At 38.5% G+C, this 57,671-nt stretch carries 54 protein-coding genes (2 of these 54 only partly in view); 16 read left to right on the top strand and 38 right to left on the bottom strand.

The annotated features are described in order from the left end of the window. The 12 genes from MHH88_RS09030 to MHH88_RS08975 form a co-directional block, all read right to left on the bottom strand. Nucleotides 1-4,027, bottom strand: the 5' portion of a protein-coding gene (locus MHH88_RS09030) for an S-layer homology domain-containing protein (RefSeq protein ID WP_339262528.1). 911 nt of this gene lie to the left of the window's left edge; 4,027 of the gene's 4,938 nt are visible here — the first part of the coding sequence; the start codon lies at nt 4,025-4,027; its stop codon lies beyond the left edge, outside the window. A gap of 47 nt (nt 4,028-4,074) precedes the next feature. Next, nucleotides 4,075-4,599, bottom strand: coding sequence for a tail fiber protein (locus MHH88_RS09025; RefSeq protein WP_339263028.1), 525 nt, complete (start codon nt 4,597-4,599; stop codon nt 4,075-4,077). A 22-nt stretch (nt 4,600-4,621) separates the two neighbouring features. Beyond that, entirely contained in the window at nt 4,622-5,122 is a 501-nt protein-coding gene (locus tag MHH88_RS09020; protein WP_339262527.1) for a tail fiber protein, read from the bottom strand. Nucleotides 5,123-5,133: 11 nt separating this feature from the next. Beyond that, nucleotides 5,134-5,643 carry a tail fiber protein gene (locus MHH88_RS09015; protein ID WP_339262525.1) on the bottom strand — a complete coding sequence of 170 codons (510 nt, stop codon included), beginning with the start codon at nt 5,641-5,643 and terminating at the stop codon, nt 5,134-5,136. Between the two features lie 534 nt (nt 5,644-6,177). Then, nucleotides 6,178-6,759, bottom strand: coding sequence for a TlpA disulfide reductase family protein (locus tag MHH88_RS09010; protein ID WP_339262523.1), 582 nt, complete (start codon nt 6,757-6,759; stop codon nt 6,178-6,180). A 144-nt stretch (nt 6,760-6,903) separates the two neighbouring features. Beyond that, nucleotides 6,904-8,310 carry a nitrous oxide reductase accessory protein NosL gene (locus tag MHH88_RS09005; protein WP_339262522.1) on the bottom strand — a complete coding sequence of 469 codons (1,407 nt, stop codon included), beginning with the start codon at nt 8,308-8,310 and terminating at the stop codon, nt 6,904-6,906. A gap of 42 nt (nt 8,311-8,352) precedes the next feature. After that, nucleotides 8,353-8,841, bottom strand: a complete 489-nt coding sequence (locus MHH88_RS09000; protein ID WP_024363523.1) for a nitrous oxide reductase accessory protein NosL — start codon at nt 8,839-8,841, stop codon at nt 8,353-8,355. Between the two features lie 206 nt (nt 8,842-9,047). Then, nucleotides 9,048-10,217 carry a toxic anion resistance protein gene (locus MHH88_RS08995; RefSeq protein WP_024363515.1) on the bottom strand — a complete coding sequence of 390 codons (1,170 nt, stop codon included), beginning with the start codon at nt 10,215-10,217 and terminating at the stop codon, nt 9,048-9,050. Nucleotides 10,218-11,006: 789 nt separating this feature from the next. Further along, nucleotides 11,007-12,257 (bottom strand): ABC transporter permease, encoded by a 1,251-nt coding sequence (locus MHH88_RS08990; RefSeq protein ID WP_339262521.1) that lies wholly within the window; start codon nt 12,255-12,257, stop codon nt 11,007-11,009. Next, nucleotides 12,235-13,140: an ABC transporter ATP-binding protein gene (locus MHH88_RS08985; RefSeq protein ID WP_069511344.1), complete on the bottom strand. Its 906-nt coding sequence runs from the start codon at nt 13,138-13,140 to the stop codon at nt 12,235-12,237. Before MHH88_RS08985 ends, MHH88_RS08990 begins: the two co-directional genes overlap by 23 nt. Before the next feature lie 12 nt (nt 13,141-13,152). Beyond that, on the bottom strand, nt 13,153-13,683 hold the full coding sequence (locus MHH88_RS08980) for a DUF2812 domain-containing protein (protein ID WP_069511346.1): 531 nt from the start codon (nt 13,681-13,683) through the stop codon (nt 13,153-13,155). 29 nt (nt 13,684-13,712) lie between these two features. Next, a complete protein-coding gene (locus tag MHH88_RS08975; protein WP_103976929.1) occupies nt 13,713-14,027 on the bottom strand; it encodes a helix-turn-helix transcriptional regulator in 315 nt (104 codons plus the stop codon). Between the two features lie 263 nt (nt 14,028-14,290). Between MHH88_RS08975 and MHH88_RS08970 the strand changes: the two genes are divergently transcribed. Both MHH88_RS08970 and MHH88_RS08965 read left to right on the top strand, forming a co-directional pair. Beyond that, the gene (locus MHH88_RS08970) at nt 14,291-14,872 is read left to right on the top strand and encodes a TetR/AcrR family transcriptional regulator (RefSeq protein ID WP_339262518.1); all 582 of its coding nucleotides are present in this window, start codon (nt 14,291-14,293) and stop codon (nt 14,870-14,872) included. Nucleotides 14,873-14,931: 59 nt separating this feature from the next. After that, nucleotides 14,932-16,119: an ABC transporter permease gene (locus tag MHH88_RS08965; RefSeq protein ID WP_339262516.1), complete on the top strand. Its 1,188-nt coding sequence runs from the start codon at nt 14,932-14,934 to the stop codon at nt 16,117-16,119. Nucleotides 16,120-16,205: 86 nt separating this feature from the next. Here the strand turns inward: MHH88_RS08965 and MHH88_RS08960 are convergent, their stop codons facing one another. After that, nucleotides 16,206-16,790 carry a TetR/AcrR family transcriptional regulator gene (locus tag MHH88_RS08960; protein WP_339262515.1) on the bottom strand — a complete coding sequence of 195 codons (585 nt, stop codon included), beginning with the start codon at nt 16,788-16,790 and terminating at the stop codon, nt 16,206-16,208. A gap of 153 nt (nt 16,791-16,943) precedes the next feature. Here MHH88_RS08960 and MHH88_RS08955 point away from each other — a divergent pair, with 153 nt between their 5' ends. Further along, nucleotides 16,944-17,702 (top strand): SDR family oxidoreductase, encoded by a 759-nt coding sequence (locus MHH88_RS08955; RefSeq protein ID WP_339262514.1) that lies wholly within the window; start codon nt 16,944-16,946, stop codon nt 17,700-17,702. A 56-nt stretch (nt 17,703-17,758) separates the two neighbouring features. Here MHH88_RS08955 and MHH88_RS08950 read toward each other — a convergent pair whose 3' ends face one another. The 3 genes from MHH88_RS08950 to MHH88_RS08940 form a co-directional block, all read right to left on the bottom strand. Next, on the bottom strand, nt 17,759-18,391 hold the full coding sequence (locus tag MHH88_RS08950; protein ID WP_069511366.1) for a LysE family translocator: 633 nt from the start codon (nt 18,389-18,391) through the stop codon (nt 17,759-17,761). Between the two features lie 162 nt (nt 18,392-18,553). Continuing rightward, nucleotides 18,554-19,903 (bottom strand): branched-chain amino acid transport system II carrier protein, encoded by a 1,350-nt coding sequence (brnQ, locus tag MHH88_RS08945; protein WP_339262512.1) that lies wholly within the window; start codon nt 19,901-19,903, stop codon nt 18,554-18,556. Between the two features lie 608 nt (nt 19,904-20,511). Next, the gene (locus tag MHH88_RS08940; protein WP_339262510.1) at nt 20,512-21,264 is read right to left on the bottom strand and encodes an alpha/beta fold hydrolase; all 753 of its coding nucleotides are present in this window, start codon (nt 21,262-21,264) and stop codon (nt 20,512-20,514) included. A 301-nt stretch (nt 21,265-21,565) separates the two neighbouring features. Here MHH88_RS08940 and MHH88_RS08935 point away from each other — a divergent pair, with 301 nt between their 5' ends. After that, nucleotides 21,566-22,468 (top strand): LysR family transcriptional regulator, encoded by a 903-nt coding sequence (locus MHH88_RS08935; RefSeq protein WP_069511369.1) that lies wholly within the window; start codon nt 21,566-21,568, stop codon nt 22,466-22,468. Nucleotides 22,469-22,605: 137 nt separating this feature from the next. Here MHH88_RS08935 and MHH88_RS08930 read toward each other — a convergent pair whose 3' ends face one another. After that, the gene (locus MHH88_RS08930; protein ID WP_339262509.1) at nt 22,606-23,403 is read right to left on the bottom strand and encodes a DUF1835 domain-containing protein; all 798 of its coding nucleotides are present in this window, start codon (nt 23,401-23,403) and stop codon (nt 22,606-22,608) included. Between the two features lie 14 nt (nt 23,404-23,417). Beyond that, entirely contained in the window at nt 23,418-24,041 is a 624-nt protein-coding gene (locus MHH88_RS08925; protein WP_339262507.1) for a LysE family translocator, read from the bottom strand. Nucleotides 24,042-24,270: 229 nt separating this feature from the next. On the opposite strand from MHH88_RS08925, the gene MHH88_RS08920 reads away from it, so the two are divergent. From MHH88_RS08920 to MHH88_RS08890, 7 genes are all read left to right on the top strand, one after another. Beyond that, on the top strand, nt 24,271-24,654 hold the full coding sequence (locus tag MHH88_RS08920) for a sodium:proton antiporter (protein WP_339262505.1): 384 nt from the start codon (nt 24,271-24,273) through the stop codon (nt 24,652-24,654). Nucleotides 24,655-25,143: 489 nt separating this feature from the next. Further along, the gene (gene proB / locus MHH88_RS08915; RefSeq protein ID WP_069511376.1) at nt 25,144-26,238 is read left to right on the top strand and encodes a glutamate 5-kinase; all 1,095 of its coding nucleotides are present in this window, start codon (nt 25,144-25,146) and stop codon (nt 26,236-26,238) included. An 11-nt stretch (nt 26,239-26,249) separates the two neighbouring features. Further along, nucleotides 26,250-27,500, top strand: a complete 1,251-nt coding sequence (locus MHH88_RS08910) for a glutamate-5-semialdehyde dehydrogenase (RefSeq protein ID WP_339262503.1) — start codon at nt 26,250-26,252, stop codon at nt 27,498-27,500. Nucleotides 27,501-27,610: 110 nt separating this feature from the next. Then, nucleotides 27,611-28,489: a DMT family transporter gene (locus MHH88_RS08905; protein ID WP_339262502.1), complete on the top strand. Its 879-nt coding sequence runs from the start codon at nt 27,611-27,613 to the stop codon at nt 28,487-28,489. Nucleotides 28,490-28,516: 27 nt separating this feature from the next. Further along, nucleotides 28,517-29,479, top strand: coding sequence for a carbohydrate kinase (locus MHH88_RS08900; RefSeq protein WP_339262501.1), 963 nt, complete (start codon nt 28,517-28,519; stop codon nt 29,477-29,479). A gap of 183 nt (nt 29,480-29,662) precedes the next feature. Beyond that, nucleotides 29,663-30,160, top strand: coding sequence for a sigma-70 family RNA polymerase sigma factor (locus tag MHH88_RS08895; RefSeq protein ID WP_229389400.1), 498 nt, complete (start codon nt 29,663-29,665; stop codon nt 30,158-30,160). After that, nucleotides 30,153-31,322 carry a hypothetical protein gene (locus tag MHH88_RS08890; RefSeq protein ID WP_339262500.1) on the top strand — a complete coding sequence of 390 codons (1,170 nt, stop codon included), beginning with the start codon at nt 30,153-30,155 and terminating at the stop codon, nt 31,320-31,322. The genes MHH88_RS08895 and MHH88_RS08890 overlap by 8 nt, the downstream gene beginning before the upstream one ends. Before the next feature lie 188 nt (nt 31,323-31,510). Here MHH88_RS08890 and MHH88_RS08885 read toward each other — a convergent pair whose 3' ends face one another. The 14 genes from MHH88_RS08885 to MHH88_RS08820 form a co-directional block, all read right to left on the bottom strand. Beyond that, nucleotides 31,511-31,954 carry a GNAT family N-acetyltransferase gene (locus tag MHH88_RS08885; protein ID WP_339262499.1) on the bottom strand — a complete coding sequence of 148 codons (444 nt, stop codon included), beginning with the start codon at nt 31,952-31,954 and terminating at the stop codon, nt 31,511-31,513. A 78-nt stretch (nt 31,955-32,032) separates the two neighbouring features. Then, nucleotides 32,033-32,860 carry an ABC transporter permease gene (locus MHH88_RS08880; RefSeq protein ID WP_339262497.1) on the bottom strand — a complete coding sequence of 276 codons (828 nt, stop codon included), beginning with the start codon at nt 32,858-32,860 and terminating at the stop codon, nt 32,033-32,035. 12 nt (nt 32,861-32,872) lie between these two features. Continuing rightward, complete coding sequence (locus MHH88_RS08875; RefSeq protein WP_339262495.1) at nt 32,873-33,814, bottom strand: ABC transporter permease; 942 nt, start codon at nt 33,812-33,814, stop codon at nt 32,873-32,875. 16 nt (nt 33,815-33,830) lie between these two features. Next, nucleotides 33,831-35,360, bottom strand: coding sequence for an ABC transporter substrate-binding protein (locus MHH88_RS08870; RefSeq protein WP_339263026.1), 1,530 nt, complete (start codon nt 35,358-35,360; stop codon nt 33,831-33,833). Nucleotides 35,361-35,386: 26 nt separating this feature from the next. Continuing rightward, nucleotides 35,387-36,373, bottom strand: coding sequence for a P1 family peptidase (locus MHH88_RS08865; protein ID WP_339262493.1), 987 nt, complete (start codon nt 36,371-36,373; stop codon nt 35,387-35,389). Between the two features lie 35 nt (nt 36,374-36,408). Further along, nucleotides 36,409-37,386 carry a dipeptide ABC transporter ATP-binding protein gene (locus MHH88_RS08860; protein ID WP_339262492.1) on the bottom strand — a complete coding sequence of 326 codons (978 nt, stop codon included), beginning with the start codon at nt 37,384-37,386 and terminating at the stop codon, nt 36,409-36,411. Further along, nucleotides 37,361-38,389, bottom strand: a complete 1,029-nt coding sequence (locus MHH88_RS08855) for an ABC transporter ATP-binding protein (RefSeq protein WP_339262491.1) — start codon at nt 38,387-38,389, stop codon at nt 37,361-37,363. The genes MHH88_RS08860 and MHH88_RS08855 overlap by 26 nt, the downstream gene beginning before the upstream one ends. 15 nt (nt 38,390-38,404) lie before the next feature. After that, on the bottom strand, nt 38,405-39,859 hold the full coding sequence (locus MHH88_RS08850; RefSeq protein ID WP_339262490.1) for an aldehyde dehydrogenase family protein: 1,455 nt from the start codon (nt 39,857-39,859) through the stop codon (nt 38,405-38,407). Between the two features lie 10 nt (nt 39,860-39,869). Further along, entirely contained in the window at nt 39,870-40,616 is a 747-nt protein-coding gene (locus MHH88_RS08845; protein WP_339262488.1) for a glucose 1-dehydrogenase, read from the bottom strand. A gap of 1 nt (nt 40,617) precedes the next feature. Beyond that, a complete protein-coding gene (locus MHH88_RS08840; RefSeq protein ID WP_339262487.1) occupies nt 40,618-41,700 on the bottom strand; it encodes a tartrate dehydrogenase in 1,083 nt (360 codons plus the stop codon). After that, nucleotides 41,700-42,929, bottom strand: a complete 1,230-nt coding sequence (locus MHH88_RS08835) for a M20 family metallopeptidase (RefSeq protein WP_339262486.1) — start codon at nt 42,927-42,929, stop codon at nt 41,700-41,702. The genes MHH88_RS08840 and MHH88_RS08835 overlap by 1 nt, the downstream gene beginning before the upstream one ends. Nucleotides 42,930-43,275: 346 nt before the next feature. Then, nucleotides 43,276-43,920: a DUF3885 domain-containing protein gene (locus MHH88_RS08830; protein ID WP_339263024.1), complete on the bottom strand. Its 645-nt coding sequence runs from the start codon at nt 43,918-43,920 to the stop codon at nt 43,276-43,278. Between the two features lie 216 nt (nt 43,921-44,136). Next, entirely contained in the window at nt 44,137-44,904 is a 768-nt protein-coding gene (locus tag MHH88_RS08825; protein ID WP_339262484.1) for a hypothetical protein, read from the bottom strand. A 61-nt stretch (nt 44,905-44,965) separates the two neighbouring features. Beyond that, the gene (locus MHH88_RS08820) at nt 44,966-45,382 is read right to left on the bottom strand and encodes an Rrf2 family transcriptional regulator (protein WP_069511398.1); all 417 of its coding nucleotides are present in this window, start codon (nt 45,380-45,382) and stop codon (nt 44,966-44,968) included. A gap of 127 nt (nt 45,383-45,509) precedes the next feature. On the opposite strand from MHH88_RS08820, the gene MHH88_RS08815 reads away from it, so the two are divergent. After that, nucleotides 45,510-45,830, top strand: coding sequence for a hypothetical protein (locus MHH88_RS08815; protein ID WP_339262482.1), 321 nt, complete (start codon nt 45,510-45,512; stop codon nt 45,828-45,830). Further along, nucleotides 45,746-46,468, top strand: a complete 723-nt coding sequence (locus MHH88_RS08810; RefSeq protein ID WP_339263022.1) for an alpha/beta hydrolase — start codon at nt 45,746-45,748, stop codon at nt 46,466-46,468. Before MHH88_RS08815 ends, MHH88_RS08810 begins: the two co-directional genes overlap by 85 nt. Nucleotides 46,469-46,877: 409 nt before the next feature. Here MHH88_RS08810 and MHH88_RS08805 read toward each other — a convergent pair whose 3' ends face one another. From MHH88_RS08805 to MHH88_RS08790, 4 genes are all read right to left on the bottom strand, one after another. Then, nucleotides 46,878-48,002, bottom strand: coding sequence for a virulence factor (locus MHH88_RS08805; protein ID WP_339262481.1), 1,125 nt, complete (start codon nt 48,000-48,002; stop codon nt 46,878-46,880). A 12-nt stretch (nt 48,003-48,014) separates the two neighbouring features. Beyond that, on the bottom strand, nt 48,015-49,901 hold the full coding sequence (locus tag MHH88_RS08800; RefSeq protein WP_339262479.1) for an ABC-F family ATP-binding cassette domain-containing protein: 1,887 nt from the start codon (nt 49,899-49,901) through the stop codon (nt 48,015-48,017). Further along, nucleotides 49,901-50,521 (bottom strand): HD domain-containing protein, encoded by a 621-nt coding sequence (locus tag MHH88_RS08795; protein ID WP_024363477.1) that lies wholly within the window; start codon nt 50,519-50,521, stop codon nt 49,901-49,903. Before MHH88_RS08795 ends, MHH88_RS08800 begins: the two co-directional genes overlap by 1 nt. An 823-nt stretch (nt 50,522-51,344) precedes the next feature. Next, on the bottom strand, nt 51,345-53,024 hold the full coding sequence (locus MHH88_RS08790; protein ID WP_339262477.1) for a formate--tetrahydrofolate ligase: 1,680 nt from the start codon (nt 53,022-53,024) through the stop codon (nt 51,345-51,347). A gap of 215 nt (nt 53,025-53,239) precedes the next feature. Here MHH88_RS08790 and MHH88_RS08785 point away from each other — a divergent pair, with 215 nt between their 5' ends. After that, nucleotides 53,240-53,440, top strand: coding sequence for a cold-shock protein (locus tag MHH88_RS08785; protein ID WP_004269397.1), 201 nt, complete (start codon nt 53,240-53,242; stop codon nt 53,438-53,440). Nucleotides 53,441-53,499: 59 nt separating this feature from the next. Here the strand turns inward: MHH88_RS08785 and MHH88_RS08780 are convergent, their stop codons facing one another. After that, nucleotides 53,500-54,285, bottom strand: coding sequence for a VOC family protein (locus MHH88_RS08780; RefSeq protein ID WP_339262475.1), 786 nt, complete (start codon nt 54,283-54,285; stop codon nt 53,500-53,502). Nucleotides 54,286-54,586: 301 nt separating this feature from the next. Then, on the bottom strand, nt 54,587-55,309 hold the full coding sequence (locus MHH88_RS08775; protein WP_339262473.1) for a LuxR C-terminal-related transcriptional regulator: 723 nt from the start codon (nt 55,307-55,309) through the stop codon (nt 54,587-54,589). Between the two features lie 156 nt (nt 55,310-55,465). Here MHH88_RS08775 and MHH88_RS08770 point away from each other — a divergent pair, with 156 nt between their 5' ends. Both MHH88_RS08770 and MHH88_RS08765 read left to right on the top strand, forming a co-directional pair. Then, nucleotides 55,466-56,932: an amidase gene (locus MHH88_RS08770; RefSeq protein WP_339262471.1), complete on the top strand. Its 1,467-nt coding sequence runs from the start codon at nt 55,466-55,468 to the stop codon at nt 56,930-56,932. Nucleotides 56,933-57,087: 155 nt separating this feature from the next. Continuing rightward, on the top strand, nt 57,088-57,671 hold the start of the coding sequence (locus MHH88_RS08765; protein ID WP_339262470.1) for an alkaline phosphatase family protein. It continues 1,396 nt past the right edge of the window; only the first 584 of its 1,980 coding nucleotides appear in the window; the start codon lies at nt 57,088-57,090; its stop codon lies off the right edge, out of view.

Raw genomic sequence — 57,671 nt, 5'->3', positions numbered from 1 at the left:
TCTGTTGTAACACTATTTCCGCTTGTTTAGCTCTGTCTTCGATTGCTTTTTGCCGTAGGGCATCCTTAATCGGAACGATTCGGAAGTAAATATCTTCATTGAAGTCAGCCATAGAAATATAGGGAACATCTATTTTGACCATCGTCATATCAATACCAAAATAGGATTTGCCCTCTAGTAATCGTTTAGCTGCCTCTCTAGCAAGTATCACCTTTGTCTCACTTGCTGGTTGCGCCATATCGGGAATGACAAGTCGAGATTTTTTATCTTCTTGATTCGCTAATTTTCGAAGAAACTCGTTTGCATTGGCCACCGTAAAATGCACGCTATCTTGGAAACTACCGTTACTAAATACACGTGTTAACACGGTTTGCAAGAGCACCTCGTTAGGCAAACGCGGATCTACTACATTCACCATAAATTGATTACTTGGTACAACGGGGTCAGGACTTGATGTTGATGATCCTCCATCTCCTGGTACAGAGTTTGCAGACCATAGCGCATACAATACAAGGTTCCCTTTCCCCATTTGAAGCGTTTGTCCTGCTTTATAAGTAACGCCTTTTCCATCAGCTTTCGTATTCCAGCCTACAAATGAAAATCCAGCTTTAGTTAAATCCCCATTATTTAACACAGTTATTGTTTCCTGTGTTTTATAACGCTTCGAATCGATAGGTACGTTCCCCCCATCCGCTCCGTTGCTGTCATACATAACGGTATATGTTGGTAATGCGCTTGTTGTAAAATACCAAGTCGTATTATTGGTAATGCCGTCATACACATTACCAGCCAAATCGCTAAATGCTCCTGCATCAATTTGAATGCTATAAGCCGTGTTATTATTAAAATCCTTTGTAGGATTTATGGTCACGCTGTGATTCGCGATTGAAACATTGGCATGTGTAACATCAATCGTTTCAACAAGTTGATTTGTAGTAGCATTGCGAATAACAATATTTTTATTCGTAACTGGCAAGACCTTTTCATTAAATGTTAACACAAGATTATCTGTAGGCTGTACATTCGTTGCCTGATGCGCAGGGAAATAGGTTGTTATTTCAGGAGCCTTTTTATCAAACACGACAACTGTTCCTGATGAAACGTCTGTCACTTGTAAGCCATCATTCCCCGCTAAATCTTGATAATCTATTGTAAAAGGAATCGGTCCCTCTGCATCACCTGACTTTAGCGTATAGCTTGCTTGCCATGTTTTAGCATCCCCATCACCTTTATCGCTTACATTTGCTGTTTGTCCTAGAATCGTAACATTTGGCGATTGAATTGCCTCACTTGTCTCAAAATCGATTGTGATACTATCATTGACCTTAGCAACTGTTGGATTAGTATTAGTTGACACCATAGTACCCTTCTTTACAGTTGGCTTTACGCCATCAACTGTAACAAAGCTGCTATCCGTTACGTCCGTTACCTCTATAGCTGCATTACCTAGCACATCTTTGAAATTGATGGTAAAAGGTGCTATGCCCTCTAAATCACCATGCGCTATCACATAAGTCGCCTGCCAGTTCGTCGAAGCGCCACTTACAGTAGCTGGTTTTCCAGCAATGGTAACAGATGGAGTTTGAATCGTTTTATCTGTTTTCATTGCTAATGCGATAGTATCGCCTACCTTTGCCTTTGTCGAATCTAGATTAGTCGATTTAATGGTCACTTCTACTGCTTGTGGCAGCACTTTATCAATCGCAAAAGCAACGGTAGTCGTGTTACCTACGCTATCTGTTACAACCAAAGTATAATTTCCGGTTGACTTTACAATAGTGCCACTTGTGAAGGGAGCTCCATTTAAGGTAGCTGTTCCTTCATTAAAACTTATTGTTACGTCAGTGTTGTAAACCCCACTATTGGCAACACCTGTTATAACTGGAGGCGTTGTATCAAGCACAATCGTATCTGAAAATACATTCGATAGATTACCAGCCGTATCCTTTAGTTGCATATAAACCGTTTTATTACCATCCCCGTTTGATAATGTCCAACTTTTCGTAGATACTTTTGACTCCCAACTGGACCAAGTAGTACCATCATTCGAAAAGCGCATTTCTATCGCTTCTCCTTCTGTATCCGTTGCCGTCATTGTTAAGGTAACATCAGAAGAACTTGTATATGCTTGTCCGTTATTAATGGTCATTGTGCCTGTAGGCGCTTGATTTTTAGTAATTTGGATTATAAACTCCTTATCAAACGTATTGCCAGCCTCATCTGTTACGCTTATCGTAATCTTATAACTATTTTTCGTATCGTAGACAAACAGCGCATTTGTCTTTAATACATTTCCATCAATCGTAAAGAAGCTTATATCCCCTGACTGTAATGCATATGTGAATGTTGGTGAACTTCCTGAATCTGTTGCTGACAGTGTCCCAACTGTTGTACCAATGGGTTTCTTTTCTTGTATAGTCGTATTACTAAGCGCAATATTGGTAGGTGGTGTAGCATCATAAATTATTTGTAATTCATTTGAAGCTTTATTGAATGCACCACTACTATTCGCAACAACTTTTTCGGGAATTTTAATTTTCACAGCTCCATCTGCAATCGGTGATATTTGTGCCGTATATGTGGTACCACTTCCTGTTAGAGAGGTAGCAATTCCATTTGTTACAGCTATATCATTGACCGTAAAACCTGTTACTGACTCACTGAATACCGTCGTTATAAGAATCGGATTGCTATTAGTTGGGCTAGTCTTATTTGATGAAATTGTCACGTTAGGACGTGCTTTGACAATAAGATTCATCGTATAGACACCGCTATCATTCATACCATCGCTTACCTTAAATGCAAACGTTGAAGCAGTACCATTATCGGTAATATATTTTAAATTCCCTGCATCTAAGTCAACTTTACTAACTGTCATACCATTTGGAATGGCTTCGGCAGCATCGAACTGCCCATTCAGATTGCTATCAAGGAAAAGTTGTCCACTAGTTGGAATGGCAGAGATTTGAATCTGTTTTAATGTGTCACCAGCATCTTCATCAGAAAAAGCAAAGGAAGTCGTATTAAATGTATACACTTGACCTTCATTGACATTTACCGTTCCATTACTGGATGTCGGTGGTTTATTTAATGTAAGTGTTGTGACCTGCTGCATCGTATAAGCACTCTTGGAGCCATCAGCATCTTTAACAATAACATTGAAATAATAGCTTGTATTAGCAGTAAGTCCTGTAACATTATAGGACATTATATCTTTAGCATAACCGCTTCCTAAAGCTGTTCCATTGGATTCAATGGCACTAACCGTATCAATATTATTACTACTAGATTGATAGACCCGGTATTCTAAATCTCCTTGAGCTGTTAAATCGTCAGATGCTTTCGCCCAGTCCAACTGTACTCCTGATGCAGTGATAGTTGAAGGCGTAATTGCGCTATTGGTAACGGTTGGCGGATTATTAGGAATATCGATTGTAAAGTGTGTAAATGTTACATCCCATATTCCCGCCTGTACAGTAGCTATATACTGTACACTGACAGTAATAACAAATGAGTGAATGCCCTCTAAATTTACCGGAATATCATAAATTGGTTCATGAAAGGCAACGGTCTTAAAGGTTACGGGACTTCCTTTTGGATTTCCATCTTGATCATATCCTTGAATCGTTAAACTTAGCGCATCGTTTGCGTTATGTTTATTAATCGTATTAATCTTTAATGATTTTAAATTAAAGACACCGCCCGCAAAGTTTTCGCCAGCGGAAATTCGAATTGATTTTGGTGGCGAATATTCATTTGCATCGATATAATATCCAGCAGGATACTGTGTCCCATCACTATACTTTAATAAATCAAAACCATCATCACTAGTACGACTTACTACAAAGCCATTATTCGTATCAGCTAGCCATGTAGGTTGTGTTAAATCTTGTGTACACTTAGGAAAATTCGGTGTATCACAACTAGCCGCCTCTACTTGAACAGGTGACAAAAAACTGATCCCAGTTAATTGGCTAAAAGTAATCAACAGCAAACATAGCATGATTATAAAAATCTTTTTTCCCATTTTGGTTCTCCTTTTTAGTTAATTCACACCCTTCGCCAAAATCATTCCTAGTTTCTAGAAGGAAACTCTCCAAATAAACAAATAATGAAATTCAACCCTAAATACGGTTGCATATTATTATGTGGTTGACTTCCACCTGCTTGATCGATCGTCATCGCATTCATGGTTGTATTTCCTGAAACTGAATAAGCAGGGAGTGAGCCCCTACCTTGCTGTTCGGTCCAGATTGCTCCCGTTGGCTCATTACTTGCTGTTGGTACATTGTTACAAGCAGCCAAATGATGATGACTAGGCATTTCTGTTGTTAGTAATGTAACAGTAGCAGAACCTCCAGTTGCGCCAATATTTCTTGTAGTTAACCCTGCACCTGTTCCTTGATGAATCGCTGCCCTCCCATTTAAATTGGGTAAAGCAAAGGTTGTCTTTCCATCTCCTCCATAAACGGTACCTAAGATGGCAAATAACGCACTATTCGAAGCTATGCTTAGTAACTGACCATTACAAAATGCCCAATTTTGTGGCGCGAAATTACCACCAAATATTCGAATTTCTCCCGTGTAGGCTTCTGACATGATTTCTTCACTTCCTTTTTCTTTAATTTCTTGGTGGATAAATGCCAACTAAAGCTATGCAATAATTCGCCACACTGTATGGCTGCATATTTTGATGCGGCTGTGAATTGCCAGATGATGATAAAGCTTGTGCATTCATATTCGTATTTGGCTCATTAACTGAATAGATCGTATCAGTGGATGTGCCCCATACATTACCAGTAGGCGTTTTCAATGAAGCATTTTCCGAACTAGCCGTGACAGCATGGTTATGCGTCGGCATTTCATTCAAGGTTAACATATGTGTTTCTTGTCCAGCTTTTTGTCCTATTGTCACACCGTTACCTACATGAACTGGAACCCTACCTCTTAAATCAGGTAAGGCAAATGTTCGAATGCCATCACCTCCATAAGTTGTGCCCAATAAGGAGTACAAGGCTTGATTTGTATTAATTTGTAATAATTGTCCATTACATAATGCCCATCCATTTGGAACGCCTGCAAAGCTAAATAATTTGATTTCACCTACAAATGCTTCAATCATCTTTTTTCCTCCTAATTAAATGATGGGTACATTCCGTAAAGAGCGATTATATAACTAATGGTTAAAAAGGGCATTACATTGTCATGAGGCGCATTTCCGCCAACACTTGAAATGCTTGTTGCCTTCATTGTGCTATTTGGTGGTTGTGTCGAATATTGCATATTTTTCGCCCAAACAGCATTTTCAGGACTAGGTGTCGTACCAGTAAGGGAAGAAGCTTTTACTAGGTGCGTATGAGCTGGAAGTTGTGATGTACTTAAAGTGACAGATTCCGCCCCCCCTATTTGCCCTATAGTATAATTAGTCCCAGTTATTGGGTTTTGCCCTTGGTGAACAACGACTCTACTTTGAAAATTTGGCAAAGCAAAATTCGATTGTCCATCTCCTCCATAAGTCGTACCAATTAAAGAAAAGAGCAATTCATTTTCTGCAATAGGTAAGAGCTGGCCATTGCACAAGCTCCATCCTTGTGGAGCATAGTTACCTGCAAACATTCGAATTTCTCCGACATATGGTTCCATCCATAACACCATCCTTTAAAATTTTTAACTTCAAACATTACATTACTGCAAAATAGATTAAATTGGTTAAATTTTTAGAATGTTTACATAAAATAATATAATATACCTATAATTAACATTTTTATTTCAACCATATCTATTAGCCTATTATGTAGTTATGATTTATCACTCCTCAATTGCAAAAAAATAAAAATGTACGTATATAATTTACAATGCAAGTTGGGTTGACATCCTTCCATTGCGAGATACTAATTTTCTCTCATATAAATACATTCAAATTAAAAATACTAAAGAAAAAAACAACCTAATACTGACAAATGTTAATAGTTAGAACAGGAACATTAAAAAATAGTTAGTCTATGACATGTATATATTGAAACTATTAGATGAACTTCAGTTTGTCGCAGTTTATCTGCATAGCCGTTTCAGCATCCTTCAAAAAAAATAGGCTACTTAAATATAAGTAGCGCTTACTAAACCATTCGATTTATCTTCCAATAAAGAAAAATAGGAGTATAACATCGTCCATTTTTATTATTTAGTCGTGTTAATCAATTCTTTCATTAATGCCTCATTCATTGGCCCTTCAATGATATTTACCATGTTTCCTTTTGTATCAATTATATAAGTCGTTGGCAGTGTAATAACTTGATATTTACTTCCTACAGACCCTTCTTCATCTAACATAATGTCAAAAGTCATACCATGTTCCTTCACAAATTGCGCAACTACCTCTTTTCCCTTATCTTTATTTGTTACGTTAACTGCTAAAATTTCTACCCCTTGATTTTGATATTCTTCGTAAATCTTTTGCATATGTGGCACTTCTTCTTGACACGGCGGACACCACGTTGCCCAAAAATTTAAAAATACCTTTTTACCTACATAATCGGATAAGTGGACTGTTTTACCTTTTAACGTTTGCAACTCAAAATCGGGTGCTCTATACTCTACTTGATTTTGCGTATCCTCTGTTGCATTCGGAGCACTGGTTTCAGTTTGCGCTGTTTCTTCTGTTTTCATTGTTTCTTTTTCATCGATTGGCTTTTTCACATTAATAGCAACAATCGTTATTAAAGTGATAATCATCATGATGGAAATCATATTTTTAACCACAAAAGTAATACCTCCAATGTAAATAAGGATAATAGATGGCTACATATAATCACACAAAGCGAAAACTCCTATCGTGATTTGTCTCAACAACAAATACGATACTGGCGTTTTCGCTTTCTATTTAGTCTCAATGACAAACGTATATTACGGCGCTATTTTATCAACCTCATATTGATAATTCATGCCCTTATTATTCGTTTTCGTATATTCCATAATATTTTCTAATTTTTCAGCCACTACATGTTCTTTGCTCATACCTAAGTAGTTTGCTGCACTTGATAAATCAGAGAAGTGGAATAGTTTCCATCCCATAATGCCTTTAGCTGTTTCGCTACTATTAAATTTTACCGTTATCGCCTTTTCAACATCAATCCAGTTATTTGTGCGTGGTGCTGTTGCGCCATAATCGCGAACATATTTATTCGTAAATGCTAAACCATTTGAATGTTCTTGATGGTACATGCATCCAATTCGACAAAAATAATGCGTATATCCTTCTTGGTCAATTGCTTTGGCAGCGTACACTTTATTTGGGTCAGTATTATGTAGATCCATACGGCAAACTTCACAATGAACCCCCGTTTGTGTTACTTCTGTAAATTCAGAAATGCCATCAATCGTAATTGTTTTTACTGCTTTATTGCCTAATTTATCTTCTGCGTATACTGTATAAACGCCATTTTTCAGCGCAATAATTTTATCTTTTTGTTTCTCATTTTGCAAAGTGGCAATTTTTGAACCTTTATCTATAAAGTATTCGACGTCTTTATCTCCATAAGCCCATTTCTGATTTTGGATTTCATTATCATCAGTGGTAAGAACTTGTATTTTTTTACTAACCGCTGTTACATCGCTTTCAGGGATTGACAATGTAATGGTTGGTGCCGCTTTATCAATATTTGTGATTGTTATGGATTTCGTTCTTTTGTTCCCATTATTGTCTATAGCAAAAACCGTATACGTTCCATTTTCACTTACTGTAAATGCGTTCTCTGTGAATATTGTGTCGGTTTCTGAAAATTGATTTGCTGGCTTTGCACCCTTTGCCCATTGTTTCAAGATTACTTTCTCATTATCTGTAACAGCTACATTCACTGTCACATCTGTCGTCGTCGGTGTTGTTTTACTTACATTCAATTCAAGGCTAGGTGCTTCTTTATTATATTTTTCCTCAGCACTCGCTTGAATTGTACTGAATTTAACTTTCTTCAAAGTACTATTATTTTTCTCTTGATACGTCTTAATATAATTATCTGCCGCTACTTCTTTTGCGAAATAAATATTTTTTAATGCATTTAATTTAACGATTGTAACCGAATCTAACGGAACCCATCTTTTTGTACTAAAATCCTTTACATTTTTTGTGCGTGTTACCCCCTCATTTAATTCATCATATAACGCTGAAAATACATCTTTATAATAAACGACTTCTCCATCTTTAATCACTTGCACATCTGTCATCGCTGCAAGGGCAGTTGAATGTTGATTACCAGTTAAAAACGCTATTACCATTACACATACAAGCAATCCAACGCGTAAAATATTTTTCATTTTTAATATGTTCCTTTCACAATTAAGCTTTTTTCTATATACCTATTGATATTTTTCAATGCTCTCTTTTTGTACGGTTTTAAACGAAACAATTTCTGTATCTGAATGTTTGGCAACATAGGCCTTGGCATCAGATGCTTTTGCAAAACAGATAAACCCATCGTCCATTGGGGATGCTAGCGTAGTTCTAACATAAGTCGCTTTTTCAGCTTGAACCCACTTTAGTGTATTGAAATCACGAACATACTTTTTATAAGTTGCTTTATTTTTTACTTCATCATATAAAAGGCACCCAATGTCGTCGTAATAAACTACCTTCCCTTTCTTCTTTATAGCCTGTCCTGAAAAAACACCCATTTTGTCTTTTTTTTGGTACACAACCATATTACAAAATGCACAATTTGTATTATTAGGTACATCCTTTTCTAAACTAGACTTAGCTGCCTCCGCATTCAGGTCGTGCTTATTGTCTATAAAATTGATAGCGAGAATACTTAACAAAATCATTCCTAAAACGACTAGTTTTTTCATTATTTCCAATCTCCTTTCAATTCACCATGATACGGTAAAAATATGAAATAAGTTGAAAATAACTGTGAAATAAATGAAAAATTTCATCGGAAAGGGATTTTTTAAGGGGATTTCCACTCAATGTAGTTTAAATATTAGTGAAAATAAAAAAACTGTAGGCAAACTTGCATTTTGCACAAGTTTGTCTACAGTCTTCTGTTTTATTATTACATTTTTTTTAGTTTTTCATATTCCAGTTGTAGTTTTTCAATACGTTTACGGCCTTCTTCACGATTTCTTGCTGTTTCTGCTTGAATTTGTTTTGTCTCTTGAATGCCTGCCATAATTGTTTGCCATGTTGTTTCAATCGTTTCAATTTTAATGCTTGGGCTACCTGCGGCACGGGCAATATTCACGCTGTTTTTACTAATATTTTCAGCATTGCGTACAAGCATTTCATTTGTACGACGATCCAGTTCACTCATTGAATCTGAAATTAGCTTTTGACGCTTTAATGTTACAGCGTGAATTAGACCTTGTTTAAAAATTGGAATTGTTGTAACAAAGGCTGAGTTTATTTTACCGATTAAATGGTTATTACCTTGTTGCATTAAGCGAATTTGCGGTGCCGATTGGAATGATACTTGCTGCGCCATTTCTAAGTCATAACGTCGTTGTTCCAATAATTCTACAGCACGTTGCATCGTTTCAAATTCCATAGCTGCTAGTTGGTCACCTGTTTGCGCTTTTTGCTCTAACATAGGTAAGGCTGAACGTACTTCTTCTGCCTTGACTTCAATAGCTGCAATAAATTTACTTAACGTTTGGAAATAGTTTAAATTTTGGTCATATAAATTTTCTAGGTCGATTGTATTTCGTTTCATTTCAACTTCATATTTTTGAATTTCACGGTAAATGACATCGACTTCTTTATTCATGCTGTCATATTTCGATAAAAATCTTTCTAATTGTTCTTTCCCTTTACTAAACAGCTTTGTCAGGAAGCCGCCTTTTTTCTCTTCCGCAAAATCTTGCGGGTCAAATTTATCCATTACTTTATTTAAATTATTTAATAAAACACTGGATTCTTCAAGTTTGCTCGCTCTCATTGTTGCCAACATTTTATCTGAAAATGTAGAAATACCATTCGCTGTTTCTTTGCCTAGCTCTAACATGGCGATTTGGTCTTTCACATCAATTTTTTGCGCAAGTGCATGCACTTCAGGATCTTTCTTTAATGCCAGTTGATTTTGTGCAATTTGTGATAACTCTTGTTCAGAAATAAGTGTTGGTGTTTGTACTGATTCAGCCTGCAACAACGGGTTAGGTTGTAGCAGTGGATTTTCGGTTGCGAATGGATCTTTTGATTTTAACAAGTCGTTGTTCATTTCAGACATAAGTAATACCCCCTGCGATTTATCTCTTTTATTACATACGATTACGAGATGAAAAAGTTTCATCTATCTCAAGCGTTTACGTGAAAGTTAAGTTAGATTGCGACACTTATCGCTTCTTCAACAAAATGACTACTCCCCAAATTATAGCTTGTTTGAACTAAAAATTCGACTGATTCTTCATTTCACCTTACATCTTTTCTAAAAATTAGTATATTAATGTCGAAAACAGTCACATTCTAGTAGCTATCAGACAGCTGACTATAATAAATATGATGTATTTTTATGAATGTTACCTCGATTTCTTTATGGGCAGGAGCAATTGATTGCAGTGGAAAGCACGACACTCTAGCAGGAACAGCACGAGCAGAAAATCCATTTTTGTGGTGTCCGCCGTTGGAGCCATGCTTGCAAAAAAGGGAGCGCTTGGAACGGAAATCAACGTTTTTTATATTATTAAAAAAAGGGGCTGGGACATAACTAAAAAAATTTAAGAAACAGACGAAAGGTGTTCATAATTTTTTGCTATATGAAGACCTTAGCTATTCTTGCTTTTGCAATTTAAAAAATTAGAAGTGTTCACTAGTTGTTGGTAGCGAAGGCGGTGACTCCAGCTTAGAACAGCACATAATGTTAGACGCTGGCATTCCGCGCGTTAGCGAGGGTTGCGGCTTACGGTGTGCTGAGCGGAAAGCACCGCCGTAGCGGACAACAACGGCATAGCAAAAAAGTGTTAGATTGATGGCAGTCAATCTAACACTTCTTCTCCTTTGTCCCAGCCTCTTTCCATCATTATGTTGTTACTTTTAATACGGTTTTAAACTTTTGAATTACGCCGCCTGTGCTATACGTTAAGACACTGCGTTTATAGAATGACAAGCTAAATAAATAAGCGACAATAATAGTCACCAATAAAATACCAAGGGACAGTAATGGCTCGATCATGCCAATATCTGTTGCCCCAATACGCATAGGCATCACCATTCCAGAAGTGAACGGAATATACGAGAAGACTTTAATAATAATTGTGTCTGGATTGCCAATACCTGACAGCATCACATAAAAACCGATTAAGGTAATCATCATTGCAGGCATCAATACTTGACCTGCTTCCTCTACTTTCGATACTAATGAGCCGAATAATGCACCGACTATTAAATATAAAATAATTGTTAATACTAAAAATAGTATCGCATATAACACATAGCCAACCGATAGCTCCTTCACAATGCTTGTCGCCATTTCCCAAATCACACCGTTTTTCGCGAATTTTGCATAGATAAGGAAGACTACTGCAATAATGCCCATTTGCGTCATAGCTAGCAGCAAGACACCTGCAATTTTTGCTTTAAAATGCGTTGCTGGTTTCACACTTACTAATAGCATTTCCATCGCACGTGAGCCTTTTTCAGAAGCAATTTCAGTTGTAATCATTGATAGGAACGTAGAAATAAAGAAGTAAATTAAAATACCGACAGCATAGGATACCCAAAGCCCTGATTGCTTTTCTTCCTCACTTTTTCCGCCAGTAGATGCTTCATTTAAATTTTTATTTGAAATAACCGTTTTTGCTGCCATAATTTGTGCGGCTTGGTCTGAAGTTAGAGATAGCTTTTGCACAGCATAATGCTGACCTGCATATTGTAATAAAGATGATATCGTCGATTGATCATTTAGCTTTAACGGTTGAAATGTTGAAATTTCCGCATGCAATTGACCGTTCTGATCACTTACTTCAACAAGTGCAGCGAGCTTCCCGTCCTTGACTTGTTGTTCCAACTTTTTAATATTTGACTCATCTTGAATAAATGTTATATCACTATTGGACACAAAAATCCCGCTTAAATCTGCGCTCGTATTATTAACAATGGCAATTTGCTGCGCCTCATCATTGCCTGTAAAAAGCTCCTTAATATCCGACCAAAAAATAGCAACGGACATCGCAATTACATATAGAAGGGTCATTGATATAAATGATTTCGATTTTAATTTTGATTTGTATAATTGCTTCATTAACAAACTAAACTTCGACAACGGTACCACCTACCTTATCTTTAAAGATTTCGTCCAATGTTAAATAATCTAAACTAAATTTTTCAATATACTTGCCCGCTGACAACTGTTGGAAAATACTTTCTGCAAAACGTTCATCTTCAAGCAATAACACTGTTTGCTCTTTTTCTACACGCACATCTTTCACACCTTCGAGCTGAAGTAATTCCGTAGTAGACCAATTACTACGCACAGACAGCTTTGTTTTCCCATATTGTTTCTTTAAATCTAATAAACTACCGGAAAATAAGGAGACGCCCCGCTTTAGTAAACATAAATGATCACAAAGTTCTTCCACATTATCCATTTGGTGACTTGAAAATAAAATGGTTGTACCTTGTTCTTTTAACAGTAAAATGGCATCTTTTAGTAAATCTTTATTTACGGGGTCAAGACCACTAAAAGGCTCATCTAAAATTAAAAATTGGGGTTTATGAATAAAGCTTGCAATCAACTGTACTTTTTGCTGATTGCCTTTTGATAGGGTTTCTGCTTTATCTTTGCGCTTTTCTTCTAAGTCAAAACGGCTAATCCAAAAATCAATATCTTTTTTAAGCTCTGCTTTTTTCATGCCTCGCAGTTCTCCAAAGAAGTATAATTGGTCCTCTACTTTCATCGTAGGAAAAATCCCACGCTCCTCTGGTAAATAACCAAGTACATCTCGGTTAATCGAATTGACTGGCTTCCCATTCCAAGATATCGTACCAGCAGTTGTTTCCTGTAAATCTAAGATCATACGAAAAGTCGTTGTTTTGCCCGCACCATTTTGACCAATAAGCCCAAAAATCTCACCTTTCTCAATAGTGAAATTTAAATTATCCACCGCTGTGAAATCTTTATATTTTTTTGTGACATGCTGTAATTGTAATGTCATCTTTCATCCTCCCTACCCCTCAAATATATGTAAATCATGTTCCAAATGCTTTTTACGTCTTTGAATTTTTCGAATCGGTACATACATGAACAGCGCCATCACCATATTCAAGATGCCAAGATTAATAGACATGAACGCTACTGGCGACGCCGTAAATCCCGTAATGATATTGAAAATGCCAATGATAATATTGAGCAACGCAATTGGGATAAACAATCTAGTGATTGATTTTAAATATTGTATTTTAGAAGGTGCGTCTGAGAATAATTCAAAGTCCCCATCAATCGCTTCTTTTCGATAATATGCCCAAACACCGAATTTAGAAACGCATTCAATATTCATCGTTTCCAAAAATTCATAATAATCTTTCTTTTTACCTTCAACTAATTCATTGCGGTAAATATACTTTCCTGGCTCGCCTTGTTCAAATACAAAGAAACTTATTATGTTTTTTTGTAAATGCCATCCTTGTGCAGCCAATTCATTTACCCATGCCTCTTCTTTTTCATAATCTAAAAAAAAGCGAAATTTAATTTTTTTCATGTCAACACCTCCTACATGCAAATGCGTTTTTAAGCTTTTCCATTCGTTATACGGATACCATTGTCAAAAAGTTCCCTTAATCTCAAAATTTCGTATTCAACCACTTTCTTCCCATTTTCTGTAATTATATATTCCTTCTTGCGTCCATCATCGTCCAATGCCTCAATCCATTGTCGCTCCAACAATGTTTTGATAGCGCCGTATATTGTACCTGCGCCAAGACGAACACGACCTTTACTCATTTCTTCCACTAATTGCATAATGCCATAGCCATGACGCGCTTCAAATAATGCCAACAAAATATAATAAACACCCTCAGTTAACGGAGGATATTCCTGTGTCATACTAAAACCTCCTTCAATATATCGTCTAACAATATATCGGCTGACGATATAATTAAAATATATCAACGTCCGATATAGTTGTCAACAACGATAATAGAATAGTATGGCATAAACATTTAAATACCATACTTGTTTACCCACGAACCAAACGTTAGAGTTCGACTTCCTACATTTTTTAATAATTTAGCGCTTTATTTTTATTGCCAATCTAAATAGCGCATGGTAGCATGTAAGTAACTACTTGCATAGGAGGACTTAGTTTATTGGCAACAAAAGAAACAGCACAACGCATAATTGATGCAGCCTTACAATTAATTAGCGAAAAAGGTTATACCGCAGCCACAACGAAGGCAATCGCCGACTTAGCACAAGTCAATGAAGTCACTATTTTCCGCCATTTTGGCAATAAGGAAGGGCTCTTAAAAACGATTGTAGACAAATTTTCTTACAACCCAATTTTGCAAAAAACAATGCGTGAAGAGGTGACATGGGATTTAGAAACGGATTTATCCCGCTTTTCAATGCAATATTTCGAGTATATGATGTCTATCAAGGACTTTGTGATGATTGGCTTTAAGGAATCGATGCAATTTCCTGAAATAAATGCTGAAATAGCAAATGTTCCTTTACTCTTTAAAAATGAACTAATACATTACTTTAAGGAAATGCATCATAAAGGAAAAATTCGCGAGGTCAACTTTGAAGCGGCTGCACTATCTCTTATAGCCCTTAATTTTGGTCACTTTATTTCACGCGCTCGATTAGGTACAATCGTTTCTACCCTTCCAACAGAAGAACTGTTAAAAACAAGTGTTGCAATTTTTTCTAGGGGTTTAACTTCCTAGAAAAAATTTTTCCCTACAATGCAAGCAAGTACTTACTTTATAGGAGGCAATAAGAGGATATGACAAAAGGATTACAAGCATTATTTAAAATTCGTGAAACTTATATTGGCATTGTCGCTACAGTTGCATTTCAATTAATATTTTTTTCTATTTGGATGACAGCATATGATGGCATAAATGATCGAACAGATAATTTAACAATTGGCTATATTAGCGAGGATACTGCCTTTGGGCAAGAAGTAATAGATGGGCTTAAAGAGTCTTTGCCCTTTGCGTCCAAAGACTATTCTTCCATTGATATAGCGGAAAAGGATTTGGAAAACCGTTATATTCATATGATAATTCACATACCTGCTGACTTCACTGCTCAGCTCAAAGCAGGTAAAGACGCAAACATTATTTATTCTATTAATCAGGCGAACGCAAGCCTTGCCAAAACAATGATGGAGGGCGTAGCAAAACAGACTACAAATGAAATCAATCATCAGCTATATCCTGTACAGCAAGGAGAAATTGTCAAAGCGTTTTCACAACAATTCTCGCAACTTCCAATAGAACAAAACACCGCCTTGCTTGTTCAGGATACTGTCACGACAACCATTATGGGTGTAAAAGATCGTATCGTTGAATCGACTATTATGAAAACAAATGATGTGAAAGAGTTTGCTGCGAATTTTGTCCCGTTAATGGTGATTATTTCTTCATTCGTTGGTGCAATGGTGATGATTATGCAACACCAACAAGCAGCCCAAATGCTTCAAGATAGCGTTTCGAAATGGTCTTTATTTTTTGCAAGACAATTGCTCAATTTTGCTGTTGCATTTATTTTGCCCTTACTAACAATTGGTTTAATGCAGCTATTTGCGATTTCGAGTGATGAAAGTTTAATTACTATTTATTTATTCCAAGGTTTTATGTATTGGGCTTTCCTATGTTTAGCACAAGTTTTTGTTATCTTATTTGGTAATCTTGGCATGGTCTTTAATATTTGTGCACTGTCATTGCAGCTTGTTACATCTGGTGTCCTCGTACCGAATGCGTTGCTTTCAGAATTTTACCACCGCCTCGCTTCTCTTTTGCCAGCGACATACGGTGCTGACGGTTACTATACAATTATTTTTGGCGGTAACACTGAAAGCTTGATAAGTAATAGCAGTTCATTAGGTATGATTATCGTTGTTACACTAGCAATCGCAATCGTAGCAGTTGCACTAAAAAAACCTAAAGCCCTACAGCTCAATAATTGAACAAAAGAGGAAAATGTTAGATTGATGGCTTTCAATCTAACATTTTTTTGCTAGTTTACGAGTATTTCAAGTATAGTGGCGATTTTTTATTGTTTGTGGCGATTTCCACTATTTTCTTCAAACCGTAAAATGGCAGCGAGTTGCTTGTTTAGTTCACTGGCACTTTCCGCAAAATCATGCCGATACCACTCAATTATTATGCCAATTATGGCATTTGCTTGATAAGCACTATAAAAATCCGTCTTTATTTCCCCAATTTTATTTTGCGCTAAATCTCTTTTTAGTAACGATTGTATTTCATCAAACAACATATAATAGTAGGTTAGCGGAACATTTTTAGAAAAAACAATGCGATAAAATAGTTTAAAACGCTCTATATGATGAAAAATCTGGATCGTATTTGGATCTAGCTCGTTTTTAATAATAGTCGATGCTGCACGGTAAGGTTCCTCATAAGCATGATATAAATCCTCAACAATTTCCTGAAAATATTCTTCAAACAACTTTTCCTTTTGTTCGTAATGTAAATAAAATGTCCCCCTATTCACTTTTGCCACACGACATATTTCAGCAATCGATATATTTTCTAGCGGTTTGTCACTTAGCAACGTGAGCAATGCATTATGTAACGCCTGCTTTGTTTTGACTACTCGTAAATCGTTCACGGTCAATTTTTTCTACCCCTTACTATACAATTTTTTAAAATGTGTTGCTTACTGAACAGTTCTATGAATTCTGCATATTGAAATCGCTTACATGGATATTATAATATTTTAATGAACACATGTTCAATAATTAATCGTTAGAATAGGAGGTCTTTTGACATGAGATTAGAAAATAAAGTAGCAATTGTTACAGGTGCAGCATCAGGTATGGGGAAAGCAATCGCAGAAGGTTATGCTAAAGAAGGTGCGAAAGTCGTTGTTTCAGATTTAAATTTAGATGGTGCGCAAGCTGTTGTGGATGGTATTCAGGCGTCTGGTGGCACAGCTATCGCTATACAAACAAACGTTGCTCTAGCAGAAGACTTGCTACGCTTATTTGATGAGACCAAAAACCATTTTGGTAAACTAGATATTTTAGTTAACAACGCGGGTATTATGGATGGTATGGAGCCTGTCGGTGAAATTTCCGATGAGCGTTGGGATAAAGTATTTGCTGTCAATACAACAGCTGTTATGCGCTCAATGCGTATGGCAACAGAAATTTTCCTTGAGCAAGGGCATGGGGTCTTTGTTAATAATATTTCTGCTGGCGGACTTTATGGTGCTCGCGCAGGCGCTGCCTACACTGCCTCTAAACATGCCGTCGTAGGCTTAACAAAAAATACAGCTTTTATGTATGCCAATCAAAATATTCGTTGCAACGGGATTGCACCAGGTGCTGTTATGACTAACATTGGCTCAACAATGACCAATATGAGTGAAGTCGGGGCGGCTCGTCAGGCACTTGGCTTGTCCATCAATCCTCGGGCTGGACAACCAGAAGAAATTGCCCAACTTGCTATATTCTTAGGTTCAGATGAAGCGAGCTTTGTAAATGGTCAGGTTATTGCCGTAGATGGTGGTTGGACTGCCTACTAAGGGTAATAAAAAGCACGCAATGGAAATTGACCATTGCGTGCTTTTTTTCAATTTTCCTATACTTTTTCAGTGGCAATGCGAACACCAATGCCTACTAACATTACACCTGTTATTTTATTAAACATTGCTTGTACAGTCTGCTTCATAAACCATTTGCGGATTACATTCATCACAAGAATGACAATGCCAAGCCAAACAATGGATAAGGCAATTAAAATACCTGCTAACACTATTAATTGCGCGTTAATATTAAAATTTGGTTGAATAAATTGAGGCATTAATGTTACATATAATAGCAATGTTTTTGGGTTTAATAAGTCCGTTGTAATGCCTTGGGTCATGCAACTAAGCGGCATATTTTTTTCTCCATTTTCTTTGATAGTAACCTCTTCTTGCAACATCATATTTTGTGCCCTTGCACGCCATGACTGAATACCTAAATAAATTAAATAAGCTGCACCAGCATACTTGATCACTAAAAATACGACCATTGATTTTGATATAATCGTTGCAAGACCAAGTACTGCTAAAGTTGTCCACACGATTAGTGCTAGGACAATCCCTACCATTGTAAAAAAGCCTGCTTTTTTGCCATGTACGATTGTATTTTTTAAAACTAGCAGTGAATCTACTCCAGGCACCATAACAATCATTAGCGCCACTGCTGTAAACATCCAAAGTTCGTGCATTTGCTCACCTTCTCCTTATCACAATCATAAGTAACATTATAAATTAAATTGAATAAATTTTCTGCATATATTATTTTCGTATATAAAAATAAGAAAAAGTGTTAGATTGACATTTATTCAATCTAACACTCTTTTATAGGTACAATCACTTAAATAGCAAAACTATTGAATGGTTTTAGTTTGTTTTGAAGGCAAAATCAAGCCAATCACTACCCCAATGACAGCAGGTAATATCCATCCTAAACCGATATCATATAGTGGTAAAACATCGGAGTATAGTTGCTCTATTGTGTCTAACCAGCTTAATTGTGCCTCAGGTATACTAATAATGAGCGCTTTGTAGCCGTCGATGAGACTAACGAAAAACGTCAAAAACATAGCTGATGCGTATACAGCTTGCTTATTGTTAAATAATGAAGAGCTTAAAGCAAGTAAAATCAGAACAATGGCAAGTGGATATAAGAACATAAGCACTGGAATAGCAAATTGTATAATATTATTTAAACCAAAGTTCGCAATAGAGAAGGACACGACACACAATAATAGAACAAACATTTTATAGCTAACCTTTGGAAACACTTCATGGAAAAATTCACTACAAGAAGTAATTAAGCCAATACTCGTTTTTAAACAAGCTAGCACAATAATGACCGCTAATAAAATTGCACCAAATGAGCCAAAATAATGATCTGCAACCGCTGCGAAAATTAAACCACCGTTGTCAAATGTTCCAATAGATTCAATACTAGATGCGCCCATATACGTAATAAGTCCGTAAATTAACGTCATTAGTGCCATCGCAAAGATGCCTGATTTCCATGTTGCCTTAGCAATTTCTTTACGATCTGTAATCCCTGCATTTTTAATAGCATTGATGACAACGATACCAAATGCTAGCGATGCTAGTGCATCCATTGTATTATAGCCTTCTTTAAAGCCAGTCATAAAGGAAGATTGAATATAATCACCTATTGGCTGTTGAAAGTGCCCCATCGGCTTTACAATACTAATAATTATTAAAATAAATAAGACAACTAAAAAGGCTGGTGTTAATACCTTCCCGATATAATCCATAATCTTCGCTGGATTTAACGAGAAATAGTAGACAATGGCAAAAAATATAAAGCTAAACAAAGCCAGTAACATGGTTGTATGTTCCGCATTAATATACGGTTCAAAGCCAACGACAAATGGCACTGTTGCCGTTCGTGGAATAGCAAAGAAAGGACCAATTGTTAAGTATAACGCTAATGAAAAAATAACGCCGAATAAAGGATGAATACGACTCGCTAAATCACGCAGTCCATTACTGCCCGATAAACCAATCGCTAAAATACCTAAAAATGGTAATCCGATTGCCGTTACTAAAAAACCGACAAGAGCAAACCAAAAGTTAGTCCCTGCTAGTTGTCCAAGTTGAATTGGAAAAATAAGATTTCCTGCTCCAAAATACAGTCCAAATAACATCGTTCCAATGACTGCATATGTAGAAAAAGGTATTTTCTTTTGCATAATTGATGTACTCCTTAGATGTGTTTGACTATAGCAAATATCAATTACGCTTTAGCGTAATTGCGTCCTGATTTTTTTCGAGCTTGCTCGAAATGCTCCTCTTCAAAATCTGTGACATCCGCCGGAGGCTTTCTTGCTTCACCCTATTGAAGCAAGAATAATTACGCCTTAGCGTAATTGCGTCCTGATTTTTTTCGAGCTTGCTTGAAATGCTCCTCTTCAAAATCTGTGACATCCGCCGGAGGCTTTCTTGCTTCACCCTATTGAAGCAAGAATAATTACGCCTTAGCGTAATTGCGTCCAGATTTTTTCGAGCTTGCTCGAAATGCTTCATTTAGAATGTAAAATATCCAATGAAGCTTTTCTTACTTCAGCTAGAGTTCGAACCACTACTCTTCAGTAATTTTATCGCATTCGTTGTTCACTAATAGAAATAAAGGTGTTTTGCTGAAATAAGTTAAATCGAATGAATTTTCACTACAATTTCATTATGGTAACAGGCATTTATTATAAAAACAATAGTTTTTTCTAAGATAAATGCTAATAGTACAGTTCCTAGCTTATTAAGTAAAAATTAACAAATAAAAAGAGCTGTCAGAAGACAGCTCTTAGTTTGCAACAGACCACTCTATATGGTTTAAAAAATTGTACACGTCTTCATACACTTTATCACGTTCTTTATCTAACGTAATAATATGACCAGAATTTTCATACCAAATAATTTCTTTATCATCTGTTTTAACTGTATCTAAAATAAACGGAGCGCTTTGTTGATATAGCTCATCGTCTAATAATCCTTGCAATACTAAAGTTGGTGCTTTAATTGCAGGTAAATCTTCACGTGTTTCTTCTGTTAAGCGTGTTACGCCATCTAAAGAATCTTTTGGTGAAATGCGTAATTCATGTAGTTCAGAAATAATTTGATCTTTGGACTTGTTTTCAAAGTGTTTATAAAGTCTTGCATAATTGTATAAACGTGTAAATAATCCTTTTGAGCTATCGCGTGTTATCGGCGCACACATGGCAACAACTCCTTTAACAGGAAATTGCTCTGCTACTTTTAATGAAAAAACTCCGCCAAGTGAAATGCCTACTACTGCGATTTCTTCATATCCTTTTTCTTTTAGGAAGTTGTAGCCTTCTACTACATCGTTCCACCAGTCTTCAGGTTTTGTTTCTAGTAGGGCTTCCGGTTCTACCCCGTGCCCACTATAGATAGGTGCATGAACGGTATAACCACGTTTGGATAAAAATTCCCCTAGCTTTTTCACATCTTTTGTGCTACCTGTAAATCCATGCAGTAATAGTACGGCTTTTTTGCCTCCCTCAATTGTTAGAGGTTGCGGCTTTGATAACTTCATTTTATAATATCCCCTTCACGGAAATTTGTATTTGTGTATTTTATGTGTCTATCTTAACACCCTTTATTCATAATGTACAATTTATAGTTTTTATCGTTTCGATACGTTTTATGCATGAATGGTGTAAGGTTAATTCCTTCTGTAATCACCCTTTGGAGGTGCTTCTAAATTTAAAAAATTCATTTGTTTAATTTCCGATGAGCTGCCATTTAAAATTTTCCCAAGTTGCCTATACTTCCTATCCTTTTACCGTTATAATGCAGGTAACTAATATCCATACTATTATTAGAGGTGAGTGAAATTGGAATGGCAACAATTGGAATATTTTGCAACAGTAGCGAAGCTTGAACATATGACACGTGCAGCAGATGTTTTAGCGATTTCACAGCCTGCACTAAGTCGTTCGATTTCAAAGCTTGAGGAGGAATTAGGTGTTCCTTTATTTGACCGCCAAGGACGTTCAATCATGCTAAATCGCTACGGAGAATTGTTTTTATATCGCGTGCAACGTATGCGTAAAGAATATGAAAAAGCTGTTTTAGAATTACAGGAGCTCAATAATCCTGAGCTTGGAGATGTGTCACTGGGCTTCTTACATACACTTGGAACAAGTATAGTCCCTGATTTGATCCGCGCCTTTCGTCAGCAACATCCGCATATCCGCTTTCATTTCACACAAAACTATTCGCACTCCCAGCTTAAACAACTACTTGCAGGTGAGCTAGATCTTTGTTTGCTTGCAGCAATTGATACCGAACCACCTGTTTGTTGGAAAGAACTATGGAGAGATGAGCTTTATATCATGGTGCCCATCGATCATCATCTAGCCAATCGTAAAAGTATAACGATGAAAGAACTAGAGCATGAAAACTTTGTCCTTATGAAAAAAGGCTATGCATTACGCCGGACTGCTGATCGACTGTTAAATGCTGCGGGCATTAAGCCTAAAATTACGTATGAAGGTGATGAGGTCTCTACCGTTGCTGGCTTTGTAGGAGCTGGTCTTGGGGTATCCCTCCTACCTGATGATGAAGACCTTAATCCAAATAAGGTCGTAAAAATACATGTTGAAGATATGGTATGTGAACGCATAATTGGAATGGCTTGGATTGAAAATCGTTACCTTCCACCTTCCGCACGGCAATTCCAGCAATTTGTTCTTGATTATTATGAGAAGATGGGTCCTTCGAGAGAACGCGACTAAAGAGGCTGGCACTCAAAATGAAGGAACAAAAAGATGGGTGAATTTTGCTCAAAAAGTAAGACGCGAACAACAACATAACAAAAAAGTGTTAGATTGACTTCAAATCAATCTAACACTTTTTCTCATGAGCGTTTAACTTATTGTCCAATATAGTTTATTTTATATGCATTTATATCCGTTGTGTCACCGCTTATTTCAAATAGTCCTTGTTGAGCCAAGTAGAGTAATCGATTTTCAATAAATGTTTCATTTATATAGTCATTCGTTATATTTACCATTTGCCCAATAACATTCACTGGTGAAAGCCATTGCTCATTGTTGCTAGCTTGTAAATATTTTGCACTGTTCATAATTTTTTCATCAAACATATTCTCGTTTACATGAACAATGCCATTTTGCCAAACTCGCAATATACTTTGATTTCGCTTGAGCTCGTCCCATTCTTTAGCTAGACGCTGACACTCCTCAATTGTAAAACGCTTCGCTTCTGGACGTAACTTCATTAACATATCCGCTGATAACTCACCGGTATAACGAATGGACATGTCTTGTTGTATGCGCTGTAAACCAGCCGTGGCATCTATACCAAATACCATGCTGCATTTATTGACAAACTCACTCATCACATAACGTAAAGCAATTTCTTCATGCGCATTTTGACTATACCAAATCCAAACATCCAGATCACATGGGATGCCAGCTATCGCTTTTGTCCACTTGTTGTGGATGTCTTCATATAATTCTTGTTCTTCTACATCCTTAAAAATATGGGTATCCAACCAATTTTTTCGCTCTTCCATACTTGTAAGTGGGCCAATAGAGAAATTATCATTAATACAAATCACTGACTCTTCCCGCTGTAAATGGTTTTGTCGAATCGCGTGTTTAATGGACCCTTGTGTAGACAAGCTAAAGGTAATATGTAAAATAGCCATACAATCTCCTCCTTTTATTGTTTACTAAGTGCGATTTTTATACCGATAAATGTAAATAGTACACCTTGTACGATATTCAGGCGTTTTGCAATAGTAGGTTTACCTATAATTATTCCCCTTACTTTCCCAGCAAAAACACTAACTAATGAAAATAGAATCAGTGCCTGCACTAAAAATACCATCCCCAAAATAAGCATTTGTAACGCCACATGTCCAAGTAACGGATTTACAAACTGTGGCAATAGTGCTAAGAAAAATAAAGAAACTTTTGGATTTAAGATATTCATTAAAATTCCTTTTCGATATAGCAAAGCGAACGTATGAATATTTTGGTGCTCCAATGTAAATGCATCATTCTTCGCTCGAAATGATTGCCATGCTAAGTATAATAAATAGGCAGCCCCAGCAAATTTGACAATCGAAAACATAACGGTCGATTGATAGACAATGGCTGAGATACCTAAAACTGCAGCTCCGATATGTACAAGTAAGCCCGTACATAAACCTAGTGAAGTCGCAATTCCAGCCTTTTTATCTTGTGTAATGCTTTGCGCAAGGACAAATAAATTGTCCGGCCCCGGCATTATAGTTAAAATAATAGCTGCACCTAAAAATGCTAGTAACGACGAAAGTTCCAATTTTACCCTTCCCCCCGCTATTTGTTAGAAAAAACCATAATTACAATGGTTGTATTTACATTATACTACACGCCACTTGTAACTTTATGACTATATATAATTTTTTTATAGAAAATTATTATCCTCATTAATGCTCGCTCACGCAACATTTCTCTTCGTTTATGCATTATAATAGAATTCAACACTATGAATTCAATCCTTATTGTATTAAGAAAGAGGTGATTCGTCGATGGCAGTAAGCGATATTGTTCAAGAATTTGAGGACGAGCAAGGAAATGTTTTTTATAAAATGAAAACACACGATATCAAGGTTCAAGCAATGCATTCTGCAGGCTTAGCACCCGTTATTACCTACTGGATTGGCGAAAATGATATTACGGAAGATATTCGAAATCTTCGTTTTAGTCCAAGGCCCCCATCTAGTTATATTCAAGATTATGATGAATTTCAATCAATGCTCTATGCAAAAGAGCAACGTGCGATTAACGCACTCTATGAAAAAATAAGTATTAAACCTAAAAACATGACAACAGGGAAACAAATTTTGTGGAGTTTCTTTGTGATGATATTGGCGATGCTGCCTCTATTCGTTGCCATTTGGTGGTTAAAATAATAGTAACTTCTCAATATTCAAATGTTTATTGATAGTTGTAAACCTCTGCGATTTGTCCTAATTTATACACAATTTTTCTATTCAGCTTGACAGACACAAAGAAGTAGTGCATTCTTTATTCAATTAGTAGTATGAATGAGAACTTGTGGTTATGTTATATCCGCAATCTCTGCAAAATACATGATACCAATAAAACGAACGAAGATTAGTACGTAGAAACTAATTGGTAAGAGAGCGATGTCCATCGGCTGTAAGACATTGTACAAAAAAGACTACAGAACCTACTTCGTGAAACGTCCTAGCCAAACTAGGCGCAGTCTCAAGCGTTATGAGGAAAGTGGAATATCTCAAGATATTCAATGTAGGTGGTACCACGGAAAGCAACCTTTTCGTCCTAATTTTTAGGACGAAAAGGTTTTTTTATCTTTATTCAGCAATTTGTGGCTTAGGCGATGGGAATGCCCCAAATGGTGAACTGGAGGAATTAGGATGGAAAGAAAAAGAATTGTTGTAAAAATCGGCAGTAGCTCCTTAACTAATGCAAAAGGCGAAATTGATAAAGTACGCTTAATGGATCACGTGCAAGCTATTGCGGAATTAAAAAAATGTGGACATGAAGTTTTACTAGTTTCGTCAGGTGCTGTAGCAGCAGGCTTTAAACAACTCGGCTACCCTTCTCGCCCTGTGACAGTAAAAGGGAAACAAGCAGCAGCAGCAGTCGGTCAAAGTTTGCTTATCCAAACCTATCATGCACTATTTAGTATTTATGATATAATGCCTGCTCAAATTTTACTTACACGGACTGATTTTTCGAAAAAAGAACGCTATAAAAATGCCTATGCAACATTTGAGGAATTACTTGAGCGCTCGATGCTCCCAATTATTAATGAAAACGATACGGTATCTGTTAGCGAATTAACATTTGGGGATAATGATATGCTATCCGCACTTGTCAGTGGGCTTGTTCATGCAGACCAGCTCATTATTCTGACAGACATTAATGGTTTATACGATGCCAATCCCAATAAAAATCCGCAAGCAAAACGCATTGATCGGTTAACAGAAGTAACAGACGAAATGCTAGGCTTCGCTGACGGTGCTGGCTCTAAAGTTGGAACAGGTGGTATGGAGTCCAAACTATTAGCAGCCCGTGCAGCTTTAAATGCAGGCGTTAAAGTATTTATCGGAACGGGCTACGGGGCTCAAAAGCTAATCCATATTTTAGATGGTCATGGCGATGGCACATATGTAGAACATGAAGCACTCGCTGTCTTAACAAATAATAAACAGTGGATTGCGCTAACGGAAATTTCTGGTAAAATTTTTATAGATAACGGTGCAGAGCACGCATTATTAGAAAATGGCAAAAGCTTACTTCCAGCAGGTGTCTATCGTGTTGAAGGAGACTTCGAACAAGGTGACGTTGTTGAAGTATACAGCCATAATAAGCTGATTGGGCGCGGCGAAGTTTTATATTCATCACTCGAGCTAGCACACGCAATGGGAAAACGAACTGATGAATTAACCAATTACCCGATAGAGGTTATTCATCGGGATAAATGGTTAAAAATACAAACGAAATAGGAGGAAATCAAATGACAAGTGAAGTATATCAAAAAGGAAAACGAGCAAAGGCAGCAAGCTATGTTTTAAATATTAAAACAACATGCGAAAAAAATGATGCCTTAACGAAAATTGCGGAACAATTACTAATCGATCAAGATATGATAATTTCTGAAAATTTAAAGGATTTAGCAAATGGTAAAGACAAAGGCATGCCTACTTCAACACTTGATCGCATTATGTTAAACAAGGAACGTATTACAGCAATGGCAGATGCCATTCATTTATTAGTGAAATTAAATGATCCAGTTGGAACTACGCTTGAGCATATTGAAAAGGATAATGGCTTACTTATTGAGAAGCGGATGGTGCCAATTGGGGTGATTGGCATAATCTATGAGGCTAGACCAAATGTTACGGTCGATGCAGCTACATTATCATTGAAAACGGGTAATGCTGTACTATTACGAGGTAGTTCCTCAGCCAAATTTTCAAATATTGCCCTTGTTTCAAGTATCCACCGAGCACTTGAAAAAACGTCTATCCCAGTCGATGCAGTGCAATTAATCGAAGATACAAGTCGTGACACAGCAAAGGAATTATTCCATTTAAAAGAATTTCTTGATGTACTAATTCCACGCGGTGGTAAAGCTCTGATTGATTTAGTTGTTCGTGAAGCTTCTGTGCCTGTGCTTGAAACAGGAGCAGGCAATTGCCATATTTATGTGGACCAAACAGCCGATTACATAAAAGCAGAAAACATTTGTCGAAATGCAAAAACACAACGTCCTTCTGTTTGTAATGCAGCAGAAAGCTTACTAATTCATCCGGAGTGGTTTAGTGAACACGGTACACAGTTGCTAAACGCACTGCATGAAGCAGGCGTGACAATTGTAGGTGATGCGACAGTTTGCCAAGCGGTGGATTTTGCGCAGCCCGCTACAGAGGAAGACTTTGCAACAGAATACCTAGATTTAAAGATTAGCGTCAAAATTGTCGAAAACGTTTATGAGGCTATCGAGCACATTAATCAATATGGTACAAACCACTCGGAGGCCATTGTTACTGAAGATCAGCTTGTGGCAGATACATTTTTAAATAGTGTAGACGCGGCGGCGGTTTATCATAACGCTTCTACTCGCTTTACAGATGGCTTTGAATTTGGCTATGGCGCTGAAATCGGGATTAGTACACAAAAATTACATGCCCGTGGACCAATGGGCTTACCAGCATTAACATCTACAAAGTATTTCATCCATGGAAATGGGCAAATCCGTGAGTAATCGTTTTCTAATGAACAAGAGCCGACAGTAGACAACGCTGTCGGTTTCTCCATTATAGTGATAGCTAAAAATTAGTAGCCATTTCATTACTACTAGAAAGCAGGTTTGTTATGAATGTCTCAGCAATCATAAAACTTACAGTGTCTATGGCCATTTTTGGCTCCATCGGCTTTTTTACGATCCATACTGGCGTACCCGCTACAGAGCTAGTCTTTATCCGTTGTGTTTGTGCAACACTCTTTCTTGGCGCCTTATGGCTAATTACGGGCGGGCATAAAACAGAGGTCTGGAACAAAAAGGAACTATTGCGCACCCTTCTTTGTGGAGTCTTTATCGTCTTAAACTGGGTGTTTTTATTTAAAGCTTTTGAGGAGATGTCGATTTCAATCGCCATTTCAATCTATAATTTAGCACCTATTTTTGTGCTTATTTTAGGGGCGTTATTGCTTAAAGAAAAAATGACTATACAAGCCCTTGTCGCAACGGTAACTTGTTTTATCGGCAGTATTTTTATTATTGGATTACAAAATTTTATTTCATTATCTGAATTTATGCAGTCCGGTTTTGTGTGGGCATTGCTCTCCGCTTTATTTTATGCATTTACGATGTTAACGAGCAGAACGATAAAAAATTTAAGCGCCTATGCCTTAACGTTTATACAAACGGCTGTTGGTATTGTGATGCTAGTACCGTTTGTAGATTTTTCATTATTTGAAGGATTGACAACAACGAATTGGCTTTATATTTTAGGGACAGGCTTTATTCATACTGGATTTGTTTATTATTTATTTTTTGATAGTATTCGTAGCCTATCTACTATACTAGTGTCTGTTTTAGTATTTGTAGATCCCGTTGTCGCTATCTTATTAGATATGTTACTGCTTGATTTCATGCCTAGCGCTATTCAAACGCTTGGTATCTTACTCATTTTTTCTGGGATTTTTTATACTATTTATATTCCAAAGCAAAAAGCTCCTTTGCAGGAATGAAGATTTGATTGGACAAGGAGGTATTGTATGCGAAAATTGTATGCAATTGGTGAACTCTTAATTGACTTTACGCCCGCTGGACAAAGTGGCTCGCTTTTATCGGTCGAACAGTTTACGAAAAATGCGGGTGGTGCACCGGCGAATGTAGCAGCAGTCTGCGCAAAATTAGGCCAATCTGCTGCCCTACTAACACAAGTTGGGCAAGATGCATTTGGGGACTTTTTAATTGCTACCGTGAAACAAGCTGGCGTAGATACGCAGTATATCGCACAAACAGCGGATGGTGAAACAAGCCTTGCCTTTGTATCCTTGACAGCGGATGGTGAACGTGACTTTTTATTTTATCGAAAAAATGCGGCTGATTTGTTATACAGCTCACAACAATTGCCGACTAACTTACTAACAGCTCATGATCTTCTCCACTTTTGTTCGGTGAACTTAGTAGATAGTCCAATGAAGCAAACACATAAGGCGATTATTGAGCAAGCTCATGCGATGGGGAGTCTTGTCTCTTTTGACCCGAACGTACGCCTCCCCCTTTGGCATGACGCTGAAGCATGTCGGAAAACGATTTTAAACTTTATTCCGCGTGCGCATATCGTAAAGCTTTCCGATGATGAACTATCGTTTTTAACGCATATAGACGATGAGCAGCAAGCCGTGCAGTCATTATTTCAAGACAAGGTTCAAGTCATTTTCGTCACGCATGGTGCACAAGGAGCTAGTCTTTACACGAAGCAACAGCATGTAAAAGTTGCTGCTGAAGTTGTACAAGCGCTTGATACAACAGGTGCAGGTGATGCCTTTATCGGTGCGATTTTAAGTATGTTGTTGCAGAAAAACATTACAGTGGAGTCGCTCGCAGCCTTTTGCGAAACATTTGCTACGCCCCTTCTTACCTTTGCCAACCGTTATGCTGCTATATCCACAACAAAACATGGTGCCATCACATCTTACCCAACATTACAGGAAGTCCCTATTTCGTTTTAAATTAAAGACTCCATTTTGACATACTCAAAATGGAGTTTGTTTTATAGGTAATACATTATCCATAGCCCCCCTCCCTATTTTTGTAATAATCATATAGAAGACTTGTAACTATTTTCATTATTTTGAACAATTTTCTTGAATTTTTACGTCTAAGAGTTAAAAGACATGTAAGGTGGTAGTTTTATGGAACAGCTAGTGGAGGAATATGGTGAATACCTTTTCCATCTGAGCTATTTATATGTAAAGGATCAGCAACTCGCAGAAGAAATTACGCAAGATGTTTTTTTGACCTTTGTCACAAAGGGTGATGCTTTTCGCAAGGACGCAACACTGAAAACCTATTTAACCAGAATTTTAATTAATCGATGTCACGATGAACTGCGTAAAATAAAGCGCAGAAACGTGCTGCAATTTTTAACTCCTTTTTGGTCGAACGAAAAATCTGCTGAACAGGAAGTCATGCAACAACAACAATTTCTATCTTTAAAGGAAGAAGTAATGAGTTTACCAATTCACTATCGAGAAGCTATTATTTTGTTCTATTATGAAGAATTTAAGGCATCAGAAATTGCAGACTTGCTAAATATTTCTCAAAATACTGTGCGCACAAGATTACGTAGAGGAAAAGAATTACTAAAATCAAAATTATCAGCACAGCCGGAGGTGTTTATCCATGAATAATTTAAAGGAGCAACTAAAGCGAGAACTTCGTGCAGACGTTCCATTTACGGAGGACATGAAACAACGTATGCTTACACCTAAGCGACCTGTAAAAATACGCACTCCAAACCAGCATTGGCAAGTACCCTTAATAGCGCTGACATTTGTTTTGATTGTAGGCTTCGTTTTGAAGTTACAATTTACACCGCATGAGGCAACTGCGTCTAAAACCGTTTCGACATTACCTACAGACCCTGATGACCTTGTTTCACTACTGCAAAAAAATGAAACTATACTACCGATTATCGAATCGAAAAACTTAAAAGTCATTAACCCAACTATCTCTTATGTTATGGGGAAACAGTGGGCATTATCAAATCTACCCATGGTGATTGATCCACAAGGAGAAATTGAAGTAGGTGATTATATTGCATACTATGATCGTTACGATATCGTAGTTTCTCCGGTATTTGGTATTGAAGGCGATCACGTACAATCATCGAATGGACAAGTATCGTTAAATGGCAAGTTCCTTGCTTTGCCGGGGGCAGTGGCTCCTGTGCAATTTCCTCAACCTGAACAGCAGGAAATTTATAAATATTATTATAACAGTCGCTTCCATATGGGCGATGCTAAAATGCAAACGATTGATGTAAACCTTGTACCATTGCACGAAAATGAGTATGCCGTTTATATGAATAAAAAAGGTGGGACAGTTGGAGTAGTAAAGAATGATACATTCATCGGTAAAATTGTCGGAGTAAAAAAACTTGAGCCAACCTTTACGTTAACCACCGAAGAACAATCACTTTATAATGCGTTTAAAGAAAATTATGATTTAAATATCCTTAAAGGTGTTAAACCACTAACTGTTGCGAAAATGTATGCATTTTCAGAAGCACAAGGCGATTATTTAACACATTATTCATTATTAGCGAAACATACACGTTCCGAAATTGAAAAGTATTTAGACAAACAAAATATAAAAGAATATTATTTCACAAGGGAAATTCAAATGCTTATAAGCGCTTATAATTATAATGGTATTGAGGAAGCAGAATTTGAACAACTTAGTGAATCGCAAGGAACCATTCAATTCTTTATCCCGTTTACAAATGTACCTTTCAAAATGAAAATGATTAAAAATGAACAAGGTGTATGGCATCCAACCACTGATTTTTAACAATTAGAAAAGTCTTCTCATAAAAATTCATTTGAGAAGACCTTTTCATTCTAGTACATCGCGGGTAATGGATCTCGATTCGCGGGTATTCCTATGTTTTTCGCGGGTAAATGCTCTCATTTCGCGGGTAAACTCTCCACTTCCGCGGGTAAATGCATTCAATTCGCGGATATTTAATCTACTACAAGTTAAGCTTTGTTAAATTGCTTTTTCATTAAAACATGTGGGATGCCTGCGTCCAAATATTCCTCTCCTGTGCGACGATAGCCAAACTTTTCATAAAAGCCCTCTGCATATACTTGTGCACTAAGTTTTGATTGCGTTAAACCTTTCTTCTCCTGCGCTAACGACTCAAGCTTTTCAATGATCACTTTTCCGAGCCCGCATTTACGAAATGGCTGTAAAATACAAATTCGTTCCAGTTTGCCATAGCCGTCTACTACACGTAATCGAGCTGTACCAACGGGTTGTTTATTGATATACACAAGAATATGTTCACAAGACGCAGCAAGTGTATCAAATTCATCATATTCTTCGGATGCTGGAATTTGTTGCTCCTCTATAAATACAGCTTTGCGAATAGCTAAAGCCGTTTGCAAATCGCTGTCTGTTGTAATAATGGTTGCGTTCATTAATATAGTCCTCCTCAGTTATGAGCATATAATTACTATAGTATAGAACGTTTTATATACCATTGCCAATCACTAAAACTATGATTTTGAGCGGGGGTCCATATAATCCCTCAATGCATTGCTCAACATATACAACCCTAGCACTAATAAAGTAATCGCTCCGCCTGGCGCAAATGTATACCACGAAGCTTTTACTAAATACGCTTGCGAATCTTTTAACATACGCCCCCAACTAGGATTTGGTGGTTGAACGCCAAGCCCTAGATAACTTAGTGCTGCTTCCGCAAGCATGGCCGTCGCAAAAGTAACCGTTGCTGCCACAATAATTTGGGATGATATATTAGGTAAAATATGACGAAACATAATGTTATAAGGTTTGACTCCAATTAATTTAGCGGCTAGTACGTATTCGGCATCCCGATGTTGGACAAAGCCACTGCGTGCAATTCGAGCAATGGCAGGTATGGCAATCACACCAAGGGCAATTGCGGTATTGACTACGCCTGGCCCGAAAACAGCTACTAGCATTAACGCTAAAATTATGCCTGGAAACGCCATTAGCGCATCCATTAAGCGCATAAACAGTTCATCGACCCAGCCACCTAGAAAACCTGCTAGTCCACCGATTAAAATACCAAATGATGTACCGATAATGACCGTTAATAAACCTACCGCAAAGGCTGTTTGTGTCCCCTTCATCATCCGACTAAAAATATCACGTCCAAATTCATCTGTACCAAATAGAAACTTACTACTTGGGCTGTGTAATTTTTCGGGAATATTCATCGTATTCACATCATACGGCGTATAAAAGAAGCTAGTAATCATAACAAGTAAAAACCCGACGATGACGAGTAGACCAATGAGTAAATTTATATTTTTCATATATCGTTTCACAATGTCCATTGCATCCACCTCTCATCGTAATCGGATTCTTTGATCTAACACAGAATATAAAATATCGACGATAAAATTAATAACAACAACGGCTACCGTAATATACATCACGATGCCTTGCACTAGTGGGAAATCGCGATTACTAATCGCTGTAATCAATAGCTGTCCAACACCTGGCAAGGAAAATACCTGCTCTACAATAATCGTTCCTGCCACAACTTCTGCCATTACCAAACCAAAAACTGTCAAAATCGGAATCATGGCATTTTTTAACACATGCTTATACATCACATTCCGTTCCGACATCCCCTTACTGCGAATTGTCCGTACATAATCAAGTTGAATTTGTTCTAAAATGGCCGTTCGCACGTAACGGAAGTTGACGGCAATTTGAGGTATAGCGATAGTTAACGCCGGCAGAATAAGCGTACTTAACGCCCCGGCAACACTTTGTGACCACGGAATATAGCCACTAATTTTAAAAAAACTAAACTGCATGCCCACATATAAAATTAGCATCATCCCGAGCCAAAATGAAGGCACTGCCATCCCAATTTGTGTCAATGTCGATAAGGATACATCGCTCAGCTTATTTTGGCGTCTCGCTGCAAACATCCCAAGTGGCAAGGAAACCATTAATACAATGGTTAATGTTAGGACAGCTAACGACATCGTAACAGGCAGTCTATCCAATAATAAGTCTTTTACAGGCATGGAGAAACGAATGGAATGGCCTAATTCGCCAGTCAATAACCCCTTTATCCAATCAGTGTATTGTTCATAAAGGGGGCGGTTCAAACCAAGCTCAGACCGCAAGTTTTCAATTTGTGTAGGATCTGCTTCTGTTCCTAACATTGTTCGAACAGGATCCCCAGGCAAAATTTGAAAAACACCAAATGTAATCATCGACACTAGAAGAATCGTTGTCATTAACAGGATGAATCGACGTATCATATACATCATTTGCAATCATCTCTTTCTAGTTTGAGAATTTTACCTCGGACATATCATGGAACCAGAATGGATAACTCTTCAGCCCTGTCACTTGCTTGTCAGAACCCCAGACGATTTGGTAATCCGCTACATAAACCGACACTGCCTGCTCCGCTAAAATTTCTTGTGCACGTTGGTAATAAGCAATTTGCTTTGCCGTGTCTGTTTCCTTTAAAACGTCAGCCATGATGTTGTCGTATTCCTCATTCTTAAATAAGAAGAAGTTTTCACTCTCATTGGTAGAAATATAGTCATTTAGAATTTCATAGGCAGAGGCACGACCTGTTAAATCAATCGTCGTCATAGTATAGTCGCGACCAAAGTACACACGATCAAGCCAAATCCCCCACTCCACCACTTCAATCTCTACATCTACACCAATTTCTTTAAGGTTAGCGGCAACAATTTGCGCTATATTGGAATAAATATCGTTATGAGAAGATACAGTAATTTTGGTTTTAAAGCCGTCTGGGTAACCTGCTTCAGCTAATAATGCCTTGGCCTTTGCCACATCAAGCTTGTACTTATCTTCTAACCCCTTTTTTTGATAGTCTCCCATTGCTGGACTCATGTTCGAGCCAAGTGGTACAGCATAACCCGCAAATACAGAATCAATAATATCCGCTTTACTGATGGCATAGTTCATGGCCTGACGCACTTTGATATTATCAAACGGTGCTTTCGTTTCATTAAACGTGACAATTAAAGAAGAGTTATTGTTTTGATGCGATAAATGATGGCTATTTTCCACCTCATTTACGCGTTGCCAAGGGACACTTGTTAAATCTACTTCATTTGCCATTAAGCTCATAATGGCTGCTTGATCATCGGATTGGAACGCAAAAGTTACTTTATCTAAGTAAGGCAAGCCTTCTTTCCAATAGCTTTCATTCTTTTTCAACACTAAATTTGAGCCTGGGGCATATTTCACATATGCAAAAGGACCAGTCCCTATTGGGTTTTCATTGTGCTTGCCATCATTACTTTTCGGTATAATGGCTGCTTGGCGAGCAGTCAGGGAATAGAGGAAATTAGAATTCGGTTCTTTTAACTTAATGACAAAAGTCGTCGTATCTGGGGCTTCGGTAGATGCTACATTATCAAAGTTATTCGACATTTTTTCGCCACCATTTTTGCCCATTAAGCGATCAAACGAATATTGAATATCTTCTATTGTTAAATCCTCGCCATTATGAAATTTCACATCTGAACGAATTTTAAACGTATAAGTTAAACCATCCTGTGAAATTTCATAGCTTTCCGCAAGCCCTTCTTTTAAGGAGCCATCTGTTTCGGGTGCCATCAATCCTTCAAAAATATTAAGAATCATCTGATAGGAAATTGATGCTGTTGCTTTATGAGGATCTAAAAAATCCGGGTCGTCATTAATGCGGACTACAATTTCTTGCGGTGTATCTGTTGTTACTTGCGCATTTGTAGGTACTTTATTTGTATCTTTATTGTCATTATCATTTGAACATGCGCTAATCATCACCCCTAAAAGCAGTAACAACATTAGGAAAACCCAATTTCTACTCTGCTTCAAAGTATTTCTCCCCCTTTATTCTGTTGTTGTATACTTGTATAACTTGCTACATCCTCTAATTGAGTAGCACCTTTAACACCAGCAATAATCGCTTCCTCCACGACCTTTGTTGCTAAATGTCCAATATAGTCCACTGGATAGGTTTGCTGTCCTGTGCCTAAAACAAAAATCGTATCGCCGTCTAGCATTGTATGGACAGGATAAATCGTACGTGCTAAGGCATTTTGTGCTAGTTGGGCGATTTTTTTCGCCTCTGCCTTTGTTAACTTTGCATTCATCGCAACAACGCCAATGGTCGTATTGGTACCAGCGAGTGCCTGCGATTGACCATGCTCTTCTAAATAGGAACAACTATCCAGCCATTGCCCTGTTGCTCGGTTACGCGCCCCAGCAATCGTTGTTCGAGTAGTAGGATCCTTTACATCGCCTACTGCATTGACCGCTACCATAGCCCCTACGATAAGCCCATCCTTCCCTACAAGCGAACTACTGCCTAAACCACCTTTCATACAAAATTGTGGACCTGCTAATTTGCCAACTGTTGCACCATAGCCTGCGCCTATATTGCCATTTACAAAAGCACCAATCTTGGCATTTTTCGCTGCTTCATAACCCATCTGAGTTGATGGTCTTATATGTGCGTCACCAATAAATAAATCAAATAATACTGCACTAGGTACAATTGGTATTTTGGTAACACCCGCATCTACCCCTACACCTTGTTCCTCTAAGTAATGCATAACACCTGTTGCGGCATCCAAACCAAATGCACTGCCACCCGCTAGACAAATGCCATGCACTTGTTGAATTTCATTAATAGGATCCAATGCATCTGTTTCACGCGTGCCCGGTGCAGAGCCTCGCACATCGACACCACAAACAGCACCGTCTTCCACTAAAATAACGGAGCATCCCGTGATGCCTTCTCTATCTTCCGCATGCCCTACTTTTACGCCTGGTACATCGGTAATATTGCCAAACATTAACCCACCTCCTTTTTAAAAATTGAATATTCTGATTATTTTTCATATAAAAAGCACGCTACTTGCTGATGCTCATTTTTTTGTTGCAATGGAGGCCGCGCTAGCCGACATTGCTCCATGACAAACGGACAGCGTGTATGGAACACGCAACCAATCGGTGGATTCATCGGGCTTGGTAGCTCCCCCTGTAATGGGACTAATTGCTTCGGTTCATCAAAATTCACAACAGGAATCGCAGAAAGTAACGCTTGTGTATATGGATGAAGTGGATGTGCATACAATTCTTTTTTTGTGCCTACTTCCACAATCCTTCCTAAATACAGCACTGCAACACGATCGCTAATATGTTTGACAACACTTAAATCATGGGAAATAAATAAATATGTTAATTGAAATTCATCCTGTAAATCCATCATCAAGTTTAATACTTGGGATTGTATGGACACATCTAAAGCAGAAACTGGCTCATCTGCTATGATAAACTCCGGATTGATGGCAAGTGCTCTGGCAATGCCTATTCGTTGTCTTTGCCCACCTGAAAATTCATGGGGAAATTTGTGCATAGCATCTTCCGGTAAACCAACCTTTTGTAATAGTTCTCTGACCCGTTTTTTACGCTGCTCTTTCGTTAATGGCAATTGTAAAGCCATTGGTTCCTCAATAATGGCGCCTATACGCATGCGTGGATTTAATGATGCAAAGGGATCTTGAAAAATCATTTGCATTTGGTTGCGATATTTTTGCAATTCGCGCCCCTTCAAATGATGAATGGCTTGGCCTTTATACAAAATTTCTCCAGCTGTCGGTTCAACAAGCTTTAAAATCGCGCGCCCAAATGTTGACTTTCCAGACCCTGATTCCCCAACAATACCAAGTGTCTCCCCACGGAAGATGTCAATTGAAATATCATCAACAGCCTTAACGACTTTTTTTGCTTCTTTCATAGACTTACGTTTCACAGGAAAATAAGCTTTTAAATGATGAATTTCAAGTAATACTTCTTTGTCCGTCATTTACCAACGCCCCTTCCTCCGTGTATAAATGACACCTTACATGATGTTGATGCTCCAACAACGTAACTTCTGGTAAAACACGACGGCAATGCTCCATCACAAAAGGACAACGTGGTGCAAAACGACAGCCATCTGGTAATGCATAGGCGGGTGGTACAGTGCCTGAGATAGATGGTAATCTTTTTATATCGGTTTCTAAGGTAGGCATCGTTTTTAATAAGGCAATTGTATAGGGATGTTTAGGTTCGAGAAATAACGCACGAACAGGCGCTTCCTCCACAATTTGCCCAGCATACATTACCATGACGCGATCTGCGGTTTCAGCAACAACACTCATATCATGTGTAATAAACAAAATGGCTGATTGCTGTTCTTTTTTCAGCTTCATCATTAACGTTAAAATTTGTGCTTGCACCGTAACATCCAATGCCGTTGTCGGCTCATCTGCAATTAATAGTTGGGGGTTATTGGACATTGCAATAGCAATCATCACACGTTGTCGCATGCCACCGGATAACTGATGCGGGTATTCAGTGAGAACCTTTTCTGCATTGCCGATACCCACTTCTTTTAATAGTTGTAGTGACTTTTCTTTCGCTTGTTTTGCAGATATTTTTTGATGCCTACGAATCGCTTCCATCATTTGATTGCCAATGGTAAAAACGGGGTCAAGAGATGTCATCGGTTCTTGAAAAATCATGCTCACTTCATTGCCTCGAATCTTACTCATTTCTTTATTATTCATAGCGAGTAGATTTTTATTGTTTAATGTAATGGAACCGGCGGATATTTCTCCAGGAGGCATCGGAAGCAAGCGCATGATTGACAGCGATGTCATACTCTTGCCACTGCCTGATTCTCCTACAAGGGCTACCGTTTCACCTTTATAAATAACAAAGCTAACATCATCGACTACTTTTGCCTTTTTCCCATTTTTTAAATGAAATTGGACGTGTAATTGCTTTACTTCCAATAACACTTGCTTGTCTTGTGCTTGTTCCACTTGCTCCCCCCCTGTTCACGTACGCTCAGGTGTTGCATAGCGTATCGCAATATTTTTCATTTGGGTATAATTTCTTAGTGCCACAAAGCCTTTTTCACGACCAATTCCGCTCTTTTTATAACCACCAAACGGCATTTGAATCCCACCTGCTGCGCCATAATTATTGACAAATACTTGTCCTGCCTTCACTCGGCTAGCGACATAATGAGCAGTATCTAAATCTTTAGACCAAACACCAGCTACTAATCCATAATCCGTACCATTGGCTAAGGCAATTGCTTCCTCCACTGTTGAAAACGTCAATATAGTTAACACCGGTCCGAAAATTTCCTCCTGCGCCAGTTCAGCGTCGGCATCTACGCCATCGAGAATCGTTGGTTGGATATAGTAACCTTTTTCATAGCCTTTAATTGTTAGCGTGTCACCACCTGTGATCACATAACCATCCTCTTTTGCTTGTTGCAACAGTGCAGAAATCTTTACATATTGCCGTTCATTTAATAATGGGCCCATATCGACATCCGCTTCCCCCGGGCCAATCTTTAAAGTTTGAAACCTGTCAACTAACCGCTTGATAAACAACGCTTTTGCATCTTCTTCAATTAGTAAGCGCGCACCAGCAGAGCATGTTTGCCCCGCATTTTGAATAATGGCACGGACTACGCCTTCTAATGCCTGTTCCATTGGTGCATCCGCAAACACAATATTCGGGGACTTTCCACCGAGTTCTAATGTGACAGGTACGATGTTTTGGGCTGCTGCTTTCATCACTTCTATACCCGTAGCAACAGAACCAGTAAATGTAATATGATTAATATCAGGATGCCTCGTTAACAGTGGACCTACCTCACGACCTAATCCCGTAATATGTTGGAAAATCCCTTTTGGGAATTTTCGGGCAAACCATTGTGTCATTGCATGCGTTGTCAATGGGGTATCTTCCGCACTTTTGACAATGACTGCATTTCCTGTTGCAATTGCTGCGGCAACGCTTCTTGCCGTAATTTGTAAAGGATAATTCCACGGTACAATATGGACGGTAATCCCTACAGGCTCTAGCACGACAGCATTTAATATACCGTCTTCGATAGGGATCGTGTCTCCCATCAGTTTATCGGCAGCCCCACCGTAAAACTCAAAGTAACGTGCTGCTGCTTCAACATCGGCACGTGCTTGTGTTAAGGGCTTTCCAACATCCCGACATTCTAGCAAACTCCATTCTTCAGCATGCATGCGAATATACTGTGCTAGTTCGAGTAATAATTGACCACGCTCAAAAGCTTTCACTTGGCGCCACTCTTCACTTTCAAAAGCAATACGCGCTGCTTGTACCGCCTCGTTTACCTGTGCCTTACTAGCATTTGTTAGTTGCGCAAGTACTTCACCAGTAGAAGGATTCACAACATCTATAAACGCCTGACCGTCTCCTTGTACCCACTTTCCATTTATTAGCATCGGTATAATTTGCATCGTACTCCTCCTATAAGCCACGGCCTCCGTCTACATGTAACGTTGTCCCTGTTACCATACAAGCTGCATCTGATAGTAGGTAACTTACGGCACCTGCAATATCAGATGGAGCGACTAAACGTCCAAGTGGCACTGATTGTATAAAAACATTGTGCTTTGCATGTTCCGCATCGGCACCATGTGCAGTAAACTGTGCTAGCATTTGCGTGTCTGCTGGTCCTGGATGAATGGTATTAACCCGGATTTGATGGGAGGCAAGCTCAATTGCCAGCCCACGTGAAAAGCTTTCCGCCGCTCCTTTAGAAGCAATATACGCCTGCAAACCGGGACGAGGACGCACCGCAGAAATCGATGCAATGGTCACAATCGAACCTTTTTTCCGCTTCTTCATATACGGCACAATGGCCTTTGTTGTAATAAACAGACTTTTCACATTTACGTCCATTAGTCGATTCCAGTCATCCATTGTAACTTGCTCAATCGGTGTCGCAGCCTGTGCAATGCCTAATGCATTGACCAAGCCATCAATTCGTCCATACTTGACGTAAACTTCATGGACAATGGCTTGTATGCTATCTTCTTGCAAAACATTGACTTCATATGTTTGCAAAGATTGTTGCGCTAGATGAGCGAGTGAAGTAACCGATAAATCAAGACCTATGACAATATGTCCTCGGTCAAGTTGGTCTTCTATGATCGCCTTCCCCATTCCTCCCCCAGCACCTGTTACAATGATTACTTGCTGTGTAACTGCCATCTTACACACCCCTTGCTGTTTGTTTAATGTTTTCAAGCGCCTGACAAATAGCATCCCCCATCTGTGTAGTTGTTGCCTGTCCGCCAATATCTGCTGTTCGCACGGCTCCCTCGATTAACACTGCTTCAATTGCCGCAACGATTCGCTTTTCTAAATCAGGTCTTCCAATATGCCCAAGCAATAACGCAAGTGACCAAATTTGCGCAATCGGATTGGCAATCCCTTTCCCTGCAATATTGGGTGCAGAACCGTGCACTGGTTCAAACATTGATGGAAACGCTTTTTCAGGATTTAAATTTGCCGAAGGAGATAATCCTAGCCCCCCAACAAGTGCCGACCCTAAATCCGATAATATATCGCCGAATAAATTCGATGCCACTACTACTTCAAAATCTTGCGGCCGCTCTACAAAATAAGCGACTAATGCATCGATATAGAGAGATTCCAACGTTAAAGGTGGCGAAGCTTGTGCCACAACATCTTTCGTCATCTCATCCCAAAATTTCATAGAATAGAGAATGGCATTTGACTTCGTTGCACTGGTAATTTTCGACTTGCCATTTTGATTAGCATAATCACACGCGGCTTGTACAATTTTTTCAACACCGAGCCGTGTCATTATCGTATTTTGAATCGCCATTTCCTGTGGCTGGTTGTGATAAATATGTCCACCACTATTCGAATATTCCCCTTCTGTATTTTCACGGAAAATAACCATATCGATATCTTTGCTATTCGCCAATGGTGAAGCAATGCCCTGTAGTGATTTGACTGGTCTAAAATTGACATATTGCTGGAATTGTTTACGAATCGGCATGATAAATTCCCATATCGTAACATCATCTGGCACACGCGCATCACCAATCGCACCGAATAATATCGCATCATAGTTTCTTAATGTAGTGAGCGCATCTTTTGGCATCATACAACCATGCTGCACATAATAATCCGAGCTCCACGGAAAAATGGTCGTTTCAATGTCTAAAGATGGGTCATCTTGGCGCAGTTGTGCAAGCACTTTTAATGCTTCTGCCATCACTTCCTTACCAATACCGTCTCCAGGAATAACTGCGATTTTGACCATTATGCATCACCTGCTAAAAACTTTAATGCTGCTAAACGATAAATAGCCGTCGTTTCAGCAAGCTCTTCAATATCGACATATTCATCAATTTGATGCGGTAGTTCACGGTCACCCGCCCCAACAGTGACGATTGGTATACCATGTACATGGAGGAAGGTTCCATCCGTAGCACCTGGCACTCCGTTATAAATCGGCTCTTTTTGCGTCACCTCTGCGACCGCTTCGTAAATAGCTTGGACAACTGGCTGTTCTTTTGTAGTAGCGGTTGCTGGGCGATTATCCAGCACCGTAAGCTCTACTTTAAAGTCTGGGTCATCTGCTTGGAGTCGTTGAATAATGGCATCGATTTTGCCTAATAATTCATCATGATCCTGGGCTGGAACGGTGCGAATATCTAGCGTCGTCATACAATGATCAGGGATTACATTAATTTGCGCATCCCCTTTTACTGGTGCACGTAAAATCGTTGGTGTAATGGATGACCAGTTAAGCATTGGATCACGTCCTAAACGCGCTTGCTCTTCTTTCTCTAACTTTTCAAGCTCCACAATCAAGCGTGCCATCCGCCAATTCGGATTAATGCCACTCCAAGAAATCGCGCCATGTGCCATTTTGCCGAAAATATCGACCTGTAAGCGAATAGCACCTCGTTGTGCAATGCAAACATTATTTTCTTGTGGCTCACAAATAATGGCACCATCTACGCCATCCGCCCAGCCATTGCGAATAAAATGTTTTATGCCTAACATGAGCCCTTCTTCATCACAGGGGATACATAAAATAATTTTGCCCGTAAATTCCTCGCCATCTAGTAGCAATGACTGACAAGCTGTTATCATACAAGCGAGATTGCCTTTTGTATCATTCGTCCCGCGTCCATACATACGTCCATCAATAATTTCCGCACCGAATGGCTCATATGTCCATGCTTCACGATTGCCTTCGGTTACAACATCTGTATGTCCTTCAAAAAGTAGCGTTTTCCCTGGCTTCCCCGAATCAATAATGCCAATAACATTCGGTCTACCAGGCACAACTTCTTCCACAAACGTTTCAATACCGCTAGCCCGCAAATATTGCGCCACGTAATTGGCTACTTCCTGTTCATTGCCATGCGGGTCATTTTCGCGGTAGACACTTTCAATCCGCACGAGCTTTTGTGTTAAGGCAATAACCGTTTCCCGATCTCGTTGATACGTTGCCGTTGTCTTGATCGTTGGTTCAAGCATATATGAAGCCTCCTTTATATTAGAAAATATTTACAATTTATATTTTCATATTGTATATTTACTAATATATTGGACAAAATGATAATCATTCATAGAATCACACGAACTTTTTTTACCGCTTTTTCCCAATAGAAAGCACTCGCCCAAAACGCCATAAAAGTTACGTTTTGAGCGAGTGCTTATGTATTTTAATCTTCAGCTTTTACGCATACTTAATAAAATCCATCGTGAGCTTTTGATACTAGTGCGCAATATCTTCGGTAATTAAGGTGGATGCTATTAGCTCCAATAGTCGATTTCTTTCGCTTACAGAAGGCACATTTTTTTTCATAAAGGCAGACATTAACTATGTTCTGTTAAAAACCTTATCAATTTCCGCTCTGTCATAGTCTAAAATCCAGTCATTATGCTTCTTGTAAATATCTTTTATTGCAGCGGGAGAAGTTGCCAACAAATCACAACCTCTGTCATCATAGACTTGAAAAATGGTCTTTCTATTAATATTAATGAAGTAAACACTATGGGAAATACGCGGTTTCAATCCTAAGTCTTGATTGCAAATGGCTTTTAACAGTGGCATATAGTTCAAATCGGAAGTTTTACATTGTAAAGTAAATCGATGCGTTATTAATTTCCCATCTTCATTATCTTCAGGGAATATATACGGTAACGCTTCATGCTTTAATTTCAATAATAAAGATTTGTTCACATAACGTGGAAAATTTTTTAATTTACGTTTTAAGTTTCTATTATTTTTCACATCATGAATATCCATCACTACAAAAATCTCATCATTTAGAGTATGTATGGCTTCAAACAAAGTAATTGCTCTGTTATAACACCCTAACACATAAGGGTTATTTGGATAATCATATTCACTTTTCCAATTAACACCAAGTTCAAAACGAATCCCTATATCCCAACTATAAAATAAAGGTAGTCTAAGTTGTAAATTATGGTAATGTTCGCGCATAAAGTTATTTAACTGCATTTTATCACCTCTCATTATTATCTCTTCAATATTTAGAATATCTGGGAAACACAAACTACTATGTTTCAAATAACTATAAATGTTAGTATATTAGCTCCTTACCGAATAAACAGTGGTTTCTAATAACTTACACTCGCCCAAAACGCTTTAAAAGCAACATTTTAGGCGAGTGTTTGTATACATATATTAATATCGGTTTTGAACACCTCTATTTACTTAACTCCCAGCTAATAAATAGTACTCATACTTAGTGAAGTCCATCTTATGCTTGATTTTCTTTTGGAAAAACTTCGCATTGTCCTCTGTAATTTTGTATGAACCTGTAACTGGATGAATAGAAGATAATTGGAAAATAGTTTGCAACTCCTCTAAAGTAATATCGGTCAATAATTCACTATCTTCGATTATTGCCTCTCCTGGAAAACTCCATGACACTTCTCGTATAACATTCTTTTCAGAAAGATAATAGGGAGACATCATTTGCTCTACAAAAAGACATTGCTCGCTCGCAAATTGAAGTGCTTCCTGTTGTATGCTGTTAGCTCCAATAAACATATAGTAGTCATAACCGAACTGGACAAAGAAATCCTCGGTAATCAATTGGCAATGAATAAACTCTCGCAACACCATTTTACAGACGATAGGAATTTGAGCAATGGTTACTAGCATATCTTCTGCCAACGGCATCGTATCAAACGCAGCATCATATAAAGGAGAACTTTTATCCACGTCAGACAGACCATATGTCTCAAGATGGATTAGTCGGACACTCTTTATTTGATAGACCGCAAGAAATTTCATCACCGTATCCACATATGCTTTCTCGACCTGTAAATAGTCGTCTAACGTTAATATTTCTACAAGAAAAGATTTCCCGATATCTGAAGAACTTGTCCACTCATCTCTCAAATAATGTCCTTCAGCATTTCGATAAACAGGATTATACTTAGTAATACGCCATTGATAGTCGATTTCTCTATGCACAGATAGATGCACCTCCATTTTTAAAATAAGTACAAAATCTAAGCATTTTACTCCCTACCACCTATTGACTTCTATTCTCCAAAATATCTTGAATTGTATAGTCTGCCAGTACCGATTGAAACGTTTTTTCGGCTTTTGCAATAACCATGGAGATAAAACGTTCTGAACCGGTAGATGGCACCGACCAATAGGGTGTTTCATTGTCATTTCCTAACACTTTATAAATATCTTGCATCGTAATTTGCGCTGGTGTCTTATTGAGACAGTAGCCCCCATAGCGACCACTATGCGCCTGTACATAATCTTGTTCTGCGAGTTTTGCGAGCATTTTTCTAATGAATGTAGCATCTTCCCCTAGTGTCTCTGCAATCACATTACTTTTTAGTAGTTCCTTCGATTCCGCCATTAGGACAATTGCTCGCAATGCGACATGGAACCATTTTGGCCCAAGATCACCCGATTGGATAAGTAACTGCATTGTCATTCCCCCAATTTTCAAAATACTCTATTTTTTCATTTGACTTCTCTTACTCATTGTACTATATTTTAATTGTGATATTTTAATCACAATTAAAATATCGTTTCACTATAAGGAGGGCATACAAGTGGAAAACCGAGTACACCCTGAATTAAAAACGTTCTTTTCAGCTATGGAAGATTTGCATTTAACAAGAGAGAATATTGCACAGTCGCGTGGTGCGATGAATGAAATGCTTAGCGGTGACGAAGTGAAAATGGAGAATGTTAAGATTTCAGAGCGCTTTATTGCTAGTCCTAACGGGCCCCAGACGTTCGTATTCGCATTTATGAACCAGTTGAAACATATGGCGCTGTACCTGCTATTTTATATATTCATGGTGGGGGATTTATCATTGGCTCAATCGAGATGTTTGATGCAAGTTGTCAGATGCTTGTTGCTCACTTAGATTGTGTTGTCGTTTCAGTTGGCTATCGCTTAGCACCTGAACATCCTTACCCTGCTGGCGTAGAAGATTGCTATACAGCCCTTGAATGGCTAGCGGCAAATGCTTCTGAACTAGGGATTGATTTAACACGGCTTGCTGTCCATGGTGCAAGTGCTGGAGGTGGATTAACTGCCGCGGTTTCCTTGTTGGCACGGGATCGAAAAGGGCCGAAAATTGCTTTTCAAATGCCACTTTATCCGATGATTGATAATCGTTGTATTTTACCGTCAAATGATGAAATTACTGATGCTAGAGTATGGAATGGTCCGCAAAATCAGCGTGCATGGGAAATGTATTTAGGGCCTCATTACGCTAGTGAAGCGCCTATTTATGCAGCTCCTCTGCATGCAGACGATTATGCTAATCTTCCTCCTACGTATACATTTATCGGCGATTTGGATCCATTCCGTGATGAAACTATTGAATATGTTGCGAGGCTTACGAAAGCGGGCGTACCGACCGAATTTCATCTATACCCTGGATGCTTCCATGGCTTTGAACACATGGTCCCACAAGTAGAAATTAGTCAACGAGCAATTGCAAATTATATGTATGCCTTTAAGAAAGCATTTGAAAAAGCGGCTTCACCTACTACTTAAATTACTTTTCCATGCCTGATAGCGATACTGGAGAATTTATTGGCGATTCTCTTGATTCTAGCAGCGAAAAATACAGAGGTTGGGACAAAAGAGAAAAGGTGTTAGATTGATGGCAGTCAATCTAACACTTTTTTGCTACGCCGTTGTTGTCCGCTACGGCGGTGCTTTCCGCGGGCACACCGTAAGCCGCAACCCTCGCTAACGCGCGGTCTGTTACGTCTTACATTGTGTGCTCTTCTGAGCAGGAGTCACCGCTTCCGCTACCAACAACTAGTGAACACTTCTAATTTTTTATTTATTGCAAAAGCAAGAAAAGATAAGTTCTCCATATAGCAAAAATTTATGAACACCTTTCCTCTGTTCTTTAAATTTTTTTAGTTATGTCCCAGCCTCAATAACTTTTATGCAATTATTGTTGACGTGATTCGGTCATTTGCTTCCACACTGAGCCTTTTGCTTCTTCCCCTTGCTCAATACGTGCAATCGCCATCTTCACTTGAAGTTTGACTTCAAATTCTTTATCATCTTCGACTGCCTTTAACGCTTGTAAAGATTGCTCTGTTCCTACTTCATATAGGTACATTGCTGCGCGCCAGCGGACAAGTTTATTTTTATCTTGTAATGCTTGTTGCATTGCCTCTTCAAACTCCACAAAGCCTAGGTCACTCATACAGTCTCCTGCTGTACGGCGCACCGCAGCACTTTTATCACGCAATGCTTTTTCCAAGTATGGTACTACTGCTACATCTTCAATCATGCCTAAGTAGACCGTTGCCAAACGACGGATGGACATTTGCTCATCTTGCAACGCTAAATCTAAAAGTGGTAAATCATCCAGCTCGGGATCTGCCATTTGATCAAGTAATTGGAAACGTTTTTCCCATTCAGGCTGTTGGAACTGTTCCACCGTTATTTTTAGCTTAGCTGGTTTTTGATTGGTCTTTTCTGTATCATTCGCCGTTGCAACAATATCAGCTAAACGTTGTGCAGAATAGGTCACATCGATTTCCTGTTTGACCGCTTCCGCAATTTCCTCAAGTTCACCATATCGAACGCCATAGTCAATCCATTTACGTTGGAAGATGTAGTTTTCATCGACATCTGTAGCAATAATGTTATTAAATGCATCGACAAAACGATCACCACAGCTCACACGATATTCTCGCTGATTGTCAAATACTTTTACTTGTAACGGCACTTGCTTATAGAATTGGACATGGACATAAACTTCACCGTAAAATTCATTGGCAATTTGGATGTCGCTAGCTTCCGCTACATCTTCCCCCAATACTTGTCGAATGCTCGATAAAATACTTTCCCAGCCGTACTTTGCATTACGTTCGACCGCAAAGAAGTCCGCTACATGATAGACGCCTTTAACCCCTTCTATGGCTAAAATAGCTGCCGCTTCTCCTGTCGCTTCGTCTTTGTTGTCCTTTGTAAAGTTAAAGCTTTTGCCAAACGGTAACTCCGTATCGACGATAATCTTCATTGAATTAGGACTTGGTGTCGGTTCAATAGTAAGTATTTTCATGTAATACACTCCTTATCCGTTTACGATTTCATCTAAGTACGACCATCTTTCAATGAGATGCTCATAATGTGCATTTAGCTCATCTAATTTTGCCGTTAACTCCTGCAATTTAGTAAAATCAGCGCCAGCGTTTGCAATCCCTGCCTCGGTTTCCATAATCGCTGTCTCTGTTTTTTCGATCTCATCTGCAATGGTTTCCCATTCTTTTTGTTCTTTAAACGACAGTTTTTTCTTGTCAGATTTTGGTTTATCAACCTTTTGTTTCTCCACTTTTGGTGCCTCTACCTTGACAGCTGTTTCCTGCTCACGCTTTTGTAAATAATCGCTATAAATATCAAGCGACTCATCGACATGTCCTTGCCCGTCTAATATCCATAGCTTTTTAGCTATACGATCAAGGAAGAAGCGATCGTGGGAAATGGTGATGACAACGCCTGGGAAATGTTCGATAAAGTCTTCTAATACTCCTAGCGTTTCAATATCTAAATCATTTGTCGGCTCATCCAATAACAGGACATTTGGTTGTTCCATTAAAAGTCTTAATAAGTGCAGGCGCTTCCGTTCTCCACCGGATAATTTACCGATTGGTGTACCGTGTGCATGTAGTGGGAATAAAAAACGCTCCAACATTTGGGCAGCGGAATAGCGTACACCTTCTGCATCGGTAATGTCATTTGACGCTTCACGAATATATTCAATCATGCGCTCATTTTCATTCATTTTCGGTAACGTTTGTTTAAAATGGGCAAGTTTGACGGTAGAACCGACATGTATTTCTCCCTTATCTGGTGAAAGTTCGCCAGCTAGCATATTAAGTAAAGTGGATTTACCAACGCCATTGGCACCGATAATACCAATACGATCGCCTTGTTGCAGTAAAAACGTAAAATGCTCAACGATTTTTTGTGCACCAAAAGCCTTTGATATATTTTCAGCCTCTAATACTTTGCGTCCAAGGCGTGTTGTCGCTAAGCCCAATTCCAGTGACACATCATCTGACTTGCGTTCTAAGTTGTCTTCCAATTGTTCGAAACGCTGAATACGAGCTTTTTGCTTTGTGGAGCGCGCCTTTGCACCGCGACGAATCCATTTTAACTCCGAACGATAACGATTGCGATCTTTTTGGGCTGAAGCCGCGGCCATTTCCTCACGAATCGCACGAGCCTCTAAAAAATCCCCGTAATTGCCTGTATGTCGATATAGCGTTTGGTCGGCAATTTCATATATATGGGTTGATAATTCATCTAAAAAATAACGATCATGGGTAATGAAAATAACAGCACCTTTTAAGCGCAATACCATTTCCTGCAACCATTCTGTGGACTGTACATCTAAATGGTTGGTCGGCTCGTCCAATAAATAAAGATCTGCCGGCTCAATTAACACTTTTGCTAAAGCGACACGTTTTTGTTGACCACCTGAAAGAGTTAACACTTCTTTATCAAACATTTCAATGCCAAGCTTTGTCAGCGCGGTTTTCGCAAGGGCATTGACATCCCAAGCTTGCTCCTCATCCATACGTTGCTGTAAGCTAAACAATGTTTTTTGTAAGCTTTCTGACGTTGGGTTCATCGCGAGCGCTGCCACAGTTTCTTCATATTGTCGGTTCAGTTGTAAAACGGGCGAATCGCCTGCAAACACGGCTTGTAGTACCGTTTCACCACTATTAAATGTTGGTTCTTGGGGTAAATACGCTATACGATATTTATTCGGACGATCAATGGCAATTGCATCCGCTTCGATTTGACCAGCTAAAATGGACAGCAACGTAGATTTCCCTGTACCATTAATGCCGATGAGACCCGCACGCTCCCCTTCATAAATTGTAAATTCGATATTTTGAAAGAGCGTTTTATCGCCCACTGTCTTCGTTAAATTTTGTATGATTAAATGACTCATTATGCTTTTCCATCTCTTTCATTCTGTAATTGCTGTAAAAAGCTGACCATAAATTGATGGCGTTCATTTGCCATTTGCTTGCCTTTATCAGTCGTCATTAAATCTTTCAATAATAAAAGCTTCTCATAAAAATGGGTTACAGAAGATGTATTTTTACTTCGATAATCTTCCTCGGTCATTGTTGTACGCGCTTCTTCAGTATCATCGTATAGTTTACGACCTTTGGCACCACCATAAGCAAATGTCCGTGCAATGCCGATTGCGCCAATCGCATCCAAACGATCAGCATCACGCACAATTTTCGCTTCCAGTGAAGTGGCTTTCAGTTCATTGCCCCCATTAAACGACACTTGTGCGATGCAATCACGAATATGTTGTTTTTTCGCATCACTAATCGGCAATTCATTAATAAGTTGTTCTTCTTGTTCTTTGCTATCTGTATACTTTTTATCACTCACATCATGCAAAAGCACCGCCATTTTCACAACCTCTGCATCTGCATCTGGTTCTGTATGTAAAATCGCTACCGCATTTTCATAAACGCGCTCAATATGTTGAAAATCATGACTCGCATCAAATTGCTCATAGATACCACGTACCTTGTTTTTTAAATCATTCATATTCATTCTCAGTCCTTCCTCTTTGCCTATTATACTGTATTGCTATCGGAAGTTGGTAACGATGTAGCCTTTTCTAGAGAAAAACAAATAAAAAATACATATCAATTGATTAATTATTCAGACTATTGTAAAATAAACATACAGAACAACCTCTATTGTTCTGTACACTCACATTTTGCGTAGTGTACAAAAAACTATGTGTTTTACTAGCTTAAATAACTTCAGCGGGCTTACAATTGAATACTGTTTGACAGAATGATGAAATGCGTATAGTGTAACCGATCATCTTCAATAAAAGTGAACATTTTCCCTTAATTTCAAGTTTGTTAACCCGCATAGTACATGTACAATACAAAAAATTGTGAACAACCAGTTAGTTTTGTTTGCACAACCACGAAGGCTTTTACCAAATGTAGCAAGGTATGATGGATTCTTCATTAAACGATGTTACCTTCTACTATTCGGTACTTGAGTAGATTGGAACGTAACTCCTCCCTTTAATGATTCATGTATCATCCACTATGTGATCATTTTGCGAAAAGCCGCATCATTGGAGTTGTGCTAACAAATATCGATAATTCATTTAGGCAACATTTTTCCGAAGTTCATTTTAGTCAAAAAAGAAGTAATACGTTACGAAGGAAGTAGGAAAGAAATTGATTACATGTAATACCCTCCCGCTGAAGGAACAATAAAAGCTGCCCATCTTTGAGATGTTGGCAGCTTTTATATTGTGAATGCTATTACCCGCGAATTGAGGTATTTTATCCGCGTTTTTTTAAACTTTACCCGCGAAACAACTACTTTTACCCGCGATATTTAATTAAAACAACCCGACCGCATGTCCTTCACTATCAACATCCATACGCAATGCAGCTGGCTGTTTAGGTAAACCAGGCATTGTCATAATATCGCCTGTTAAGCAAACTAAAAATCCTGCACCAAGCTTTGGAATGACTTCACGAATTGTTACTGTAAAGCCTTCAGGACGCCCTAGTAAACTTGGTTGGTCAGATAACGAATATTGTGTTTTTGCCATACATATCGGCAACGTATCCCAGCCGAATTTTTCGATTTGCGCCATTTGTTTTTTCGCTTGGTCTGTAAATTGGACATCTTTCCCGCCGTAAACTTTCTGCACAATAGTACGTACTTTTTCTTCAATTGATTCGGTTACATCATATAAAGGAGAGAAATTATTTTCTTCATCTAACACAGATAATACTTGTTCTGCTAAGGCTAATCCACCTTTGCCGCCTTCTTCCCAGACATTTGTACGGGCAATGCGCACATGATTATCTTGACACCAGTTTAGCACGGCTTCTAGTTCTGCTTCTGTGTCTGTAATAAAACGATTTAACGCGATAATTGGTTCAACACCAAATGTGCGAATCGTCTCTACATGTTTCGCTAAATTTTCGATGCCTTGTAACAGGGCAGGCACGTTTTCTCCAACAAGTGCTGTTTTCGCTACTCCGCCATGCATTTTTAATGCACGAATTGTTGCTACAATTACTACCGCACTTGGTTTAAAACCTGCTTTACGTGCTTTAATGTTCATAAACTTCTCGGCACCTAAATCGGAACCGAAGCCCGCTTCTGTTACAACGATATCAGCTAGCTTACGGGCTGTTTGTGTTGCCATAATGGAGTTACAACCATGTGCAATATTAGCAAATGGACCGCCATGAATAATGGCCGGTGTCCCTTCCAATGTTTGTACTAAGTTTGGTTTGAAGGCATCTTTTAATAGCAGTGTTAGTGCACCTTGTACTTGTAAATCACGCACAAATACTGGCTCACGATCAAATGTATAACCAATCACGATACTTGCTAAACGCTCACGCAAATCATCGATGCTAGTTGCTAAACAAAATACCGCCATAATTTCAGAGGCAACTGTAATATCAAAACCGTCCTCACGTGGCATCCCTTGAACTGGTCCACCAAGACCGATCACCACTTTTCGGAGCGCACGGTCATTCATGTCCATCACACGTTTCCAAATGATACGACGAGGATCAATGTTTAAGGCATTCCCTTGATGGATATGATTATCAATAAATGCTGACAGCGCATTGTTCGCTGCTGTGATGGCGTGTAAGTCACCAGTAAAATGTAGGTTAATATCCTCCATCGGTACAACTTGTGCATAGCCACCACCCGTTGCGCCCCCTTTGACTCCCATTACTGGGCCTAGGGAAGGCTCACGCAATGCAACAACAACATTTTTCTTTAATTGATGAAGGGCATCTGCTAACCCAACCGTAACTGTTGATTTTCCTTCACCAGCTGGCGTTGGACTAATGGCGGTCACTAATACCACCTTTGCATCCTCACCATGAGCTGTTATTTTTAAAGGATCGATTTTAGCTTTGTAGCGACCGTATTGTTCTAATGCATCCTCTGGAATGCCGGCCGCTTTGGCGATGTCTATAATTGGCTTCATTATCGCTTGGCTAGCAATTTCTAAATCTGATAAAGGTTGATTTTTCGTTGTCATATGGAACCCTACTTTCTCTATATATGATTCAACTCCATTATAGACGTTATTGTGAAAGAATACACAGTTAGTTATGCAATATTTCGACAATCAATTGACATCTCTTATGAATTCATGTATGTTCTAAGAGAAAATGCAATTTTTCATATTTTTTCAATTATGTCACGATTTAATTGATAGTATTTTACATTCAAGCGCATTGGAGGCGAATGCTTATGCAACAAGGAATCGTAAAGTGGTTCAATAACGAAAAAGGTTATGGCTTTATTGAATGTGATGATGGAGAAGATGTATTTGTACATTTTACGGGCATACAAGAGGAAGGCTTCCGTACACTTGAAGAAGGACAAAAGGTTTCATTTGATGTAGTGGAAGGCAATCGCGGCCCGCAAGCATCCAATGTTGTGAAATTATAAGGTACAAGGAGCTGTTCAACAACTGAACAGCTCCTTATTTATAAACAGTTCTAACATCTCTAAGGGTTAAGCCAATAAAATGCCGAAGGAAACATTAATGTTTCCTTTGTTCGGTCAGTATCTTTCAATGTCACTCCGAATGGTCCTTCACTTTTATGTCCAAGCATCATTTTTGTAGCAGCAGCTTCTTCATAAAAATCTAAACGAATATTTGGCAAATGTAAGGAAATAAATTCAGAATGTGTAACTGGCTCCGGTAATTGTAAAACTTCATGCCATAACTTTGCTGTTGCCTGTGCATCTTGCACATAAAATTGCACGGATTCCATTGTAATCCTTTGTGATGTTTTTACCGCCCCGCTTTCTACTAACTGCGCATAGCGCTCCTCATCTCCATCAGCCCACTCAATAAAAAATGGAAAATCAATTGCCTGCCCTGCTTTCCCAAAATGCAATAGTTTCCAATGCACATCTGATCCATCAGGTCTCGTTCGACTACAAGCATCTGGTCCATAAACATCGAAACCAAGAGCACTTAATCGTTGTGCCTCTTGCTCTATATTTGTTGTACGTAAGGCGATTCTTGACAAACCAAAGCGCTCATTGTTCTGTTTGAACGTATAATGCAGGGAATACGGTAATTTAGCCGCTTCCTCAAATAGTGCATGATCGTATACTGCTATTTGTTCAATATAGCTTAATCCAAAATAGCTTAACGTATTATATGTCCCCCACATTGTGTGTTGACCACCATTCACGGTATGAATATGACGTTTATTTAAAAAGACTTTCATATTTTCTGGTGACTGAACTTGATGCACTAAATGATCAAAATACAAAGTCATACTTCTACCCCCTTTTGTCCTTTCATTATATACTTTACCAGTTAGTTTTGTAGGTTTAAATTAAAATCAAGAATATTCAAATAATTATAGTACTTTCTCTATACTATGAAACTATTTTAAAAGATGTTATGTAAGACCTACAATGGATTTTGTCTTAAGATTTTGCAAAACTTGTAGCTACTTAAGAGGATTGGTATGGCAATCAGACAATATAAAAAATGACCAATGCCAGTGTTCTTTCTTAACATACAACACTGTTATTGGTCATTTTTTATGGGATGTAATTTGTTTAACGTAAGGATTACGTGTTATAGATACGATGGTTTTCAGCATATTTTAACACGAGCTGCGTTCTGGAAGTGACTTGAAATTTCCGATATAAATTTTGCAGATGCTTCTTCACCGTATTTTCACTGACATATAAAATACTAGCAATTTCTGCATTTTTTAACCCTTTACATAAATAGCGTAACAATTCCTTTTCACGTTGGGTCATTTGCAATGATTCTGCTGGCCGAACGTATTGATGTAATAAATAACTATTTTCAATCAAGCGCTTCATAACTAATAGCTTTTGCCGATCCTGCTCGGTAAAGGGCTTCTCCCCCTTTTTGCGCAAAAAGCCAATTGCTGCTGCTGGCTTATGTTGTATAGACAAATACATTACCATTTCATCTATAAAATCATGGTATTGTAAAAAGCGTTCTATATAATAACGCTTATTCTTTCTTGATATCACTTCGTTTTGTTGCATTAATTGAATATCAGGCTGGTTTTGCATATTCATCGGATGTAAAGGATCATAATATTTATATTCATTTAAATAATTTTGTACTGTAAACGCTTCCACATTAAAACACACTGGTTGATTAATTAACTCGTCATCCATCACTTCCCAAAAAATAGTATGCTCGTAGCGAAAACATTCACTCAATACTTGCAAAACATTCAATTTAAAGTCTTCACTTGTTTGTTGCAAATTGATATTCGAAATTCTACATGTTGCTTCTAGTAAATAGTTCACCTCTTTTATTTCACAATTTATTATAAACACCCCCACATTCTCTCTTTTAAACTCATATATTCTCTTTGAGGCGATTTTATACTTTCGGGTAATATTAATTTTTTATTTATCATTTTAAAATAAACTTGTAAGTCACACTAATATTGAGGTGATCAGATGAATTTACAAGAATATGCTTCTTATGATGGGCTTGGATTAGCAGAGTTAGTAAAAACAAAGCAAGTGACACCACAAGAACTTACAACCTTAGCGCTAAAAGGAATTGACAAAGTGAACGCTTCGATTAATGCCGTTGTTAGCGTATTAGAGGAACAGGCTGAAAAAGCAATGTCAAGTTTACATGAACATCAACCATTTGCAGGTGTACCCTTTTTAATTAAAGAACTTGTCATCCATGCGGAAGATGTGCCACATAGTATGGGCAGTCGTGTGGCAGAAAAGGCGGTGATGTCCGTTGACAGTGAATTAATGAAACGTTTTAAAAATGCAGGTTTTGTATTAAGTGGTACAACGACAACACCTGAATTCGGTTATAATGCTGCAACAGAAGCTGTCGTTTACGGCCCTACTCGTAACCCATGGAATCTGGACCATAGTCCAGGAGGTTCAAGTGGTGGCGCTTCTGCTGCTGTTGCTAGCGGCATCGTCCCTATCGCGCATGGGAATGATGGTGGCGGATCCCTTCGTATTCCCGCATCATGCAGTGGTGTCATCGGTTTAAAGCCTTCACGTGGCCGCGTACCGATGGGCCCTTACAATAGCGAAGCATTAAATGGACTAGCTATTGAATTTGCGCTAACTAAAACAATTCGTGATACAGCTACTTTACTGGATCAAGTAGCAGGGCCAGACTTAGGATGCTACTCGGTTATACAAAGCCCAGAAATGCCCTATAGTAAAGCGATTCTACAAAAGGGAAGACCACTAAAAATTGCCTGGACTACAGCAACTAATTCTGGTGTATCAGTCGATAGTGAATGTATTGAGGCCGTTCATAAGACGGTTAAATTATTAGAACAGTTAGGGCATGAAGTAGTTGAAGCACGACCCGTGTATGACCAAGCAACCTTTTCAAGCGCAACAGTCACTATTTGGGCAGCGAATATTTATAAAATGATTGAAGGTGCCGCCGCATTAACTGGGAAAACACCTTCACACGATCATATTGAAGCGGCCATTTGGCAGTGCTATGAATATGGCAAAGAGTTAAAAGCTAGTGCACTATTAGAAGCCATCAATACCAATGCACTTGTGTCACGCCAAGTCGGGACATTCTTTGCGGATTATGATGTGCTATTAAGTCCAACAATCGCCACATTACCAGCGAAAATCGGGGAGCTGAATGCTAATAATCCAACTATTTCAGCAATTGAATGGACAGAACAAATTTTCACATACGCACCGTTTACAAACTTGTTTAATGCAACAGGTCAACCATCGTTATCGTTGCCACTTGCCATGAGTGCATCCGGCTTACCAATTGGACTCCAATTTACAGGTCGCTTCGCTGATGAGCTAACACTGCTCCAGCTTGGGAAACAATTAGAGGAAGCGGCTCCATGGAAAGACCGTCTTCCACCCGTACATGTAGGTACTGAAGTTGCAGAAATTGCTAGAAAGTAAGAAAAAGGAGGTGCAAGATTCATGCTTGCACCTCCTTTTTCTTGTTTATCGACAGTGGACATTCTATTAAGACAAACGTTTGAAATAAGGAGACAACGGGTATTGTTTGGATAAAGGCGTTACGTGAATAAATACATAGCAATAGGAGTAGAAGCATGAAAAAAACTTTATATGCAAGCATCATCGCTCTCAATTTATGTTTATTTACCATCATGCAGGATGGTAAAGCAAAGGAAAATGATGAAACGGAACGAAAGATTGTCCTTATCTCATTTGATGGCATGAAAAATGACTATACTAAACAATATGTTCAAGAAAATAAATTACCTCATATCAAACAAATGTTAGCAAACGGGGTTACTGCCAAAAATCCTTCTACCATTACCCCTTCTCTTACTGCCCCTTCACACGCAGCCATTGCCACAGGGGCGACACCGAAACAGACGGGCATCGTAAGCAATCATTTTCACGAACCCAATACAGCTATCGATAATGAAGAAAGTGGTTTCCAAGCAGAAATCGAAGTACCGCCCTTGTGGGTAGAAGCTAGAAAACAAGGCAAAACAACCGCTACTATCGCTTTTCCTGGCGCTAATCCTAAAGAAGAAAAACAAGGTGATTTTGCTATTTATTTTGGTGAAACATGGTCTCCAAGCACTTTAGAGTCATTAACTTTTCAACTCGCTTCCGCATGGATTGATGGCCCTACAAGCTACAGCCCTATTAAGGAAACCGAATT

Source organism: Lysinibacillus sp. FSL K6-3209, from assembly GCF_037976175.1.
GTDB classification, from domain to species: domain Bacteria; phylum Bacillota; class Bacilli; order Bacillales_A; family Planococcaceae; genus Lysinibacillus; species Lysinibacillus sphaericus_D.
Note: the sequence above shows the minus strand (reverse complement) of the source record. Positions and strands in the feature narration are given on the sequence as shown.

What these genes read in the sequence shown, in the direction of transcription:
- MHH88_RS09025 (WP_339263028.1), bottom strand. Translation starts at nt 4,599, where the DNA reads ATGTCAGAAGCCTACACGGGAGAAATTCGAATATTTGGTGGTAATTTC.
- MHH88_RS09020 (WP_339262527.1), bottom strand. Translation starts at nt 5,122, where the DNA reads ATGATTGAAGCATTTGTAGGTGAAATCAAATTATTTAGCTTTGCAGGC.
- MHH88_RS09015 (WP_339262525.1), bottom strand. Translation starts at nt 5,643, where the DNA reads ATGGAACCATATGTCGGAGAAATTCGAATGTTTGCAGGTAACTATGCT.
- MHH88_RS09005 (WP_339262522.1), bottom strand. Translation starts at nt 8,310, where the DNA reads ATGAAAAATATTTTACGCGTTGGATTGCTTGTATGTGTAATGGTAATA.
- MHH88_RS09000 (WP_024363523.1), bottom strand. Translation starts at nt 8,841, where the DNA reads ATGAAAAAACTAGTCGTTTTAGGAATGATTTTGTTAAGTATTCTCGCT.
- MHH88_RS08995 (WP_024363515.1), bottom strand. Translation starts at nt 10,217, where the DNA reads ATGTCTGAAATGAACAACGACTTGTTAAAATCAAAAGATCCATTCGCA.
- MHH88_RS08985 (WP_069511344.1), bottom strand. Translation starts at nt 13,140, where the DNA reads ATGACATTACAATTACAGCATGTCACAAAAAAATATAAAGATTTCACA.
- MHH88_RS08980 (WP_069511346.1), bottom strand. Translation starts at nt 13,683, where the DNA reads ATGAAAAAAATTAAATTTCGCTTTTTTTTAGATTATGAAAAAGAAGAG.
- MHH88_RS08975 (WP_103976929.1), bottom strand. Translation starts at nt 14,027, where the DNA reads ATGACACAGGAATATCCTCCGTTAACTGAGGGTGTTTATTATATTTTG.
- MHH88_RS08965 (WP_339262516.1), top strand. Translation starts at nt 14,932, where the DNA reads ATGACAAAAGGATTACAAGCATTATTTAAAATTCGTGAAACTTATATT.
- MHH88_RS08955 (WP_339262514.1), top strand. Translation starts at nt 16,944, where the DNA reads ATGAGATTAGAAAATAAAGTAGCAATTGTTACAGGTGCAGCATCAGGT.
- MHH88_RS08950 (WP_069511366.1), bottom strand. Translation starts at nt 18,391, where the DNA reads ATGCACGAACTTTGGATGTTTACAGCAGTGGCGCTAATGATTGTTATG.
- brnQ (WP_339262512.1), bottom strand. Translation starts at nt 19,903, where the DNA reads ATGCAAAAGAAAATACCTTTTTCTACATATGCAGTCATTGGAACGATG.
- MHH88_RS08940 (WP_339262510.1), bottom strand. Translation starts at nt 21,264, where the DNA reads ATGAAGTTATCAAAGCCGCAACCTCTAACAATTGAGGGAGGCAAAAAA.
- MHH88_RS08930 (WP_339262509.1), bottom strand. Translation starts at nt 23,403, where the DNA reads ATGGCTATTTTACATATTACCTTTAGCTTGTCTACACAAGGGTCCATT.
- MHH88_RS08920 (WP_339262505.1), top strand. Translation starts at nt 24,271, where the DNA reads ATGGCAGTAAGCGATATTGTTCAAGAATTTGAGGACGAGCAAGGAAAT.
- proB (WP_069511376.1), top strand. Translation starts at nt 25,144, where the DNA reads ATGGAAAGAAAAAGAATTGTTGTAAAAATCGGCAGTAGCTCCTTAACT.
- MHH88_RS08910 (WP_339262503.1), top strand. Translation starts at nt 26,250, where the DNA reads ATGACAAGTGAAGTATATCAAAAAGGAAAACGAGCAAAGGCAGCAAGC.
- MHH88_RS08905 (WP_339262502.1), top strand. Translation starts at nt 27,611, where the DNA reads ATGAATGTCTCAGCAATCATAAAACTTACAGTGTCTATGGCCATTTTT.
- MHH88_RS08900 (WP_339262501.1), top strand. Translation starts at nt 28,517, where the DNA reads ATGCGAAAATTGTATGCAATTGGTGAACTCTTAATTGACTTTACGCCC.
- MHH88_RS08895 (WP_229389400.1), top strand. Translation starts at nt 29,663, where the DNA reads ATGGAACAGCTAGTGGAGGAATATGGTGAATACCTTTTCCATCTGAGC.
- MHH88_RS08890 (WP_339262500.1), top strand. Translation starts at nt 30,153, where the DNA reads ATGAATAATTTAAAGGAGCAACTAAAGCGAGAACTTCGTGCAGACGTT.
- MHH88_RS08885 (WP_339262499.1), bottom strand. Translation starts at nt 31,954, where the DNA reads ATGAACGCAACCATTATTACAACAGACAGCGATTTGCAAACGGCTTTA.
- MHH88_RS08880 (WP_339262497.1), bottom strand. Translation starts at nt 32,860, where the DNA reads ATGGACATTGTGAAACGATATATGAAAAATATAAATTTACTCATTGGT.
- MHH88_RS08875 (WP_339262495.1), bottom strand. Translation starts at nt 33,814, where the DNA reads ATGATGTATATGATACGTCGATTCATCCTGTTAATGACAACGATTCTT.
- MHH88_RS08870 (WP_339263026.1), bottom strand. Translation starts at nt 35,360, where the DNA reads ATGTTGTTACTGCTTTTAGGGGTGATGATTAGCGCATGTTCAAATGAT.
- MHH88_RS08865 (WP_339262493.1), bottom strand. Translation starts at nt 36,373, where the DNA reads ATGTTTGGCAATATTACCGATGTACCAGGCGTAAAAGTAGGGCATGCG.
- MHH88_RS08860 (WP_339262492.1), bottom strand. Translation starts at nt 37,386, where the DNA reads ATGACGGACAAAGAAGTATTACTTGAAATTCATCATTTAAAAGCTTAT.
- MHH88_RS08850 (WP_339262490.1), bottom strand. Translation starts at nt 39,859, where the DNA reads ATGCAAATTATACCGATGCTAATAAATGGAAAGTGGGTACAAGGAGAC.
- MHH88_RS08845 (WP_339262488.1), bottom strand. Translation starts at nt 40,616, where the DNA reads ATGGCAGTTACACAGCAAGTAATCATTGTAACAGGTGCTGGGGGAGGA.
- MHH88_RS08840 (WP_339262487.1), bottom strand. Translation starts at nt 41,700, where the DNA reads ATGGTCAAAATCGCAGTTATTCCTGGAGACGGTATTGGTAAGGAAGTG.
- MHH88_RS08835 (WP_339262486.1), bottom strand. Translation starts at nt 42,929, where the DNA reads ATGCTTGAACCAACGATCAAGACAACGGCAACGTATCAACGAGATCGG.
- MHH88_RS08830 (WP_339263024.1), bottom strand. Translation starts at nt 43,920, where the DNA reads ATGCAGTTAAATAACTTTATGCGCGAACATTACCATAATTTACAACTT.
- MHH88_RS08820 (WP_069511398.1), bottom strand. Translation starts at nt 45,382, where the DNA reads ATGCAGTTACTTATCCAATCGGGTGATCTTGGGCCAAAATGGTTCCAT.
- MHH88_RS08805 (WP_339262481.1), bottom strand. Translation starts at nt 48,002, where the DNA reads ATGAAAATACTTACTATTGAACCGACACCAAGTCCTAATTCAATGAAG.
- MHH88_RS08800 (WP_339262479.1), bottom strand. Translation starts at nt 49,901, where the DNA reads ATGAGTCATTTAATCATACAAAATTTAACGAAGACAGTGGGCGATAAA.
- MHH88_RS08795 (WP_024363477.1), bottom strand. Translation starts at nt 50,521, where the DNA reads ATGAATGATTTAAAAAACAAGGTACGTGGTATCTATGAGCAATTTGAT.
- MHH88_RS08790 (WP_339262477.1), bottom strand. Translation starts at nt 53,024, where the DNA reads ATGACAACGAAAAATCAACCTTTATCAGATTTAGAAATTGCTAGCCAA.
- MHH88_RS08785 (WP_004269397.1), top strand. Translation starts at nt 53,240, where the DNA reads ATGCAACAAGGAATCGTAAAGTGGTTCAATAACGAAAAAGGTTATGGC.
- MHH88_RS08780 (WP_339262475.1), bottom strand. Translation starts at nt 54,285, where the DNA reads ATGACTTTGTATTTTGATCATTTAGTGCATCAAGTTCAGTCACCAGAA.
- MHH88_RS08770 (WP_339262471.1), top strand. Translation starts at nt 55,466, where the DNA reads ATGAATTTACAAGAATATGCTTCTTATGATGGGCTTGGATTAGCAGAG.